This is a genomic window from Acinetobacter sp. YH12041, from assembly GCF_013419975.1.
In the GTDB taxonomy this organism is placed as follows: Bacteria; Pseudomonadota; Gammaproteobacteria; order Pseudomonadales; family Moraxellaceae; genus Acinetobacter.
In genome coordinates, this window is the sequence record NZ_VOZC01000014.1 from 1 (window position 1) to 57,671 (window position 57,671).

49 protein-coding genes and 1 pseudogene (1 of these 50 running past the window's edge) are annotated in these 57,671 nt (G+C 42.2%); 30 read left to right on the top strand and 20 right to left on the bottom strand.

The window, feature by feature from the left end; translation table 11 throughout:
• Window positions 1-157: 157 nt before the first annotated feature.
• The 3 genes from FTU00_RS11185 to FTU00_RS11195 all read right to left on the bottom strand — a co-directional run bounded on the left by FTU00_RS11185 (window position 158) and on the right by FTU00_RS11195 (window position 4,741).
• Complete coding sequence (locus FTU00_RS11185) at window positions 158-2,290, bottom strand: 3-hydroxyacyl-CoA dehydrogenase NAD-binding domain-containing protein (RefSeq protein WP_180179714.1); 2,133 nt, start codon at window positions 2,288-2,290, stop codon at window positions 158-160.
• Window positions 2,291-2,300: 10 nt separating this feature from the next.
• Complete coding sequence (locus FTU00_RS11190) at window positions 2,301-3,506, bottom strand: acetyl-CoA C-acetyltransferase (RefSeq protein ID WP_180179715.1); 1,206 nt, start codon at window positions 3,504-3,506, stop codon at window positions 2,301-2,303.
• A 224-nt stretch (window positions 3,507-3,730) separates the two neighbouring features.
• The gene (locus FTU00_RS11195) at window positions 3,731-4,741 is read right to left on the bottom strand and encodes an AraC family transcriptional regulator (protein ID WP_004785199.1); all 1,011 of its coding nucleotides are present in this window, start codon (window positions 4,739-4,741) and stop codon (window positions 3,731-3,733) included.
• 213 nt (window positions 4,742-4,954) lie between these two features.
• Here FTU00_RS11195 and FTU00_RS11200 point away from each other — a divergent pair, with 213 nt between their 5' ends.
• The 3 genes from FTU00_RS11200 (at window position 4,955) to FTU00_RS11210 (ending at window position 8,427) form a co-directional block, all read left to right on the top strand.
• Window positions 4,955-6,079 carry a CaiB/BaiF CoA-transferase family protein gene (locus FTU00_RS11200; protein WP_180179716.1) on the top strand — a complete coding sequence of 375 codons (1,125 nt, stop codon included), beginning with the start codon at window positions 4,955-4,957 and terminating at the stop codon, window positions 6,077-6,079.
• Between the two features lie 226 nt (window positions 6,080-6,305).
• Window positions 6,306-7,949, top strand: coding sequence for a nitrite/sulfite reductase (locus FTU00_RS11205; protein WP_180003868.1), 1,644 nt, complete (start codon window positions 6,306-6,308; stop codon window positions 7,947-7,949).
• Entirely contained in the window at window positions 7,942-8,427 is a 486-nt protein-coding gene (locus FTU00_RS11210) for a DUF934 domain-containing protein (RefSeq protein ID WP_180012179.1), read from the top strand. Before FTU00_RS11205 ends, FTU00_RS11210 begins: the two co-directional genes overlap by 8 nt.
• 52 nt (window positions 8,428-8,479) lie before the next feature.
• On the opposite strand, the gene FTU00_RS11215 is transcribed toward FTU00_RS11210, so the two are convergent.
• The 3 genes from FTU00_RS11215 to FTU00_RS11225 all read right to left on the bottom strand — a co-directional run bounded on the left by FTU00_RS11215 (window position 8,480) and on the right by FTU00_RS11225 (window position 10,930).
• Window positions 8,480-8,935, bottom strand: a complete 456-nt coding sequence (locus FTU00_RS11215) for a VOC family protein (protein ID WP_180179717.1) — start codon at window positions 8,933-8,935, stop codon at window positions 8,480-8,482.
• Between the two features lie 185 nt (window positions 8,936-9,120).
• A complete protein-coding gene (locus FTU00_RS11220) occupies window positions 9,121-10,296 on the bottom strand; it encodes an acetyl-CoA C-acyltransferase (RefSeq protein WP_180018447.1) in 1,176 nt (391 codons plus the stop codon).
• A gap of 112 nt (window positions 10,297-10,408) precedes the next feature.
• Window positions 10,409-10,930, bottom strand: coding sequence for a GspH/FimT family pseudopilin (locus FTU00_RS11225; RefSeq protein WP_180013538.1), 522 nt, complete (start codon window positions 10,928-10,930; stop codon window positions 10,409-10,411).
• A 375-nt stretch (window positions 10,931-11,305) separates the two neighbouring features.
• On the opposite strand from FTU00_RS11225, the gene omp38 reads away from it, so the two are divergent.
• Together omp38 and FTU00_RS11235 are read left to right on the top strand one after the other, a co-directional pair.
• Window positions 11,306-12,361: an outer membrane protein Omp38 gene (gene omp38, locus FTU00_RS11230; RefSeq protein ID WP_180105079.1), complete on the top strand. Its 1,056-nt coding sequence runs from the start codon at window positions 11,306-11,308 to the stop codon at window positions 12,359-12,361.
• Between the two features lie 103 nt (window positions 12,362-12,464).
• A complete protein-coding gene (locus FTU00_RS11235; RefSeq protein ID WP_180179718.1) occupies window positions 12,465-12,998 on the top strand; it encodes a peptidase C39 in 534 nt (177 codons plus the stop codon).
• A 55-nt stretch (window positions 12,999-13,053) separates the two neighbouring features.
• Here FTU00_RS11235 and FTU00_RS11240 read toward each other — a convergent pair whose 3' ends face one another.
• The 3 genes from FTU00_RS11240 to FTU00_RS11250 form a co-directional block, all read right to left on the bottom strand.
• Window positions 13,054-14,517: an amino acid permease gene (locus FTU00_RS11240; RefSeq protein ID WP_180179719.1), complete on the bottom strand. Its 1,464-nt coding sequence runs from the start codon at window positions 14,515-14,517 to the stop codon at window positions 13,054-13,056.
• Entirely contained in the window at window positions 14,517-15,551 is a 1,035-nt protein-coding gene (locus FTU00_RS11245) for a methyltransferase (RefSeq protein WP_166139128.1), read from the bottom strand. Before FTU00_RS11245 ends, FTU00_RS11240 begins: the two co-directional genes overlap by 1 nt.
• Before the next feature lie 66 nt (window positions 15,552-15,617).
• Window positions 15,618-16,988, bottom strand: a complete 1,371-nt coding sequence (locus tag FTU00_RS11250) for a uracil-xanthine permease family protein (RefSeq protein ID WP_166139125.1) — start codon at window positions 16,986-16,988, stop codon at window positions 15,618-15,620.
• Window positions 16,989-17,149: 161 nt separating this feature from the next.
• Here FTU00_RS11250 and typA point away from each other — a divergent pair, with 161 nt between their 5' ends.
• Together typA and mscL are read left to right on the top strand one after the other, a co-directional pair.
• Window positions 17,150-18,985 carry a translational GTPase TypA gene (gene typA, locus FTU00_RS11255; RefSeq protein WP_004785176.1) on the top strand — a complete coding sequence of 612 codons (1,836 nt, stop codon included), beginning with the start codon at window positions 17,150-17,152 and terminating at the stop codon, window positions 18,983-18,985.
• A gap of 152 nt (window positions 18,986-19,137) precedes the next feature.
• A complete protein-coding gene (gene mscL / locus FTU00_RS11260; RefSeq protein WP_159123684.1) occupies window positions 19,138-19,581 on the top strand; it encodes a large conductance mechanosensitive channel protein MscL in 444 nt (147 codons plus the stop codon).
• 99 nt (window positions 19,582-19,680) lie between these two features.
• Here the strand turns inward: mscL and FTU00_RS11265 are convergent, their stop codons facing one another.
• Window positions 19,681-19,965 (bottom strand): peptidylprolyl isomerase, encoded by a 285-nt coding sequence (locus FTU00_RS11265; protein WP_004785172.1) that lies wholly within the window; start codon window positions 19,963-19,965, stop codon window positions 19,681-19,683.
• Window positions 19,962-20,822, bottom strand: a complete 861-nt coding sequence (gene mutM / locus FTU00_RS11270) for a bifunctional DNA-formamidopyrimidine glycosylase/DNA-(apurinic or apyrimidinic site) lyase (RefSeq protein WP_180003847.1) — start codon at window positions 20,820-20,822, stop codon at window positions 19,962-19,964. Before mutM ends, FTU00_RS11265 begins: the two co-directional genes overlap by 4 nt.
• 383 nt (window positions 20,823-21,205) lie before the next feature.
• Between mutM and FTU00_RS11275 the strand changes: the two genes are divergently transcribed.
• The 3 genes from FTU00_RS11275 (at window position 21,206) to FTU00_RS11285 (ending at window position 24,667) form a co-directional block, all read left to right on the top strand.
• A complete protein-coding gene (locus tag FTU00_RS11275) occupies window positions 21,206-22,468 on the top strand; it encodes a carbohydrate porin (RefSeq protein WP_180013552.1) in 1,263 nt (420 codons plus the stop codon).
• 104 nt (window positions 22,469-22,572) lie between these two features.
• Complete coding sequence (locus FTU00_RS11280) at window positions 22,573-23,682, top strand: NADH:flavin oxidoreductase/NADH oxidase (protein WP_166139114.1); 1,110 nt, start codon at window positions 22,573-22,575, stop codon at window positions 23,680-23,682.
• A 58-nt stretch (window positions 23,683-23,740) separates the two neighbouring features.
• On the top strand, window positions 23,741-24,667 hold the full coding sequence (locus tag FTU00_RS11285; protein ID WP_180179720.1) for an AEC family transporter: 927 nt from the start codon (window positions 23,741-23,743) through the stop codon (window positions 24,665-24,667).
• 72 nt (window positions 24,668-24,739) lie between these two features.
• Here FTU00_RS11285 and FTU00_RS11290 read toward each other — a convergent pair whose 3' ends face one another.
• From FTU00_RS11290 to FTU00_RS11300, 3 genes are all read right to left on the bottom strand, one after another.
• Window positions 24,740-25,537: a tetratricopeptide repeat protein gene (locus FTU00_RS11290; RefSeq protein ID WP_180105087.1), complete on the bottom strand. Its 798-nt coding sequence runs from the start codon at window positions 25,535-25,537 to the stop codon at window positions 24,740-24,742.
• 273 nt (window positions 25,538-25,810) lie between these two features.
• Window positions 25,811-26,536 carry a folate-binding protein YgfZ gene (locus FTU00_RS11295; RefSeq protein ID WP_180105088.1) on the bottom strand — a complete coding sequence of 242 codons (726 nt, stop codon included), beginning with the start codon at window positions 26,534-26,536 and terminating at the stop codon, window positions 25,811-25,813.
• 115 nt (window positions 26,537-26,651) lie between these two features.
• Window positions 26,652-28,814, bottom strand: coding sequence for a multicopper oxidase family protein (locus FTU00_RS11300; protein ID WP_180179721.1), 2,163 nt, complete (start codon window positions 28,812-28,814; stop codon window positions 26,652-26,654).
• Between the two features lie 748 nt (window positions 28,815-29,562).
• On the opposite strand from FTU00_RS11300, the gene acnD reads away from it, so the two are divergent.
• The 16 genes and pseudogenes from acnD (at window position 29,563) to FTU00_RS11380 (ending at window position 42,767) form a co-directional block, all read left to right on the top strand.
• The gene (gene acnD, locus FTU00_RS11305; protein ID WP_180179722.1) at window positions 29,563-32,169 is read left to right on the top strand and encodes a Fe/S-dependent 2-methylisocitrate dehydratase AcnD; all 2,607 of its coding nucleotides are present in this window, start codon (window positions 29,563-29,565) and stop codon (window positions 32,167-32,169) included.
• Between the two features lie 142 nt (window positions 32,170-32,311).
• Window positions 32,312-33,214, top strand: a complete 903-nt coding sequence (locus FTU00_RS11310; RefSeq protein WP_180004510.1) for a hypothetical protein — start codon at window positions 32,312-32,314, stop codon at window positions 33,212-33,214.
• Window positions 33,215-33,321: 107 nt separating this feature from the next.
• Window positions 33,322-33,519 carry a zinc ribbon-containing protein gene (locus FTU00_RS11315; protein ID WP_257229525.1) on the top strand — a complete coding sequence of 66 codons (198 nt, stop codon included), beginning with the start codon at window positions 33,322-33,324 and terminating at the stop codon, window positions 33,517-33,519.
• 120 nt (window positions 33,520-33,639) lie between these two features.
• Window positions 33,640-34,218, top strand: a complete 579-nt coding sequence (locus FTU00_RS11320) for a DUF4126 domain-containing protein (protein ID WP_180179723.1) — start codon at window positions 33,640-33,642, stop codon at window positions 34,216-34,218.
• Between the two features lie 195 nt (window positions 34,219-34,413).
• On the top strand, window positions 34,414-34,620 hold the full coding sequence (locus tag FTU00_RS11325) for a hypothetical protein (RefSeq protein ID WP_034705268.1): 207 nt from the start codon (window positions 34,414-34,416) through the stop codon (window positions 34,618-34,620).
• A gap of 128 nt (window positions 34,621-34,748) precedes the next feature.
• Window positions 34,749-34,970: a hypothetical protein gene (locus FTU00_RS11330; protein ID WP_004785142.1), complete on the top strand. Its 222-nt coding sequence runs from the start codon at window positions 34,749-34,751 to the stop codon at window positions 34,968-34,970.
• A 149-nt stretch (window positions 34,971-35,119) separates the two neighbouring features.
• Entirely contained in the window at window positions 35,120-35,368 is a 249-nt protein-coding gene (locus FTU00_RS11335; RefSeq protein ID WP_180138863.1) for a DUF6868 family protein, read from the top strand.
• A 125-nt stretch (window positions 35,369-35,493) separates the two neighbouring features.
• Window positions 35,494-36,207 (top strand): SIMPL domain-containing protein, encoded by a 714-nt coding sequence (locus FTU00_RS11340; RefSeq protein WP_034705273.1) that lies wholly within the window; start codon window positions 35,494-35,496, stop codon window positions 36,205-36,207.
• A gap of 746 nt (window positions 36,208-36,953) precedes the next feature.
• Complete coding sequence (locus tag FTU00_RS11345) at window positions 36,954-37,409, top strand: hypothetical protein (protein WP_004785138.1); 456 nt, start codon at window positions 36,954-36,956, stop codon at window positions 37,407-37,409.
• A gap of 87 nt (window positions 37,410-37,496) precedes the next feature.
• Window positions 37,497-38,162 (top strand): pseudouridine synthase, encoded by a 666-nt coding sequence (locus FTU00_RS11350; RefSeq protein WP_180179724.1) that lies wholly within the window; start codon window positions 37,497-37,499, stop codon window positions 38,160-38,162.
• Window positions 38,163-38,730: 568 nt separating this feature from the next.
• Window positions 38,731-39,675: pseudogene (locus FTU00_RS11355) on the top strand (hypothetical protein).
• 235 nt (window positions 39,676-39,910) lie between these two features.
• Entirely contained in the window at window positions 39,911-40,306 is a 396-nt protein-coding gene (locus FTU00_RS11360) for a ribonuclease E inhibitor RraB (protein ID WP_004785133.1), read from the top strand.
• A gap of 240 nt (window positions 40,307-40,546) precedes the next feature.
• The gene (locus tag FTU00_RS11365; RefSeq protein WP_180179725.1) at window positions 40,547-40,993 is read left to right on the top strand and encodes an SRPBCC domain-containing protein; all 447 of its coding nucleotides are present in this window, start codon (window positions 40,547-40,549) and stop codon (window positions 40,991-40,993) included.
• A 123-nt stretch (window positions 40,994-41,116) separates the two neighbouring features.
• The gene (locus tag FTU00_RS11370; protein WP_034705280.1) at window positions 41,117-41,455 is read left to right on the top strand and encodes a zinc ribbon domain-containing protein YjdM; all 339 of its coding nucleotides are present in this window, start codon (window positions 41,117-41,119) and stop codon (window positions 41,453-41,455) included.
• Window positions 41,456-41,570: 115 nt separating this feature from the next.
• Window positions 41,571-41,933, top strand: coding sequence for a 5-carboxymethyl-2-hydroxymuconate Delta-isomerase (locus FTU00_RS11375; RefSeq protein WP_004785128.1), 363 nt, complete (start codon window positions 41,571-41,573; stop codon window positions 41,931-41,933).
• Window positions 41,934-42,323: 390 nt separating this feature from the next.
• The gene (locus tag FTU00_RS11380) at window positions 42,324-42,767 is read left to right on the top strand and encodes a nuclear transport factor 2 family protein (RefSeq protein ID WP_159123697.1); all 444 of its coding nucleotides are present in this window, start codon (window positions 42,324-42,326) and stop codon (window positions 42,765-42,767) included.
• 112 nt (window positions 42,768-42,879) lie between these two features.
• On the opposite strand, the gene FTU00_RS11385 is transcribed toward FTU00_RS11380, so the two are convergent.
• Complete coding sequence (locus tag FTU00_RS11385) at window positions 42,880-43,647, bottom strand: hydroxymethylpyrimidine/phosphomethylpyrimidine kinase (RefSeq protein WP_180012494.1); 768 nt, start codon at window positions 43,645-43,647, stop codon at window positions 42,880-42,882.
• Between the two features lie 258 nt (window positions 43,648-43,905).
• On the opposite strand from FTU00_RS11385, the gene FTU00_RS11390 reads away from it, so the two are divergent.
• Window positions 43,906-44,553, top strand: coding sequence for an HAD family hydrolase (locus tag FTU00_RS11390; RefSeq protein ID WP_180004020.1), 648 nt, complete (start codon window positions 43,906-43,908; stop codon window positions 44,551-44,553).
• Between the two features lie 463 nt (window positions 44,554-45,016).
• Complete coding sequence (locus tag FTU00_RS11395; RefSeq protein WP_180179726.1) at window positions 45,017-49,330, top strand: SwmB domain-containing protein; 4,314 nt, start codon at window positions 45,017-45,019, stop codon at window positions 49,328-49,330.
• A 102-nt stretch (window positions 49,331-49,432) separates the two neighbouring features.
• On the opposite strand, the gene FTU00_RS11400 is transcribed toward FTU00_RS11395, so the two are convergent.
• Both FTU00_RS11400 and FTU00_RS11405 read right to left on the bottom strand, forming a co-directional pair.
• Window positions 49,433-49,888 (bottom strand): hypothetical protein, encoded by a 456-nt coding sequence (locus FTU00_RS11400; RefSeq protein ID WP_034706330.1) that lies wholly within the window; start codon window positions 49,886-49,888, stop codon window positions 49,433-49,435.
• A gap of 82 nt (window positions 49,889-49,970) precedes the next feature.
• Complete coding sequence (locus FTU00_RS11405) at window positions 49,971-50,579, bottom strand: DUF805 domain-containing protein (protein ID WP_180179727.1); 609 nt, start codon at window positions 50,577-50,579, stop codon at window positions 49,971-49,973.
• Between the two features lie 525 nt (window positions 50,580-51,104).
• On the opposite strand from FTU00_RS11405, the gene FTU00_RS11410 reads away from it, so the two are divergent.
• Window positions 51,105-51,695, top strand: a complete 591-nt coding sequence (locus tag FTU00_RS11410) for a DUF4142 domain-containing protein (RefSeq protein WP_180179728.1) — start codon at window positions 51,105-51,107, stop codon at window positions 51,693-51,695.
• A gap of 81 nt (window positions 51,696-51,776) precedes the next feature.
• On the opposite strand, the gene FTU00_RS11415 is transcribed toward FTU00_RS11410, so the two are convergent.
• The 3 genes from FTU00_RS11415 to FTU00_RS11420 all read right to left on the bottom strand — a co-directional run bounded on the left by FTU00_RS11415 (window position 51,777) and on the right by FTU00_RS11420 (window position 56,701).
• On the bottom strand, window positions 51,777-53,060 hold the full coding sequence (locus tag FTU00_RS11415; RefSeq protein ID WP_004785102.1) for a ribonucleotide-diphosphate reductase subunit beta: 1,284 nt from the start codon (window positions 53,058-53,060) through the stop codon (window positions 51,777-51,779).
• A gap of 138 nt (window positions 53,061-53,198) precedes the next feature.
• Window positions 53,199-53,330 carry a hypothetical protein gene (locus tag FTU00_RS15615; RefSeq protein ID WP_005237071.1) on the bottom strand — a complete coding sequence of 44 codons (132 nt, stop codon included), beginning with the start codon at window positions 53,328-53,330 and terminating at the stop codon, window positions 53,199-53,201.
• 533 nt (window positions 53,331-53,863) lie between these two features.
• Window positions 53,864-56,701: a ribonucleoside-diphosphate reductase subunit alpha gene (locus FTU00_RS11420; protein ID WP_180179729.1), complete on the bottom strand. Its 2,838-nt coding sequence runs from the start codon at window positions 56,699-56,701 to the stop codon at window positions 53,864-53,866.
• A gap of 569 nt (window positions 56,702-57,270) precedes the next feature.
• On the opposite strand from FTU00_RS11420, the gene bfmR reads away from it, so the two are divergent.
• Window positions 57,271-57,671, top strand: the 5' portion of a protein-coding gene (bfmR, locus tag FTU00_RS11425; RefSeq protein WP_004785097.1) for a response regulator transcription factor BfmR. Its footprint extends 316 nt past the window's final position; the window shows 401 of its 717 coding nt (coding positions 1-401); the start codon lies at window positions 57,271-57,273; its stop codon lies off the right edge, out of view.

Genomic DNA, 57,671 nt, shown 5'->3' on the forward strand with positions numbered 1-57,671 from the left:
AATAATTCAAGTGAATTTGTTTGAAAGAAGAACTTTAAAAGCTTTATTTTCACCCGATAAAATACCCATAAAACAAGAGGAAGCTCATTTGAGCTTCCTCTTGTGAAAAATTGTGGGACAGCAATGGGAGCTAAGCTCCTCTTTCTAGACTCAGGTTTTAAAAACGCTGACCTTCAGCAACTTTCTGTTTGAGTAACTGTGGCGCTTTGAAACGTTCGCCATATTTACGTTCCAAGATTTCAGCACGATTCAAGGCTTTGGTTAAACCATACTGGTTCAAGAACTGCACAGCACCTCCCGTCCAGGCTGCAAAACCAATTCCAAAGATTGACCCGATATTCGCATCGACCACTGACTCCAGCACACCTTCTTCCAGACAGCGCACAGTATCGAGGGCTTGAACAAACAGGAAGCGGTCTATCATTTCCTGTTCAGAAATATCCACTTCTTTATACCAATGCTCCAAGCCAGACCATAGCTGCTTTTTGCCCCCTTCAGGATAGTCATAAAAACCTGCACCAGCAGCTTTGCCTTTACGGTTAAACTCATGAATCATGGTTTGAATCACGGCATCCGCATCGGTGCTTGGACGTTCTTTGCCTTGTGTAGCCAGAGCCTTACGGCTTTCTGCAGCTACATGCTCAGAAAGCGTCAGAGAGACTTCATCCTGAATAGCAAGTGGTCCGACTGGCATACCGGCTTTCAGCGCAGCCATTTCAATACGAGCTGGATGCACACCTTCGGCAAGCAAACGTAATCCTTCCTGTACAAAGGTGCCAAAGACACGGCTAGTAAAGAAGCCACGGCTGTCATTCACTACAATCGGTAGCTTGCCAATCTGCTGCACATAGTCAAATGCCTTGGCCAGTGTTTCTGCTGAAGTATTTTTCCCCTTAATGATCTCGACCAGTTGCATTTTGTCGACTGGGCTAAAGAAATGCAGACCGATAAAATTTGCCTGATTCTGAGAGGCTTGAGCTAGGTCACTGATGGGTAGAGTTGAGGTATTGGATGCCATTACACCGTTGGCTGATAAATATTGCTCTGCTTCCTGAGTAACTTTGGCTTTGAGTTCCTGATTTTCAAATACTGCTTCAATAATCAGGTCACAACCTGCTAAATCTGCCATGCTCGCAGTAGCATGGATCAGAGCTAAAATCTGGTCACGTTTTTCGGCTGTTAAGCGGCCTTGAGCCACTTTTTTATCCAGTAATTTCTGGCTATACGCTTTGCCTTTTTCTGCAGCTTCGACCGAAATATCCTTCAGCACCACCTGAATGCCTTTACTGGCAGTGACATAGGCAATACCTGCACCCATCATGCCTGCGCCCAAAATACCTACTTTAGTAGCTTTCCATGGCGCAAAGTCTTTAGGACGGCTGGCACCCGACTTGATGGCATTCATGCCATGCCAGAATGTACCGATCATGTTCTTGGAAATCTGGCCAGTGGCGAGATAGGTGAAATAACGCGACTCAATTCTCAATGCAGTATCAACATCAACCTGAGCGCCTTCAACCGCAGCGGATAAAATGGCTTCAGGAGCTGGATAGCAGCCCTTGGTTTTATCACGCAGCATCGCAGGAGCAATGGCCAGCATCTGTGCGACGGCAGGCGAAGAAGGAGAGCCTCCCGGAATTTTGTAACCTTTTACATCGAAAGGCTGTTGGGATTGCGGATGTTGTTTAATCCAGGCTATAGATTTATCTAGTAACTCATCCAGTGAGTCGGCTGTGTCATGTACCAGTCCCAAAGACTTGGCTTTTTCTACACCGGACTGTTTGCCTTCCATCAGCAAAGGTAAGGCATTTTGCAGGCCTAGCAGACGAACCATACGGACAATACCACCACCGCCTGGCAGCAAGCCTAAAGTGACTTCAGGTAAACCAAACTTGGTTTTGGCATCATTGAGGGCAATACGATGATGGGCGCATAAAGCAATTTCCCAACCACCACCGAGTGCGGTGCCATTTAAAGCTGCCACCACAGGAATGCCACGCGTTTCGATATAACGCAGTTTGGCTTTCATGTCTTCAACCATATTGAAGAATTCAGTAGCATGTTCAGGCGTCGCCTGAATTAACTCATCCAGATCACCGCCAGCAAAGAATGTCTTTTTAGCTGATCGGAAAATAATTCCGGCAATCTGTTCATCAGCCTGTAACTGAGCAACGACTTCATCCAGAGCCGTGCGAAAGTCGGCATTCATGGTATTGGCGGACTGGTTCGGAGAATCGAAGGTCAGAATGACAATATGATCTTCAGTTTTTTGATATTGAATTGCGCTCATGCTGATCTCCTTATACCAACTCAATAATAGTTGCGATGCCCATACCACCACCCACACACAGGGTGGCTAGTCCACGTTTCTTACCTTGACGTTCCAGTTCGTCCAATAAAGTGCCTAGAATCATGGCACCGGTCGCACCGAGTGGATGTCCCATGGCAATGGCACCCCCATTGACATTGACTTTGGCAGGATCAACTTTCATTTCATTGATAAAGCGCATCACCACAGCAGCGAAAGCTTCATTGACTTCAAACAGATCGATGTCATCAATGGTGAGTCCAGCTTTGGCTAAAGCCTTACGTGCAGCCGGGGCAGGGCCGGTCAGCATAATGGTTGGATCGGCACCAACCAGTGCCGTTGCCAATACCTTGGCGCGTGGCTTGAGATTTTGCTGTTGCACTGCCTGTTCGGAGGCAAGTAATACGACTGCTGCACCATCCACAATGCCTGAAGAATTACCCGCATGGTGTACATGGTTTACAAAGCCTACTTCCGGATATTTCTGTAGAGCGATAGCATCAAAGCCCATCTGGCCCATCGTTGCAAAACTTGGCTTTAATACACTTAAGCCTTCTGCAGTTGTTGTCGGTTTAATAAATTCATCTTTGTCTAGAATCACGACGCCAGCTTTATCTTTCACTGGAATAATAGATTTATTGAAATGACCATTCGCTTGGGCTGCTGCCGCTTTCTTTTGTGATTGCTCGGCGAATTGATCTACATCTGCACGACTATAACCATCAATGGTCGCGATCAGGTCAGCCCCGATGCCTTGTGGAATAAAATTGCAAGCCATATTGGTTTCAGGATCTAATGCCCACGGGCCGCCATCAGAACCCATCGGAACGCGAGACATGGATTCAACACCACCTGCAACGACCAGATCTTCCCAGCCTGAACGGACTTTTTGTGCTGCCAGATTTACAGCTTCCAGGCCTGAAGCACAGAAACGGTTGATCTGTACGCCAGCCACATCGTTGTCCCAGCCTGCGGCAATTGCAGCAGTTTTGGCAATGTCTGCACCCAGGTCCCCAATTGGTGTCACACAGCCCAGCACAATATCATCCACCTGAGATGTATCCAGGTTATGGCGTTCTTTTAGTTCATTTAAGAGCGTAGTCAGTAAACTAATTGGTTTAACTTCATGTAATGATCCGTCTTTTTTTCCCTTTCCGCGTGGCGTGCGAATGGCATCAATAATATAGGCCTCGCTCATACAATATCCTTTTCTTGCTTTACTGAAATTGTTCTAATGCTTCGAGTGTAATGATTAAATCTTGAAGTGCAATGACGAGAACGGACCAGATCATTTGAGCAATTTGGTCAGTCTTGATGGATTAAAAAGCGGGCATAAAAAAGCCCAAGTCTGGAGCTTGGGCTGGGGGCTTGTAGCGCTTAATAAACGATACTTTTCAAGTATACATTTTTAGAGCAAGGTTTTTAATGGTAACCGTGTAACTGACGGTATAGACCAGGTGTTACCCCTGTCCATTTTTTGAAAGCACGGTGGAAAGTACTAGTTTCACTAAATCCGACCTGTTGTGCCACGTCTTCCAGCGTTAAATCCGGATTAAGCAATAAGTGAATTGCGGCATCACGGCGCAGTGCATCTTTCACGCCCTGATAGCTCTTGCCTTCAGCAGCCAGACGGCGACGCAGGGTTTGCGGAGACAGGTAGAGCATCGATGCGACATCGTTCAAGGTCGGCATTTCTTCACCAATCTGGCTCTTTAATACATCACGGATCCGAGAAGTCAGCGAGTTGGTATTTTTAAATTTGACTAGAAGTTGAGCCGGAGCTGCTTTGAGGAATTCTTCCAGCGTTTCTTCATTCTGGCGAATTGGCAAATCCAGATAATCTGCTGCAAAGGTAATTTCAGTACGCGGCATATCGAACTGCATCACAGGTGCAAAGAACAGCGCATCGTATTCATCTGCATGCGCAGGGCGCGGGTAGCTGAAATGTACACGTTCCAGCGGCAGACGACGTTCAATTAACCACGATGCCAGACCATGCCAGATCATCAGCATACTTTCGGTAATAAAGTGCTCCGGATCCATCGAGTTTGGAATCAGGGGGACCAGACGCGCTTCATGCTTGTCACGTTCCAGGGTTACAGACCAGTCATCACCAAAGAGTTTGTAAAATTGTGAAGAAAGCTCGAGTGCATCGCCCAGCGTTTTGGCATGGATAATCAGCTGACACATAATCGCGAAAGTGCCCAGACGACGCGGCTGTTTGTCAAAACCGACATGTTCGTCCTGGGTCACCATCCAGAGCATCTTGATAAAACGGGTATATTGTTCAGGCGAAATACGGGCCTTCGGCTGATGCAGAAGCTCGGCTTCAATCCCAACGTGAGACAATAAAGTATCGACATCCATGCCCAGGCGCTTAACGCCGTATAAGGCTGCATTGACGAAATGGATACTGATCGTATCACGACTCATGTTTAATCCTTCAGTCTCTTTAATGTTCACTAATATTTGACCTAAATGACAAAAAATAAAAAATCAATGGCAATTTACAAGAATGCAATTACCATTTTCTTACATGTTAAATTGCCGAAACTATCAAGGTAAATGGCTGAACATGACATTGTTTTTAGGCATTTATGTTCCTATGATGAGGCAAAAAGCGATATAAATAGAGTAATAACTCCAATGTCATATGCATTAAAAGGTTTGAAAATATTAGATTTTTCTACATTATTACCCGGTCCATTTGCCACATTATATCTTGCAGACATGGGTGCAGAAGTTGTGCATATTGAATCACCCACACGTCCTGATCTGGTGCGTTTAATGCCACCTTTTGCACATGGGCAGGCCACAACGCATAATTATCTGAACCGAAACAAACATTCTGTCGCACTGGATTTAAAGAATCCTGAACATATTAAGCAGATCAAATCCCGAATTGCAGATTATGACATTGTCGTAGAACAATTTCGTCCAGGTGTGATGCAACGGCTTGGCCTGGATTATCCAACGCTCAGTGCGCTCAACCCACGCTTAATCTATTGCTCGATTACCGGTTATGGTCAGACTGGCCCTTATAAAGATCGGGCAGGGCATGACATTAACTATTTGGCTTTATCTGGGATTGCCGGACATAGTGGCCGGATCGAAAGCGGACCACCGGCAATGGGAATCCAGATTGCTGATGTCGCGGGCGGTTCTATGCATGCACTGGTTGCCATTTTGGCAGCGGTGATTGAGCGGCAGAGTAGTGGACAGGGACAATATATTGATATTTCCATGACCGATTGCGCGGCGACATTAAATAATATGGCAGCGTCTGCCAGTCTGGCGGGTAATCAGCATCAGCAGATAGAATCCGGTTACTTAAATGGCGGTACCTTTTATGACTATTATCAGACTCAGGATGATCGCTATTTATCAGTAGGCAGTCTGGAGCCTCAATTCATGCAAGGTCTGGCACAGTTGCTGGATTTGCCGATTATTCTGGAAAAAGGTGCTTCTTTTGTGCCTGGAGATCATGCTCTGGTGAAACAGGCGATTCGCGATAAAATCAGATCCCAACCTCTATCTCACTGGCAAGTCTTATTTTCTCAGGCGGATTTCTGTGTCGAACCTGTATTAAAGCTTAATGAAGCCTTGCATTCTGAGCTGGCGCAGCAACGCGAATGGGTGGTGCAGGTGCCAGTTAAAGCAGATCAGCAGAAGCAAACCGAAGCTCAACTGGCTTGCCCGATCAAGTTTTCAAGATCAACTATGCGATATCAATTTATTGGTCAGGCTTTAGGCGAAACCAAAGAGTGGTAATTGAACGACTTTCTCGTTTTGGTTTATGAAAAAAACTGCTAAAGATTTAAAAAATAAATCATTCACGTTAAAAATCAGAAGAAGCTGATCTAAAGCTTTATATCATTGAAAGTTTGCTAGGCTTATCAATAAAATCGCTATGAAATATGTATAAAAAGCATTTTATTGATAGATTCAATGTCGTTATCCTTGCCGACGATATAATAGAAACTACTAGCTGTACGCCATGTATTTATATACTGATTTCGATCAGCAACTGATTAATGAACGTGTTGCACAGTTCCGTGACCAGACGGAACGTTATTTAGCGGGCAAATTGACGGAAGATGAATACCGTCCGCTCCGCCTTCAAAATGGTCTTTATGTACAACGTTATGCGCCAATGTTGCGTATTGCGGTGCCTTATGGCCTGATGAATTCTAAACAACTTCGTAAAGTGGCTGATCTGGCGAAAGAGTATGATCGTGGCTATGCACACGTTTCAACTCGTCAGAATATCCAGTTTAACTGGCCTGCACTAGAAAACGTGCCTGATATGCTCGCTGAACTGGCAACTGTGCAAATGCATGCGATCCAGACTTCAGGGAACTGTATCCGTAATACTACCACTGACCAGTATGCAGGTGTGGTGGCAGGTGAAATTGCAGATCCACGTCCAACGTGTGAATTGATCCGTCAATGGTCAACTTTCCACCCGGAATTTGCTTTCTTACCACGTAAGTTCAAGATCGCGGTATCTGCGCTGGAAGAGATTGACCGTGCGGCAACTTCATTCCACGATATTGGTGTCTATATCGTGAAAAATGAAGCAGGCGAAATCGGCTATAAAATTAAAGTGGGCGGCGGCTTGGGCCGTACGCCAGTGATTGGTAGCTTTATTCGTGACTTCCTGCCACGTGAAGACCTGATTGCTTATCTTGAAGCAGTTTTACGTGTCTATAACCTGCACGGCCGTCGCGACAACAAATACAAAGCACGTATCAAGATTTTGGTGAAAGCATTAACACCTGAAGTCTTTGCTGAGAAAGTTGAAGCCGAATTTGCGCATACTGTTAAAACGTTAAAGATTGATGCTGAAACACTGGCGAAAATGGATGAAAACTTTACTCCATTTGATTACCAGGATTATGCAGATGAAGACTTCACTGAACTGTTTGCCCAGTATCCGAAGTTTAAGCAATGGTTCAACATCAATACCAATGCCCATAAAGTGAAAGGTTATCGTATTGTTACGATTTCACTGAAACGTGCGGGTATTGCACCAGGTGATATGACCACTGAAGAGATGAACCTGATTGCAGATCTTGCAGACAAGTACACCTTCGGTGAACTGCGTACGACTCACGAGCAAAATATTGCGCTGGTAGATGTACCACAAAAAGACCTGTTCGAATTGTGGCAGACGCTGGATCAGCATAACCTGGCTCGTGCGCATATCGGTTTCTTAACTGACATTATCTGCTGCCCAGGTGGTGACTTCTGCTCACTAGCGAATGCGAAATCCATTCCAATTTCTGAAGCGATTTCACGCCGTTTTGATGATCTGGATACCATTTACAACTTGGGTAAACTGGACCTGAACATTTCAGGTTGTATGAATGCCTGTGGTCATCACCATGTAGGTAACATCGGAATACTGGGTGTAGATAAAAAAGGCGCTGAATTCTATCAGATCACTTTAGGTGGTAATGCGGATCATGATGCCTCTATTGGTGACATTCTTGGGCCATCATTTGCTGCAGAAGTGGTGCCGGATATCGTAGAAGAAATTCTGAATACTTATCTTGACTTGCGTCAGGACGGTGAAGAGTTTATCGATACTTATCGTCGTGTCGGCATTCAACCATTCAAGGAGCGCGCATATGCTTAATACCGCACTACAAGTGCTCTCTAAAGATGGCACAATTGCAGATAACACTTACCAGTTAATTGATGAAGAGGGTGTATTGCCACAGGGTGATGTGGTTCTGACTGTAGAGCAGTTAGACCAGATTGCCAATATTTCTGGTAAAAAAGCATTGTACTTAACGGTTGATGCTTCACCTGAAACCAATGAATTCCCACTAGACCAACTTGATGCTATTTTTATTGAGTTTGCAGGTTTTAATGATGGCCGTGGTTATTCATTTGCTGCATTGCTTCGCCGTCAAGGTTTCCAAGGTGAGTTGCGTGCTACAGGTGATGTGTTTAAAGACGTGTTGAACTATATGAAGCGTTCTGGTTTCGATACCTTTGTCATTAAAGAAGGTAAAGATATTCAGGAAGCCGCTGCAGGTTTGGGTGATTTCACTAATCCGTACCAAGCTTCAACAGCAGTACCAACACCGAATTATCAAACTGGGGCTTAATTCGCCTTCAACTAAAAAAGCCTCCATCTGGAGGCTTTTTTGTATTTAAATCTTAGGGTGCACGTTCTTCAAGTAGGCAGTTAATCATCCATTGCACTTCGAATTGATCCGTAAAGGCACTATAAAGCGCACCCCAAAAGGTTTTTTCTAAAGGCATTTCGATTTGACCATTCACCGATAAAGCTTCATAGAGTCGTTTGGCTTCATCCTGTTCATTGGCACTTAAAATAATCGCAATATAGTGATTAGTACCCTTACTAAATGCTGGTGTATTTTCAGTACAGAGTTTGTCATTGATATCAGAGCCCATGAGCTCTGTGTATTCATTAATTGGAAGTGAGATATGCAAAATCAGATTTTTTTCTTCATCTGATAAATCAATTCCTTGCTGTCCAGGCGTATCTCCATAACGGGTTAGACTGGAAAATTCGCCACCAAATACCGAACGATAAAAGGTAAAGGCAGCTTCGGTTTCACCCTGAAAATTAAGATAGTGATTAAGTCGCATGCAGGCTTCCTTTTCTTGTTTTGAATCCCTTTAATTTACGCCTTGAATTGAATTTGATTGATAAAGAAGCTTTATGAAAATGTAAGTAAAAGAATTTACTTTATAGATGGATTATAAAAAATGAAATATTTATAAAATAAAAAGAGGGCTATAAAAGCCCTCTCTACGAATTGATTATAAAAGAATTAGATCAGTTCGATTGCGACCGCAGTTGCTTCACCACCGCCAATACATAGCGCAGCGATACCACGTTTACCGCCTGTACGTTTCAATGCATGAATCAAGGTCAGGATAATACGTGAACCTGTAGAACCAACCGGGTGACCGAGCGCACATGCACCACCATTGATGTTGACTTTTTCAGGATCAAGCTTGAACTCATCCATTGGGCACATGGTGACCATAGCAAACGCTTCATTGATTTCCCAAAGGTCAACTTCCTCAGCTTTCCAGCCAGTTTTATCCAGAACTTTCTGAATCGCACCCACTGGCGCAATCGTGAATTCAGATGGATGCTGGGAGTTTGAAGCATAAGCAATGATTTTAGCCAAAGGCGCTAAACCTTTAGCTGCTGCATTGTCGCTTGAAGTCAGAACAAGGGCAGAGGCACCATCTGAAATTGAGCTGGCATTTGCTGCCGTAATTGTCCCGTCTTTTGCAAAAGCAGGACGAAGAGTTGGAATCTTATCAATATTGGCATTGAAAGGTTGTTCGTCCTTATCAACTACGACATCACCTTTACGGGTGGAAACAGTGACTGGCACGATTTCATCAGCGAAGTAACCTTCATTGACTGCAGTTTGAGCACGTTTCAGTGAACGGATCGCAAACTCATCCATCTGTTCACGGGTATAGCCTTTTGTATTCGCCATATCTTGAGCAAATGAGCCCATCAGGCGACCAGTTTCGGCATCTTCCAGGCCATCCAGGAACATATGGTCCTTGATTTCACCATGACCCATACGGAAACCGCCACGCGCTTTTGGCAATACATATGGCGCATTGGTCATGGATTCCATCCCACCTGCAACCACATAAGTTGCAGAACCTGCCTTAATCATATCTGCCGCTTGCATAACTGCTTTCATGCCTGAACCACATAATTTGTTGATGGTGACGGCACCTGTAGAATCAGGCAGACCCGCTTTACGCATCGCTTGACGAGCAGGACCTTGTTTTAAACCTGCCGGGAGTACACAACCCATAATGACTTCTTCAATATCGGTTGGCTGCAAGCCTGAACGAGCAATCGCTTCTTTGATGGTGACAGCACCCAGTTCAGGTGCAGTAACGCTAGCCAAGCTGCCTTGAAAGCCGCCCATCGCTGTACGTGCGCCATTGACAATTACGATGTCAGTCATTGTTATATCTCCCTATAAGTTTTGATCATTTTTTCTCGAACCTAAGCAGTATATTGAAAAAAGTACAGGATTAAAGTCCTAATCTGGATAAATCATAGACTCTAGGGTTTTATTAACAGGATGCCAGATGTTCGATCCGGATATGTCCCATTTTATTCAAGACAATACGTTGCTGGGACGAAAGGTGAGTAGAACAATAATAAAAGCTGCCATTCGATCCAATTGGTAAAGCCGTCTGGGCTTGATAAGTTACGTTCGGCATACTTAAAGCACCTCGCCAACTCAAGTTACCGTATTTAAGATTAAGTTGTTCAATGTGTAAAATTTGTTCGTCATTGTCGACTTGACGATTACGGTTTTTATCAATAAATACCAGCAAATTTTTATTCCATTGGTTTGCTTGGCAGGTTAATGAATCTTGACTGGGACAAATCACAATATTCTGGTGAAACACAGCTGCCTGGCTGCGTGCATAACGATTGGTTGCTGTAAGTTTCATCGGAATATTTTTGGCTTCCTGCTTGGATAAATAATCATGAAAGTAAGGCAAGGCAATTGTGACCACAATTGCGATAAGGGCAATACAGATAATTAACTCAACAATAGTGAACGCTCTTGTTATCTTTTTATACATAGAGTTACCTGATTTATATATTATTTTTATTTGAAACATGCTATTAATTGTGCGTTTTTTATGCTTAATTGAGCGAGTAAGAAATGCCTTACTCAAAATTCAAAAAGGCGCTTAAAAATAAATTGGCAATGACAATAGGCGATTCACAACAAAAAATTGAGTAAAAAATTACTGAATTACAACGGAAATTGTAAGTAATTTTGTCAATAATTTACTTGATTAGATTAATCAAGCACTTGGAAAAATAATAAAGTGTTTGTATGATGCGCAGTGAATAGCTTAAAAATAACACTGGGGTAAAAAAAGCCTATCTCAGAATGGCCTATTAGAAGGCTTGAGCTTGAACAACAATTGTTATCTCTGGAGGATAAATCCATGAAAATGAGTCGTATTGCTTTAGCAATGCTTGTAGCTGCTCCTTTTGCTGCTGCAAACGCAGGCGTAACTGTTACTCCATTAATGTTAGGTTATACTTGGCAAGACACCCAACACAACAATGGCGGTAATGACGGTGAGTTATTAATTCCATCTCAAGGTGAAATGCAAGACGATTTATTCGTTGGTGCTGCGATTGGTGTTGAATTAACTCCATGGTTAGGTTTCGAAGCTGAATATAGCCAGGTTAAAGGTGATGTTGATTGGGCAGAGCCAGGTGCAGAATACAAAGGTCAGAACATTGCAGGTAACTTCTATGCAACTTCTGATGTGTTCACTGGCAACTATGACAGCAAAATCAAGCCATATGCATTGTTAGGTGCTGGTCACTACAAATATGAATTTGATGGTGTAGATCGCGGTACTCGTGGTGATGAAGAAGAAGGTACACTAGGTAATGCTGGTATCGGTGCATTCTGGCACATCAACGATGCTTTAGCTCTACGTACTGAAGCTCGTGGTACTTACCACTTTGACGAAAAATTCTGGAACTATACAGCACTTGCTGGTCTTAACGTAGTTCTAGGTGGCCGTTTGAAACCAGCTGCTGACGTTGTAGAAGTTGCTCCAGTTGAGCCAGTAGCTCCAGTAGCTCCAGCTCCACAAGAGTTGACTGAAGACCTGAACATGGAACTTCGCGTGTTCTTTGATACGAATAAATCAAACATCAAAGACCAATACAAACCAGAAATCGCGAAAGTTGCTGAGAAGCTAGTTGAATATCCAAACGCAACTGCTCGTATCGAAGGTCACACAGACAGCACTGGTCCACGTGCATTGAACGAACGTTTATCTCTAGCTCGTGCTAACTCTGTTAAATCTGCACTTGTTAACGAATACAACGTAGATGCATCTCGTTTGTCTACTCAAGGTTTCGCTTGGGATCAACCGATTGCTGACAACAACACTAAAGAAGGTCGTGCTATGAACCGTCGTGTATTCGCGACAATCACTGGTAGCCGTACTGTTCTAGCTGAACAACCAGCTGCTCAATAATTCGTTATTGAACAGTGATTAAAAAAAGCGACTCTTTGAGTCGCTTTTTTTATGGCTGTTTTTTGCATACACTTGCTGCTCGAAACTGATTTTGAGTTAAAGCATGAGCATAGAACTTCCTCAAGACTTACAAAGTCTGGAAGCTAATAGTGGTATTTATGCGATCTGGATGGTTTTTCATCATTATGGAATAGATCTGCATATTCCTGATTTAGTACAATTGACACAGCATAATGATGAGATGGGAGCTTCAAGTATTGCGCTCGCTGTTGCACTTAAAACACTAGGGCTTGATGTTGAATTTTTTACAGAAACTGATCCCGATAAACAGCCGCTTGAAATCCAGTTTTATCAAAAAGCACAAGAACTCAAAGTGTCTGTTCATGAATATCCACTTTCTTATACAGATATTCAAAAATCAGTAGATAAAGGCCGTTTTGTAATCGTGTTCTACGATACGCTGGAAGGGGTAGGGAACCATTCATTAATTTATGAAATCAATGAAAAAGAAATCAGTTTCTTTGATAGTTTTAATGCTATGTCTAAAGAAGTTTTCGAACAGCAGCGTCGAGTAAAAGGTATTTGTCAGCAAGTCATCGTGATTGATGACCGTAATTTTGTCATGCGTCATAGCTGATTTCAGAATATAAAAAAGCAGCTACTTGAGCTGCTTTTTTAATAAAGGTGAGAACTTAGTCTTTTTCAATATTCATCGGTCGAACATCCATCTCCTGATAGGAAACCAGTTTGGTTTTATATTTCCACTTATAACCTAGCCAGATCACCAGGAATAATAAAATACCGATATAAGTAGAAAGGACAGCCAACCACTCACCATCTAGGACAGCTTGATAATTTTGACCTAGAACAACAATTGAACAAAGGACGAAAGCAAACCAAGGCGCGAACGGGAAGAATTTAGCTCTATAGGCTAGACCTTCAAGTTGATAGCCTTGAGCCAGATAACCTTTACGGAAGCGGTAATGTGAGATCGCAATTCCGAGCCAGACAATGAAGCCACACATACCTGACATATTCAGCAACCAGTTAAAGACTTCCTGCTCGCCAAAGAATGTGGTCAAGAAGCATAGTGCCGCAATCGCCGTGGTCGCATACAGGGCATTCATCGGTACACCGCGTGAATCCAGATGGGCAAACAGCTTAGGCGCACTGCCTTTACGTGCCATATCGAACAGCATACGGGTCGAAGAATACATGCCTGAGTTACCTGCAGACAGAATCGCAGTCAGAATTACCGCATTCATCATACTGGCTGCAAAAGCAAAACCTGCTTTCTCATACAATAAAGTGAATGGAGAAAGGGCAATATCTTCAGTTGCAGCTGCCTGTAAGAGACGCGGATCATTATAAGCAACCAATGTACCGATAATGAAAATACATACGATATAGAACAGCAGGATTCGCCAGAAGATCTGCTTGATTGCGACAGGAATGGTTTTCTGCGGATCTTTAGATTCACCAGCCGCTACACCAACCATCTCGGTACCCTGGAACGAGAATCCGGCAATCATGGCAACACCAATCAAGGCCTGGAAACCGCCTACAAAAGGCGCTTCACCTACGCTCCAGTTTGCAAATGCCGAAACACCCGGTGTGAGCATGATCTTGGCAATCATCCAGATCCCGATGATGATAAAGGCAATAATCGCCAGTACTTTCACCAATGAGAAGAAGAATTCTGACTCACCAAAACCTTTTACTGTGAGAGCATTAATTCCAAAGATCACAGCGAGGAAGATCGCACTCCAGTAAAAGCCGGGAATATCAGGGAACCAGAATTTCATAATGAACTGTACGGCAACCAGTTCAAAGGCAACGGTAATCGCCCAGTTGTACCAGTAGTTCCAGCCTAAAGCGAAACCAAAACCACCTTCGACATATTTGGTGCCGTAGGTAAAGAATGCGCCCGAGGTCGGATTATGAGTCGCAAGTTCTCCAAGGCTGGTCATCAAGAAATAAATCATTACGCCAATCAGGGCATAGGCGAGAAGTGCGCCACCCGGGCCTGCGCTGGCAATAGTCGCACCTGAGGCCAGGAATAAACCTGTACCGATAGACCCGCCAATCGCGATCATATTGAGATGACGAGCACCAAGCTTACGCTGCAGCTGCACGCTGTTCTGAGTTTCGCTCATCATGATTCCTTAGCATTTTTTTGAGTGCTGGCGAAGAGCACTTTAAAACCTTGTTGATCAGTTTTGACTGTACATTGACCAAAACTTTGTTCAATTAAAATTGGATAATTTAAGAAACGGTTTGCCACAATCCATAATTCACCGCCAGACTTGAGATGACGACGCGAAGTCTTGCATAAAGTTTCGCTGGCCGCATAATTGGTCTGGATTCCCTGATGGAAAGGAGGATTGCTGACAATGGCATGTAAAAAGAGCGGTGCATCTTCAATACCTGACACAGCTTTAATTTCCAGCTGCTGAGGACTGAGCTGATTTTTCTCAAATGTCATTTGAGTAGAAGCCAAGGCAAAGGCATCCACGTCCAGAGCAAAAATACGGTTCTCAGGATTCAGTTTGGCTAAATAAGCACTGATCACGCCTGCACCACAGCCAAAGTCGGCAATCTTGCCTGAGGTCACCTGAGATAAATAGGGTAAGAACACCGCTGTTCCTACATCCAGATGATCCTGACTGAATACACCTGGAAGTGCACAAATCTGCAAATCACCTTTTGGTGTGGCCACTGTATAGGTCTGTGCCCAATCTGCCAACGCTTTTGCTTCGACCGTGCAGTCTAGAGTCAATTGCCACAATTGGCAATGTCGTGCGCTGTCGAGCTTGATGAGTTTACCATAAGCCTGTAGCTGCTTTGCCGCACGCTCTACGCCACCTTTCTTTTCACCGACCAGAAAGACACTGCTGCCTTGTTTTAATCGGGCTGCAATATTGTGAATCAGATAATTCAATAATTCTTTTGATTTAGGTACGAAAATAACTGCCTGATCAAATTCCTGATCAGGAAATTCTGCGCCGAAATGAACCTGAGCCTGCTGTGACTGGAAATATTGAAAATCATTATAATTCCATGTCCAAACAAAGGGCTGGATAGATTCACCACATTCAGCAAGAAGCTCATCGGTCGGGGCATTTACCAGCAATACGCGACCAGACAAATAATCATATTGTCTTAATAAAACTTCGCTTTTAGGATCCATAGATCTTTCTCCAATAGAAAAAACACTGTCCGAGTCCAACCCAGACAGTGTTCTTTGGACATGAAATTACTTCTTTACTTCAGGAAGTACAATATTCAATATGAGGGCTGCAATACCGCCTGTCGCAACACCGGAACTAAAGATGTTACGGAATAATTCAGGAAGATGTTCCAGAATCTGAGGTACCTGTGCAACGCCTAAGCCAAGTGCAAGCGAGATTGCAATGATCAGCAGGGCACGACGGTCTAAGTGAATACCAGACAGGATATTAATCCCAGATGCAGCGACTGCACCAAACATCACCATCACTGCGCCACCAAGCACAGCTTGAGGAACGGCTTGGATCACACCTGCAACAGCAGGCAGTAGGCCTAGAATCACAAGGAGTGCTGCGATCCATATCCCAACATAACGGCTAGCTACACCAGTCAATTGAATCACACCATTATTTTGTGCGAAAACTGAACTTGGGAAGGTATTAAATAAGCCTGCAAGCAGAGAGTTAGCACCATTCACTAACACACCACCTTTAATGCGATTCATCCAGGTTTGACCATCCACTGGCTGATTCGATAATTTTGATGTTGCGGTAATATCACCAATGGCTTCTAGTGAAGTCACCAGGTAAATGAATGCCATTGGAATGAATAAGCTCCATGAGAAGCTTAAACCAAAATGCATTGGGGTAGGAATCTGAACCAGAGGTGCATCTTTTAAACCATCAAAGTTGAGATGACCCATAAAGCCGGCAAGGATATAACCCACAACCAGTGCAATCAGAATTGCTGAGCTTTTTACCCAGGTAATACGCACACGGTTCAGTAAAATAATTAATGCCAGAACGGTACATGACATGATCAGGTTATCTGCATTGGCGAAAGTTTTGTCACCCATGGCTTGATAACCACCACCCATGCTGATCAGACCTTCTTTAATCAAGGTTAAACCAATCAATAGAACTACAATACCCGTTACTAGTGGAGTAATGAGTTTCTTCACCCATGGCAAAATGCGTGACACGCCCATTTCAATAAATGAACCTGCAATCACTACACCAAAGATCGAAGCCATCACCGCTTCTACCGGTGTGCCTGCAGCGACCATCGCTGAACCGATCCCGATGATTGGGCCAATAAAGTTAAAACTTGTACCCTGAACAATCAGCAAGCCTGCGCCAAAGGGACCCACTTTCTTGGATTGTAAGAAAGTTGCGATACCAGAGATCACCAAAGACATGGACAAGATCATGTTGGTGTCTTCTTTAGACACACCCAATGCCAGACAGATCAGTAAACCTGGCGTTACAATTGGGACAATAATGGCCAATAAATGCTGGAATGCGGCTAAAAATGCGATAAACGGTTTAGGACGATCTTCAAGGCCGTAGACAAGGTCAAGTTGATCTTTAGAAAGAGGGGATTGATTAAAATCAGACATGTGTCAATGCAAATTAAGGCTGGGTGGCGCTATTCTAATCGAGTTACACGTCATTACAAAAGTAATTGGAAAAAAATTGACGCTCTCTACAAACAGTCACTGTCAAAAGTTTGTATTTTTCTGTATAATTTGCCCTCAAATTTAAAACGTATCGAATTTACATGTCAGATATTAAAACTCTCCGTAACATTGCCATTATCGCGCACGTCGACCATGGTAAAACCACTCTTGTAGACAAACTTTTGCAACAATCAGGTGCTCTCGGTGATCGCGCGGGTGAGATCGAGCGTGTCATGGATTCGAACGCGTTAGAATCTGAACGTGGTATTACCATTCTTGCAAAAAACACTGCAATCAAGTGGTTAGATAAACGTACAGATACAGAATACCGTATTAACATCGTGGACACCCCGGGACACGCCGACTTTGGTGGTGAAGTTGAACGTGTAATGTCGATGGTTGACTGCGTACTGCTTCTTGTAGATTCACAAGAAGGTCCTATGCCACAAACCCGTTTCGTAACGCAAAAAGCGTTCGCGCGTGGTTTGAAACCAATCGTAATTATCAATAAAGTTGATAAACCAAGTGCGCGTCCAGACTGGGTAATCGACCAAGTATTCGACCTGTTCGACAACCTTGGCGGTACTGACGAACAGTTAGACTTCCCAGTAGTTTATGCTTCTGGTCTTCGTGGTGTTGCTGGTCCTTCTCCAGAAGAACTTGCTGACGACATGACTCCATTGTTCCAAACAATCGTAGACATCGTTGAGCCACCAGCAGTTGACGTTGACGGTCCATTCCAGATGCAAATTTCATCTTTGGACTATAACAGCTTCGTAGGTGTAATCGGTGTTGGTCGTATCCAGCGCGGTTCTGTAAAACTGAACACTCCTGTGACTGTCATCGACAAAGAAGGCAAAACTCGTAACGGCCGTATCTTGAAAATCATGGGTTACCATGGTCTAGAACGTGTTGATATTGAAGAAGCTTCTGCAGGTGATATCGTTTGTGTAACTGGTATCGATGCACTGAACATTTCAGATACAATCTGTGATCCTAAAAATGTTGAAGCGCTTCCCGCACTTTCTGTAGATGAACCGACTGTGTCTATGACTTTCCAGGTGAACAACTCTCCGTTCGCTGGTAAAGAAGGTAAATTCGTAACTTCACGTAATATCCGTGAGCGTCTTGACCGCGAATTGATCCACAACGTAGCACTTCGTGTTGAAGATACTGACAGTCCTGACCGTTTCAAAGTATCTGGTCGTGGTGAGCTTCACCTTTCTGTACTGATCGAAAACATGCGTCGTGAAGGCTTCGAACTTGGTGTATCACGTCCGCAAGTGATCATGAAAGAAATCGACGGTCAAATGCAAGAACCGTACGAAAACGTAACGTTTGACGTTGAAGAACAGCACCAAGGTTCTGTAATGGAACAAATGGGTCACCGTAAAGGCGAAATGACCAATATGGAAGTTGACGGTAAAGGCCGTATCCGTATTGAAGCAACTGTTCCTTCACGTGGCTTGATCGGTTTCCGTTCTGAATTCATGACCATGACTTCTGGTACTGGTATCATGACTTCAAGCTTCTCGCACTACGGTCCTGCTAAACAAGGTACTGTTGCGAAACGTCAAAACGGTGTACTGATTTCTATGGTTCAAGGTACTTGCCTGGGCTATGCACTGTTCACACTTCAAGACCGTGGTCGTCTGTTTGCTAAACCACAGTTAGAAGTTTATGAAGGTATGATCGTAGGTATCAACTCACGTTCTGACGACATGGTGGTTAACCCAACTAAAGCGAAACAGTTAACTAACGTACGTGCGTCTGGTACTGATGAAGCATTGACTCTTGTTCCAAACCTTGAATACACGCTAGAACAAGCGCTTGAATTCATTGAAGATGACGAGCTAGTTGAAGTAACACCTAAGTCAATCCGTATCCGTAAACGTTACCTGACTGAAAACGAACGTAAACGTAACCGTTCTAAATAAGACCGGTCACTGATACGAAAAAAGCCGCTGAATCAGTTCAGCGGCTTTTTTATTGGGTAGAAATTACATACACTTAATAAATTAGTTTTAAATAGAAATCCCTAACTAATGTATAATCCATCACAAAATTGTATAAAAATACTGGTGACTTTATGAGCATTATTCAAGAATTTAAAGAATTTGCGGTAAAAGGCAATGTCATGGATCTCGCAGTGGGTGTGATCATTGGCGGTGCTTTTGGTAAAATTATCGATTCTATGGTGAAAGATATCATCATGCCTGTCGTGAGCTGGATCTTGGGTGGTGATGTTGATTACTCTAACTGGTTTGTCGTGTTAGGCGATAATCCAAATAATGTGACCAATCTGGCTGAAGCACAGGCAGCCGGTCTGAATGTCTTTGCTTATGGTAATTTCTTGACCATTCTCATTAACTTCCTGTTATTGGCATGGGTTGTATTCTGGTTGGTGAAACTGATGAACAAACTGCGCCGTGATAAAGCAGAAGAAGCAGCGCCTGAACCTGAAGCGACTCCGGAAGATATTGCATTGTTACGTGAAATTCGTGATGAGCTAAAAAAACGTCCGGAAGCTTAAGCTTTTGGAGTAAATAAAAAAACGGCGTATAAGCGCCGTTTTTTTATTTTCTGACCTCTCCCTAACCCTCTCCTGAGAGGAGAGGGAACCCTAAAGGAATTAAAAATCCATCCGAAACTTAATTTCGACCAAATGAAAACCGAACTGACTTTTGATTGGGCCATGTAGAACATGTTCTGCAGCAGTAAAGACCAGTTTATCAATCACTGGAACAAGTTGGCCTTTTTTCACTTCACCGAGTTCACCACCACGTTTGGCAGAGTTACAGGTCGAATATTGTTTGGCAATCTTAGAAAAATCTGCACCTGCCAGAATCTTCTTCTTAAGCTGTTCCGCAGTATCTTTATCCTTCACCAGAATATGACGGACAATCGCAGTCTTCATGATTTCTTACCTCGTACAGCAGCCACACGCTTAGGTGAAAGCTTTACCTTTTTTAGCGGCTGGCATTCAGGACAATAGACGGATGCGCGCTGGCCGAGCTTGATATTTTCCAGTGTCGTTTCGCAGTTCACGCACATTTCTCCTGCACGGCCATAAGCCAACAGCGTCTGCTGGAAATAACCATTTTCTCCCATAGCATTGGTGTAGTCGCGTAAGGTAGAACCACCTAAGTCAATCGCCTGTTTTAAAATACGCTTGATCTCAACCACCAGTTTTTCAATCTGTTCGAAACTCAAACTTGAGGCTGGCTGGGCTGGATGAATACCCATATTGAACAGGCTTTCAGTTGCATAGATATTGCCTACGCCGACCACGACATGGTTATCCATAATTGCAACTTTGGTGCCAACGTTTTTATTTTTTAGTTTTTCAAATAGATATTCGGCATTAAAAGCATCGCTTAATGGCTCCGGCCCAAGCGTATCAATCAGTTTGCTTTGTGATTGAGCGTCTAACCAGAGAATACAGCCGAAACGGCGCGGATCATGGTAACGCAGCTGGATCTCTTCAAACTGGATAATCAGATGATCATGCTTGCGCAATTCTTCACTGGCTTCACACAAGCGAAAGCTGCCTGACATACCCAGATGCCAGAGCATCGTATCCTGTTCAAATTGCGCCAGAATATATTTAGAACGACGCGTAAGCTGTAGCAGGCGCTGTCCTTGCAGACGGGCGAGATCATCAGGAATCGGCCAACGTAAACTAGGCTGACGCACTTCAACTTTTAACACTTGCTGATTAAGAAGGGGAAGGAGGCTGGTTTTGGTGGTTTCAACTTCAGGTAATTCAGGCATAACACTTGGTAGCTATTATCATGTGGCTAATATTGGGTGTTTTAAGTCTGAATGCAAGTCCTGTTTGAATAGAAATTATGGGCAGGATATTCAAAAACATTTGAACAATTGGTTAAAAAATAAACTTTAATATTGAGCAGGTTTTAGATTTAAATAATAAAAATAGGAAATATATGGGTTGATTTTTAGTATTTAACATACTGAAAAATATAAATTATATAGAATTTATTGTTATATAAAATATATTTTCTTATAACTTAAAGTTTTACCAATAATAAAAAAATTGCTGCGTTTTTAAGTGAAAAGTTATGTAACGTTCTGTATCAAGTCATACAGGGCATGCATCAGGCTGCCTTTACTCTCTCCATATGTTTAGGTTTTATATGAAAAAGTTAAGTCTAGCTTTATTGCCATTGATGGCAGCCATGACCTCTGCTCAGGCTGAATCTGCATTTGATCCTCAAGGACAGTACCTGTTAGGTGACTGGAATGGAAAACGTACTGAACTTGCTCAACAAGGTGTCAAGTTTGAAGCAAACTTACTGACAGATACAGCGTATCTGGCTGATGGCGGACGTAATGAAGGGGCTGATCCTCTAACTTCTGCACAGTTATGGTTGGGTACACAGTTAGACATGGAAAAACTGGCTGGCTGGGATGGCGTAACTGTTCGTGCAGTGGCGACTGCGCGTCAGGGTCAAAGTACATCGGTACGTGATTTACAAGGTGATGCAGCTCAATGGGCCAATGTTCAAGGGACATTTGGCCGTGGTAACCAGGACAGCCGTTTAACCGAACTTTCAATTGAAAAGAACTATAAGGATCAAGGACTGAGCATTAAAGCTGGTCGTCTGGGTCTCGGTATGGACTTTAATGTGATGGCCTGTGATTTTGCCAGTACAGCATTTTGTGCTGCGCAGATGGGTAAATGGCAGGGCAATATCTGGATGAATACCCCAGTCGCACAATGGGGTGCACGTGTAAAACAGCAGTTAAATCCTGAAGTTGCTGTACAAGTCGGTGTTTATGAATTTAATCCAGATAATGGTAATGCCAAAGCCGAAGGTCAGGGCTGGAGTCTGGATACCGACAATGCTGATGGTGTGACCATTCCTGCAGAAGTAATCTGGACACCAAAATCATTGGTAAATGGTTTGCCTGGCAGCTATCGTGTAGGCGGTATGTATAACACTGCTGATGATGTTGCCAACCAGAAAGATGTTGCGACAGGTGAAGGAAAAAACCGCACCTTTGCGGGCTGGTTAGCTGTAGAGCAGCAATTGACTTCAACGGGTAATGACCGTCAGGGTTTACACTCATTCGCTAACTTTACCTGGCATGATCGTGATACCAATAAAGTAGATAATTCACAACAGTTGGGTCTGAAATATATTGGTCTGGTGGATAGCCAGCCGAATGATATATTGGGTTTAGCGGTTAACCGTGTACATGTAAATGACCGCTTTGCAGATTCACGTCCAATTTATGATGCGAGTGCCGAATACAATATCGAACTCAACTACAGCTATAACGCAACAAAATGGCTGATGCTACGTCCAAACCTGCAATACGTTATAAATCCGGGGTCTAGCAATCAAGTGGATAATGCATTGGTGTTAGGTTTGACTACACGAGTGATCTTCTAAAAAGAATTTAATCACGTTATAAATAAACAGGCTCATCAGAGCCTGTTTTTTATTTTTTGGTAAAAAGTTCTGAAAAGCCACTTCACAAAAAGAGGGAATACCGCGTGTCACTACTATTTCAGCCGGTTCAGTTTGGATCATTGCAACTTAAAAATAAAATTGTGATTGCCCCGATGTGTCAGTACTCTGCAACCGAGCAAGGTGAAATCACTTACTGGCATGAACAACAATGGGCCAATTATGCCTTATCCAGTGCAGGTCTTTGCATTGTGGAAGCCACCGCTGTACAACCTGAAGGTCGCATCAGTTATGCCGATTTAGGGCTTTGGAATGACCAGCAGGCCAGCCAGATCAAAACCTTATTGCAAAAGGTCAAGTCAATTTCTCCTATGCCTTTTGCAATACAGCTTGCACATGCAGGCCGTAAAGCCTCTACAGATAAACCTTGGGGTGGCAAAGGGCAGTTCGCCCCAGATCATTCACTCGGCTGGCAAACTGTCTCTGCCAGTGATATTCCTTTCCAGGCTCATGAACATCCACCCAAGTCTTTAAGTGTTGATGAAATCCAGCAAGTGATTCAGGATTTTGCAGCCAGTGCCAAGCGAGCGGTTGAAGCAGGCTTTGAATTGATTGAACTACATGCAGCACATGGTTATCTATTGCATCAGTTCATGTCACCGTTATCGAATCATCGTCAGGATCAATATGGCGGTTCATTTGAAAACCGTATTCGTCTGACGCTTGAAGTATTTGAAGCAATAAAAGCCGCCGTACCAGAAGGTTTTCCAATTGGTGTTCGTATCTCAGCAACGGACTGGATGGATAGTGTAGAAAGTTGGGATGTAGAATCTTCAGTCGAACTATCCAAAGCACTAGAGAAGCTAGGTGCAGTCTATATTCATGTTTCGAGTGCAGGTTTACATGTAGATCAGAAAATTGATGTACATCCGAATTATCAGGTCCCTTTTGCTGAAGCGATTAAAAAGGACGTGAATATTCCAGTCATTGCTGTGGGTTTGATTACCGATGCACAGCAGGCAGAAGGCATACTGGAGTATAAACAGGCTGATGCGATCGCGATTGCACGTGCCTTGCTTTATGATCCACGCTGGCCTTGGCATGCCGCAGTAACGCTGGATGAGAAAATAGCCATTTCTCCACAATATTTACGTTCTGCACCGCATGGCTTAAATCAGTTGTTTGAATCGTTTTAAGGCCATTTTTTCTTAGAAAGGCTTATAATAACGCATCTCAAACAACAGGACATTTCATATGATTATTGCGGTAATTGTGCCCATATTTTTATTATTGGCACTAGGTTACCTGAGTGTGAAATGTCAAATTCTAAAAAAAGAACAGGTCGAAATGGTAGGGGTCTTTGTCATCAAAGTGGCCTTGCCGTTACTGTTCTTCCAGTTTTTAGCCTCTAAAGATCTGCATGAAATCTGGTATTTTGAATACTTTGCGGTCTATACCTCTGTCACTTTATTACTTTATGGTTTCAGCTTCTGGCTGATGCACCGTCAGTTCCGGAATACCTCCTCGCATAGTGCTGTTCTGTCCTTGGGGGCAGCAATGTCCAATACCGGATTGATTGGTACAGCAGTACTCACTTTATTGGTGGGACAGCATGCAATGACCTATACCTCATTGGTGGTCATCATTGAAAGCATGATCCTGATTCCGATGGTGTTGATCCTGGCTGCACTCGGTACACAATATCAAGCCAATCTGGGCAGTCTTGTGAAAAGTACCATTCTAATGCTGTTTAAGAACCCTTTATTTATGGGGGTGATGCTGGGTATGGCCTGTGCGATTTTTGAAATTCGCCTGCCAATTTATCTGGACCAGGTCTTTGCCATGATTGGACAGACTGCCTCACCTTTGGCGCTGTTTGCGATTGGTGGCGGAATCGTGGGCATGAGCCTGAAATATGTGAATCTGCAAAGTTTCTATTTGGTATTTTCCAGCAATATCCTGATGCCGATCCTGATGTATCTAGGTCTTAGTCGACTGACTCACCTGAGTCAGGAAATGATCTATGCTGGGACTTTGATTGCAGCACTTCCTATGCCAACGATTTTCGGTATGTTAGGACAAGCATACGGCCTCAATGAGCGAACCTTAACCCCTTTATTGATGAGTACTATCGCAGGTTTTGTGGTTGCCAGTGGACTTATTACTTTGTGGTGGAGTTAAACAAGCTGACTTACAAATCTATATCCCATAAAAAAGCTCCAATAGGAGCTTTTTTATTTTGATTAAGTCTGATCAACTTTTTTTGGCAGGTGCTTTTTTCTGTTCAGCAATCATTTTATCCACTGCTGCTAGAGATTCTCTGGCCTTAGGAATATTTTCCTGTGCCAGGGCCGCAAAGATCTTTTTCGCTTCAGGCAGGTTTTGCGGAACAATACTACCGTTGGCAAACATATTGCCAATCGCCATCAGGGCAGGGATATAGCCTTTTTTCGCCAGATCCTGAATACTGCTCAAGCCTTGCTGGATCGGCTTTTCATTCTTGGTTTTAAAGCCGTTGCTGATGTCATATAAGGCTTTGGCATGAATGGCCGGCATATTACCCTTGCTAATCAGAGGCTGTAATTTTTTCAAAGCCTGCTGGTCAGAAGCTGTTGTACCTTCAGCAAATAAAAGTATAGCCAGATCTACGGTTGCTTCATCGAAATTGGCTGCCGATGCGCGTTCAAGGTATTGCTTGGCTTTGCCCAAATCCTGCTTAAGGCCTAAAGTACCACCGGTATAATTCTTGCCCAGTACATAGTTGGCCACTGGATAACCTTTGCTGGCGGCCTGTTCATATAGCTGAATAGCCTTTTTTTCGTCCTTGGCAGTGCCTTGGCCAGTTTGCGTTAAATAGCCTAAGTTATAGATAGCCTGTGCATTTCCCTGGCTGGCCAGTTTGCTTAAAGCATCGTAGGCACCCTTGAAATTCTTGGCATTCACCATCTCTTCAATTTTGGCAAATTGAGGGTCAACTGGGGCATTTGAAGTGTTTGCTAGGGCAAATTGGCTGGACACTGCAAGAATTGCAGCAAGTACTAATTTTTTCATTGTTCCGATAACCTTAATTTTTCTAACACCTAATTCCATGGTGCGATTTTTGTCGTTTTCATTTACATCATAAGACGATTTCAGGCTTTGTAAATACTGAATATGTGACTAATTACAAATTATTTGAGAATCATAGAGGAGGTGAATCAATAAAAGCGTGCTCGGTTTAAGGTGTGTTTTATTCAGTCAATCTTTGTCTATTTAATTGTTTAGCCTAATAAAAATAAAAAAGCCAGAATTGAATTCTGGCTTTTGCATCAAGATAACAGGTTATTATTGTGGACGTGCCACATCACCACTTAAAGCTTCAGGCAATTCCAGAACTTGTACATCCAGCTCAGCCAATGCTTCAGGTTTGGCAACTACCAAAGCCTGATAACCCTCATCTGTACCAATGCTATTGACCACTTCGACGTCATTGTGCAGCTTGGTCGCAACAGCAGGTGCTTCACCTGTACCTTGAATCAAATGCAACCAGTGTTTTGGCTTGGCTTTGAACCATAAGCGAGCAATCACTTCCTGACCCAGATAACAGCCTTTGTCATAGTGAATGCCTTCACGTTGATGAAGACGCAATTCCTGTGGCTGGAACAGGGTCGCAGTAGTTGCTTGAATCCAAGCCTGACCTGAAGCAATAGCTTGCTGTTGCCAAAGGGTAATATCCGTTTCAGTTTCAACAAAATCAGTCTGGATATCATTAATAACTGGATAAACCGGGCCAACCTGTTCCAGTTTCATTTTTGAAAATGCACCAAACTTTTTAATGTGGCTGGCCAGTTCTGCTGCCTGATTTTCAGGGCTGACAATTTCAAAGCTTTCCGGATTAATTTTTTTCAGCCAGATGCCGAACTGGATACGTCCTTTCAAGCTACAGATCGCTGTATAGCGAGTCAGGTTTTCAGCCAGAGTTTCGACATTTAAAGTAACTTGACCCTGAAGGAATTTTTGCGCATCTACTCCATTCAGCGTAAATAAGGTAAAAGCAGGAGATGTTGCCATGATCAGCCTCAGTTTGAATACTAAAAATCAATCAACCTATTGTGCAGCAAGCATTTAATAGAGGCAAACAAAAAAGCCAACAATCGGGATCATTGGCCTTTTCAGGAGTGTCTAATTAGTGATGATGCGACGAGGTTGGCAGAGGTGAATCACAAGGGAATTTGCCCCCACAGACCCTTACTGTTTCCATCATGCCCTGATCTTCATGATCGAGGATATGACAGTGCTGTACAAAATCACCTTCAAATTTCTTGTAATGACTTCGAAGAATAAATTTATAGTTCGCCTTGATAAACAGGGTATCCTTGAATTGTCCTTTCATACCACGATATTGCACATCATCTGTATCATTATCATCAGGCGCTAATTCACTCACATCAACTTCTTTAGATTCGCCATTAGGACCAGTGACAGTTTTTAAGATTTTAACAATCTGGAATGGATTAACATGAATATGGAAAGGGTGGCCACCAAAAGCTTCGGTTGTCAGTTCCCATTCATCCGTTTGTCCAATTTGTAACTGACGTACATATTCACGATCCGGATCTTTGGCATGTGTCCGACCGACTGATCCTTCGCCATCAAATGCATCTCCAAAACTGAGTAAGTCACCATTTTCTTTATGGCGGAAGCCAAATTTAAGACCATTTGCGAAAGCCAGTTCAAATTTACTGTACTGTTTTGGTCTGGAAGCGACCAGCTTGTCAATTGCAGGAGTCATTAGGGATGGATGATCGGTAAAGGCAGTAAGATCAAGTTTGGATAACTGAGTCTGAATCTCTTTGCTTAAACCAATTTTTTTCGCGCGCTCTTGCAGGAACTGGGCAGGAGTCTGCGCTTTTGTTTTGCTTGCCTGTACATTGACCCATCCCAGTAGTTGGGCATTGAAAGGGTGGTTTGGAGCTAGTTGAGGAGTAATTTGACCCGTTGGGATCGGTGCATTCACTTCATCCTCAATATTTAATTTGGAGTCATAAATACAGTATTTATTGGTGGTTGGGAAGGTAACCATTGCATCATGACGATAACCAGGCTGGAACACAGACAGTGTTCTGCGCTGTACCTGAGTCATGGTCAAACCATCTTGAGCAATCGTATAAACAGGTAAGCTTTTTAAACTCTCATTAAACTCTTTTGGATCTGCTTCCTGATATGCCAGACAGGCTTTAAGGGTGTCTGCGGCGCTAAATTTACTGGAGTTTGGCAGTTCTTTAATAATCAAACCAATGGTGTCGCGTACACCACCATGAATCATGCGCCAGCGATTAAAAGTATTCTGTTTAACTTTGATCTCCCCTAAAACTTTACCATTGATAGACGTATAAAAGTTCTGGCCGGCCCAAGAGCCAGGATTAGCGATATCTGTATAATCTTCAAGTAATCCTAAGCCTTTACCTTCGCAATTGTTGGGAATATCGAATTTTACATCCGGGTCAGGGTTAGAGCATCGATATTGAATTTGCTGGAATAGCAGGATGTTTTCATTTGGATAGCTATTTTTTTCTTTCCATAAAATGTCCATATCGCCTGTTTCAGTAACTTTGCCATTTTTGAATTTTGGTGTTCTTGAGCCTTCTACAATTAATGGGCCTGCCATACCGCTCGATACCTGAATAGCCGTTGAGCCATGCAGATGAGCGTGATACCAGTAGGTTCCTGCCGGATGATTCGGCTCCATTTTGTACTGATAGTCAAATTTTTCCTGAGGTTTAAATTTCAGGAAAACATTATCACTATTGCCTTGAGGGCTTACCCAGAAACCATGGGTATGCAGGTTAGTAGTATTGAAACAATGTGGATCGTTCACATTATCCACTTTGTCTGGACAGGTGGCTTTCTGTTCAGGTGGAAGCTGGTTATTTAGGTTCATTTTCAGGGTTTCACCTTGTTTCACTCGAATCTGCGGACCGACTAAAAGATCTTCAACAGACTCTCCAGCTTTTTTCTTGTTAAACAAGCTGGCATTAGTGAGATAACCTCTGACGAACAGTTGATCCCAGGTACTATTTCTCGGATTGTAAATCTTGCCGGTTTTATAAGCGACGATCAGTTCATGGGTGCCTTTGGAATTTTTTTGCAATAGTGGCGGATTGCTAATCAATGTATCGGGTGTTGTTGGAGTAGGTTGTGGATTATTGGGATTATTGGGAGTGGTTGGTGGGTTAGGATTGTTGGGAGTTGGCGGTTTAGGATTGGAAGGATTTTTACCTCCATTCCAGCTTGCTGCCAGTACAGCGATCACTGCAGCAACGATACCAATAATGGCGAGTTGTATCATTGTAATCACCCTTATGTGCTTTTGTGATGAGTGTTGTTGTTGTGAAGCAATTCGAGGGTAGATTTACAAAGTTGAGATACAGACTGTTATCACCAAATTAGGGGGAGGGCGACAGACGGTAAGCTAAAATGACGTGTGTAAAGTATTTTAGAAAGGAATGTATTTCATAAGCCCATGTTTATGCATCAATGCCTTATAAATATTTAACATATTTCTAAAATTGTAAGAAAGTCTTAAAAAATATATGGAATTGAGAATGAAACTTATTTCAGGGTATGTCTGAACCTGAAAATGATTTTTTTCGCCTAAACTCATCGAGCAATATCTGCAATGAAATTTACCATTTCCGGTTAAAAATTATCTTTAATACTGAAATAAAAAACATAGATTCAGTTTTTTATTAAATGAGCTATTTCTAAAATTAAAAAATTCTAAGCTTTGATTTGATATGAAATTTATCCTTAAACTGATTCGAATAAATCGATTATTTTTTATGCGGTTATTAATATCTCATACTAAAGGATGAGAAAGATTTAGGTCGATTTTTCAGAAAAAATGCAATTTAGAGTCAAAATTCTAAAGTATGGGTCATAAATTTCGGTAAAAATACTATTTTTAGTATTTAAGCTTTTGAAAATTATAAAATTTGGGAAATGGACTTTCGGCAGCGTACAATGCCTTTATTAAAAAACAAGTCATCAAGATATTTTGATGAATAAAAAGAGTAATGAAAGAGGGCAGGCAAGCTATGAACAATAACTACCGGAAACCGCTGCAAGGTACCCAGCTGGAATATTATGACGTGCGTCAAGCCGTAGAAGATATTCAGCCAGGCGCATATGCCAAACTTCCTTATACATCTAAAGTGCTGGCCGAGCAGCTGGTACGCCGTTGCGACCCTGCGATTTTAGAACAGTCTTTACGCCAGTTGATTGAGCGTAAACAGGAACATGATTTTCCTTGGTATCCGGCGCGCGTGGTATGCCATGACATCTTGGGGCAAACGGCACTGGTCGATCTTGCCGGTCTGCGTGATGCAATTGCCGATCAAGGCGGTGATCCATCTAAAGTCAATCCAGTGGTGCCGACCCAGCTGATTGTCGATCACTCGCTGGCAGTAGAATACGGCGGCTTTGACCCAGATGCATTCGAAAAAAACCGTGCGGTAGAAGACCGCCGTAATGAAGACCGGTTCCATTTTATTGAATGGACTAAAACAGCATTTGAAAATGTCGATGTGATTCCTGCCGGTAATGGCATCATGCACCAGATCAATCTGGAAAAAATGTCACCGGTGATTCAGAACCGTAATGGCGTGGCATTCCCGGATACCTGTGTGGGAACTGACTCTCATACCCCTCATACCGATGCGTTGGGCGTGATCTCAGTGGGTGTTGGTGGTCTGGAAGCTGAGAACGTGATGCTGGGCCGTGCATCTTGGATGCGCTTACCAGACATTATCGGTGTGGAACTAGTTGGACAGCGTCAGCCGGGCATTACAGCAACTGATATAGTACTGGCTTTAACTGAATTTCTGCGTAAAGAGCGTGTGGTTGGTGCATACCTCGAATTCTTCGGTGAAGGCGCAGACAGCATGTCAGTCGGTGATCGTGCCACGATTTCTAATATGACCCCGGAATATGGTGCAACTGCAGCCATGTTCTATATTGATCAGAACACCATTGATTATCTGACGCTGACTGGTCGTGAATCTGAACAGGTCAAACTGGTTGAAACCTATGCGAAAGAGATTGGCCTGTGGTCATCAGAAATGACTCAGGCAGAATATCCACGTGTATTGCGTTTTGACCTATCGACTGTCACCCGTAACATCGCTGGTCCATCCAATCCACATGCGCGTGTATCAACATCTGACCTGAAAGAAAAAGGCATTGCGGGTGTGGTAGAAAACCGTACGGATGGCTTAATGCCAGATGGTGCAATCATCATCGCGGCAATTACTTCGTGTACCAATACTTCAAACCCACGTAATACCGTGGCAGCAGGCTTGTTGGCACGTAAGGCTAATGAACTTGGTTTAGTGCGTAAACCGTGGGTGAAATCATCTTTTGCTCCGGGTTCTAAAGCAGCGGCGTTGTATTTGGAAGAAGCAGGCGTACTAAAAGATCTGGAGAAACTGGGCTTTGGTATCGTGGCCTATGCATGTACCACCTGTAACGGCATGTCTGGTGCGCTTGATCCGAAGATTCAGCAGGAAATTATCGACCGTGATCTGTATGCGACAGCAGTCTTGTCGGGTAACCGTAACTTTGATGGCCGTATCCATCCTTATGCAAAACAGGCTTTCCTGGCATCTCCACCGCTTGTCGTGGCTTATGCGATTGCCGGTACCATTCGTTTTGACATTGAGAAAGATGAACTAGGCACAGACAAAGATGGCAATCCGATTTACCTGAAAGACATCTGGCCATCGGATGAAGAAATTGATGCTTTGGTGAAAGAGTCCGTGAAGCCAGAGCAATTCAAGAAAGTGTATATTCCAATGTTCGATCTGGGTGAGCGTGAACAGGCAGCAAGTCCACTGTATGACTGGCGTCCGCAAAGTACCTATATCCGCCGTCCGCCATATTGGGAAGGAGCTTTGGCTGCACCACGTACTCTGGCAAATATGCGTCCGTTAGCAATCCTTGGCGATAACATCACTACCGATCATTTATCTCCATCAAACGCGATTGTGTTGGATTCAGCAGCGGGTCAATATCTGGCGAAAATGGGCTTACCTGAAGAAGATTTCAACTCTTATGCCACGCACCGTGGCGATCACCTGACTGCACAGCGTGCAACCTTGGCGAATCCGAAGCTGTATAACGAAATGGTGGTACGTTCTGACGGCACCATCAAACAAGGTTCTAAAGCGCGTGTAGAGCCGGAAGGTGAAGTGATGCGTATGTGGGAAGCGATTGAAACCTACATGAACCGTAAGCAACCGCTCATCATTGTTGCAGGTAAAGATTATGGTCAGGGTTCAAGCCGTGATTGGGCAGCAAAAGGTGTGCGTCTGGCAGGTGTAGAAGCGATTGTGGCTGAAGGCTTTGAACGTATTCACCGTACGAATCTGGTCGGTATGGGTGTACTTCCACTTGAGTTTAAGCCGGGTACAGATCGTAAAACTTTGAAGCTGGATGGTACTGAGCTATATAGCGTAATGGGTAATATTGCGCCACGTTCGACTTTGACTCTGGTGATTGAGCGTGCGACTGAAGATGGCAAAAAACAGACCATTGAAGTGCCGGTGACTTGCCGTCTGGATACTGAAGAAGAGGTTTCTGTGTATGAAGCGGGTGGGGTATTACAGCGCTTTGCGCAGGATTTCTTGGAAGGGAATGTGGCTTAATTTTTATTAAATCTTCCCCCAACCCTCCTTTGAAAAAGGAGGAAGTTCCCCTCTTTTTAAAGAGGGGTTGGGGTGGATTAAAGTTATTGAAATTAATTAGAAAAAAACCTACTGTTGAGTGGGTTTTTTTATAGAGAAAATAATGTCACTTTTAAGAGAAATTCAAAATGACGCTGTTAATTCTAATGTGAAAATTTCAGACTTATTGAGAAAATGCAAAATTTTAGCAGTGAGACTAGGAAGTACAGAATTTCAAAGTTGGATAAATAAGGAGTTGAATGGTTATTCTTCAGAAGATGAACTACCTGAATATAGAATTATTGAAGTCAATTCTAAAGGAAATTTTGCTGGAGCATTTGGAGCGAGTTTAACTAATATAGATATACCTTCAATTTGTTTTGATCAAGAGCATCATGAAGATATCCATCAATCATCTTTAGTAGGATCAATTTCTGAATTGGAAACTTTAGTAGAAAATAGTGTGAGGCAATCAATCAACTTAAGACAGCCTTGGAATCCGAATTTTGTTGCTCTATTCGGTAAAAATATTTACCGAGGATATACATGTATTCAAGCTTGGAGAGAGATTTCACCAGCTCAAGTACAGGGAATTATTGATTTAATTAAAACGAAAATTTTAGATTTTGTTTTAGATATTGAAATGATCAATCCAGAAGCTGGTGAAGCTTTATTAAATTCTTGCCCAATCCCACAAGAACAAGTTAGTCAAATTTTTAATATTAATATTTCTGGCAATGTTCAAAACTTAGCTTCAGGAAATCATCACAGCACTATCCATCAAGAAATTAATAACTCTCAAATTCCTCAAGAGTTTCTAGATTTATTAAGTACTTTGAGAAAATCTGAAATCGAGGAAGAGTTAGTTAGCGATCTAGAACTAAGAATTGAAAAATTAGGAACCTCAATTGGAACACCAGAATATACTTCCCAATATGGTGAGCTAATGAGTTTTCTCTCTAATCATGTGACTATATATACTTTCTTAGCTCCATTTATTCCAATGCTATCAAGCTATTTATCATAGAAAGTGAAAGTGACTAGGCACAGCGACGAAATATCATTAGATCACAAATAAAAATAACACTTAGCTTTAACGACACTATCATTTACAAAAATGGACAATAGACATTCATCACAACAGAGTTATACTGCTTAGACCATTTTCTAAAACAACGGAGAACAAAGATGGTTACAGCTGGCTCAAAACCGGGAACAGGTTTCTATTTTTGTGTTCAATGCGGACATCGCGTCTTCTTAGAAATTGGTACAGACCGACTACCACCGTGTACCAAATGCCTCGGCACCCAATATAACGATAAGGTTGCCTAAGCACACGATATTCAAAACAGAAGATCCTGTTTTAAATAAAAGCCCTATCACCCCATAGGGCTTTTTTGTTAGCGTATAATTTACATTATAAAAATGGCTTAAATCTCAAGGGCAAGCAGCATGGAAACAATCCTCGGTTTATGTATCGGTATCGGCTTGAGTGCAGCCTCTGGTTTCCGTGTTTTTGTGCCTTTGCTGATAATGAGTATTGCCGCATTGATGGGCTGGTTTGAACCGATGACCGGTTTTGAATGGCTGGCCATGCCGGCAGTCTGTCTGGCTTTAGCCATCGCGACTATCTGTGAAATTGCTGCGTATTATATTCCCTGGGTGGACAATGCCATCGATATGATTGCAACGCCTGCAGCCATGCTCGCCGGAACTCTGACCACGATGGCTGTGAGCAGTGGAGAAATGTCCCAGTTTGCAGCTTGGGCCGCAGCGATTATTGTCGGTGGCGGAACAGCAGGGGCCGTGCAACTGAGCAGTGTTGCAGCACGTGGACTATCAACTGCCACTACAGGCGGTGTTGCGAATCCCGTACTCTCAACCGGAGAGTGGATCGGGGCTATTCTGTTATCCATTCTGTCATTGCTTTTGCCAGTGTTAGCTGCCTTGCTGGTCGTAATACTAGCCATCATGGCGATTCGCTGGATACGTCAAAAAAAGAAAATCAAGCTAGAAAATTCCGCCTTATAAGAGTCAGATAAATAAATATTTATCACTAATTTTTAATGAAATATTTGCTTAAAGAAAGGTTCTCATCTTGTTCATTAAATTGCTTGATTTTTATTCAATAAAGACATAATTTTATTATGGGATTGCAAAAGACATAATTTTTGTATGGTTTTTTGGTGGTTGAACTTTATAAAAATAATATTAGGGGAACTGTGAATGATTAAATTTATTGTAGATGAACAAGAGTCTGCCCAAGGCGTGCACTATATTCATAACGCAACTGAAGGCTGTGAAGACCTGCCAGAATTTGATAACCAGATTCTGATTGGATATTTTGCCAATTATGATTTGGCTTATAAACGGGCAAGAATGAACTGGCCGAGGGAGAAAGTAGAGGGCTGTCATAAGTGCTGTACAGAATGAGATTTATAGACATATTGGACATCATTTAAAACCCGCTATACAGTGGGTTTTATCATTTATCCTGTTTGAAAAATGATCAATTTGACCCCATATAAAACTATAGATTTATCATGTTTAGGGCTGCTCAATTGCAACATTATCTTGATCTCAATCATGACTCGGGTGTGGCCAATTATGAGATTGGCAATGAGTTTATTCGGGTTCAATTCAAGAAAACTTCGAAAGTGTATACCTATAGCTATAGCAGTGCGGGCTATCAGCATGTGGAAAATATGAAACAGCTGGCCCAGTATGGTGATGGCTTAAATGCCTATATCAATCATCATACCCGTCATCTGTTTGTACGCTAAAAAGTGATCGCTGGAAGTGAGAACTGAAACTTTTAGCTCAAAATATTTAAACCATTTCCCTTTAGATCACAGATACAAATCAGCAGTTCCTGAGGATTTGATTGATCTGTTAACTTAAGGATAGATGGCTCTACAGGCAGGGAATCACTATGGATCTCGATTTCTGGTGTCGGTTTTTACTTTATACATTGGCTTTGAATTACAGCATTTTAATGCTCTGGTTTTTGCTGATTGTCTTTGCACGAGACTGGGTGAAACGATTGCATGGTCAATGGTTTCAGCTCTCAGATCCAACTTTTGATGCCATTCACTATAGCGGCATGGCCATCTATAAAATCGGGATATTTCTGTTCAATCTGGTTCCGCTAATTGCCCTATATTTGATGGGGAAAAGTTAGGAGATAAAACTTTCCAAAGTTCCAGGAATAAATAAAACTGATAGTCGCATCAGCATTACACAGAGCAGTTTAAACGCTTAAAATGCTCGAAACAAAATAACAATATGGAAAAGGAGTTCGGCTCAATGAATCAGTTTAAATCCGCCTTGATTTTAGGGGCTTTGATCGGCTTGGGAATGATTATTGCCGGATTCATTCTGGGTAATAGTGCGGTCAAGATTAAACAGTATGAGCGGATTGTTTCCGTAAAAGGTTTATCGGAACGTGAGGTTAAAGCCGATGTTGCAGTCTGGCCCATCCGTTTTAGTGGCGGTAGTCAGGATCTGACAGAACTGTATGACACTATGGAGCTGCAAACCCAGCAAATTCAGGCTTTCTTAAAAGGTGAAGGTTTTAAGGCAGAAGAAATTACCACCGGTTCTCCAGTCACTACAGATAAATATGCCCAGCAATACGGCGGTGATGCCAATGTTGCCTTACGTTATACCGCGCATCAGACCATTACGGTTTATACCCACAATATTGATGCAGTCCGTGCAGCGCAAACCCGTCTGGTCGCTCTGGGTAAAAAGGGCATTGCTTTTGGTGGTGATGATTCTGGGCAAAGAACGGAATATATCTTTACCAAATTGAATGACATCAAACCAGCCATGATTGAAGAAGCCACGCAAAATGCCCGCAGTGTGGCAGAAAAGTTTGCCGCGGATTCTCAAAGCCGTCTCGGGAAAATCAAGACTGCCAATCAAGGTTTGTTTAGCATTGAGGACCGTGACAGCAATACGCCTTATCTAAAGAAAGTTCGTGTGGTTTCTACAGTGGATTATTATCTGGCTGATTAAATGGCTGGAAAGCTGAATAGAGGGGTCTAAAAAATTTAGAGCAGAATGAGGTTTTACATGAAGATAAATTCCAGTAATTCTGCTCTTTCTGCAATAAAAGATCTTTATTTTGAGGTGAAAGGTAAAAAATTCTTCTTCAAATATATTTAAAGAAAAATATTTTCAAAAATCGGGAAAATTAAAAAATCTTAGGAAATTAATTTTGCCGCAGCTTGGCTACTATATATCTCAAGGGTGTGATGGGATCGAAAAGAGTAGCATGCTGTGAGTGGCGCAAAACGCGAGTGCAGTACGAACCCAAAAGGTCTCGATTCGGCTTAGGACGCTATAGACCAAAAGTTTATAGGCTATAAGATCATTTCTTACAAAGAGTGATAGTTGAAGTAAACCATCAAGATGTTTTCCCAACACCCTCAAAATTTTCTCCTCTCATAAAAACAATCTTCTCCTCCAAACTGTTGAACACCTTCCCTACCCAGTCACTTATATTCTTCCTAAATAGCTGTAAATTCATTTGAGATTCAAATAAATACTATTTTAATCACATATCTAATCTATTTTATTTACAGCCTATAGCTTTCGATTATCTTATGTTTAAATATTACTCTAATGTCGCTGGTTGTTTATAAGTATTTGATATAAATAATTTAAAGTATAATATGTTTAATATTTACTCACAAATTATATCCTTGAAAAATAAAACAGAATGCTATGATAATTTTGCATATAAGAAAGGGGCACGTCCCATGAAAAAATATGAATTAGAAATCAGTTATCCGCATCAAGAAGAAGACGAAGCAGAACAGCTAGGCAGCTTATCGGCAGAAGAAATTCTCTCTACTTTCAAGTCCATTAACTGGCAACAGTTACGGGTTTTACAATTACAGATGCAAGCCGCCATTACCACTTTTACCGTAACAGACTCCGATGCTGAACAGTCGATTCAGATCACACTGAATGAACTGGCGCCGTCAGGTCAGCTTGAGTTCAGGCTGGAAAGTGATATTGAAGTCGAAGCTCAACATAAAATTCTGGGATTGTTTAGCCTGAAAAACAAAGACTATGTGTCATTTCGCAATCTGACTATGTCACAGGTTCAGCAATATCTTATGGCATTTTTAAATGAAGATCTCGACAGACTGAAAACCCAGTATCAGTCGGGTCATTCAGTATCTCCCATCAGTGCAGCGTCCAAAGCTTAGTCAGGCACTGATTCTGTAACAGGGCTGGATTGACAGTATTCCCTGACATTGTTATTTTGCGCGTTTTCTCCTGAATGCTTACAGCACATGCCTATTAACGACAACTTCGTCTACGCACCGCCTCAAGATCCATTGCATATCCTGTATGAAGATGATGATCTGTTCGTCATTGAGAAGCCGGCCGGTTTGTTGTCTGTTCCGGGACGTTTGCCTGAGCATCATGACAGTGCTTATTTACGGGTACTAGAGCGTTATCCGAATGCCAAAATTACCCATCGTCTGGATATGGCGACGTCTGGCATCCTGATGTTTGCCAAACATCGCGATGCTGAAGTGGCAGTCAGTAAAATGTTCCAGGCACGTACAGTCAGCAAGCACTATATTGCGCTGGTACAGGGAGAAATTCAGACCGAGGGCAGTGTCGATGTACCTTTGATTACTGACTGGGAAAATCGCCCACGGCAAATGGTGCATTTTGAACTGGGTAAAGCTGCCAAAACACTCTATCAACGGCTGGGATATCTGCCTGAGCAAGACATCAGCCGGGTATTGCTAACGCCAATTACCGGACGTTCACATCAGCTCAGAGTCCACATGCTGCATATTGGTCATCCGATTATGGGCGATAAAATCTATCATCCGGAACCAACGCGTAGTCCTCTTAATCGCATGGCCTTGCATGCCAGTGAACTGACTTTTACTCAACCCTTGAGTGGTCATAAAGTTGAAATTCTTGCACCTGCACCATTTTAGTAAAATTTAAGCATTCAAAAAATGAATATGGATTCTGATAAATATTTAAATTTTAGTAAGCTGCAACAGAAATGTCAGAATTTATTTCAGTCATCGGAAAATTATGGAGTTGAATTTAAGCAGTTTTCTAGAAAAATTATGTTCTGAATCATGTCTTATCAAGTAATGATTTTTTGAAATTAAAAAAGTGTACCCGGAAAAATTTCAGGAATCATTTAAGGGACTTTATCACTTTATCTTTAGTTTAACTGTTTGATCTATCTATTTTTATTCAGTTTTTATCAAGATTTGCAGTCTCTCAGGGGTTTGTTCTTATAACATTCGATATAAAAATAAAAACCCCTTTAATTGATTATCACCAACAGATTCATTTTAAGTAAATTGATAGGCATAAAAATATTAAGGTTTTATAGGTGAAAAATCATTTAAAAGATCAATTATATTAAATGTTTATGGTCATTTTTTATCTTTGATTCTCATCATTAAATTATGCAGAATAACTTTAAAACATCATAAATTTTTAATTTTTTAGTGCCTATATATGGTGCAAGGGGTAAGGGACAGGATGATGCTAAGTGGCGCGCTCTTTGTTCTCGCAAGTGTTTTAATCATTGTATTACTATGGGTATTCAATAGCCTGAAATTATCAAGAAACAATATTCAGTCCTTACAGGAAAATCTGGATCATTCACGCAGTAAATTGGCTGATTATGAAACACAAGTTAATGAATTAAATTATGAAATGACCCAGCTACGGATGCAACTGGGAAGTGCCAGAACTGAACTGAATAAATATAAACAATATCAGGATATCTGTGACATCGAACAATACATTATTAACCGCAGCTTGCAGGCCGAAAATTTCGTAGAAGTAACCAAGCTTGATGCTTCCATCATGCTGGATGATCTCAAAGCCTATATCGCTCAGGTCAAAGCGTATTTACAGAATTTACAGACTCAGGCCGAAGCTGATATTGAGCGACAGGCCCGAAAAGCTTTACAGGCTTATTATCAACAGGCCAAAGAACAGCAGCGACTGCAAGAAGTAGTTGAAGCTCTCGAGCATAAGATCAAGGGCTATCAACATGGTTTTGATCTGCCGGTCACGCAGCTTCTGGATCAGCTCATTAGTGGCTAAAACGATACTGATGCAGCCCGGCATTTACTGACTATCAGAACACAGATTGAGCAGGCCAAAGAACAGCAGCAGGTGGCTAGCTGTAACTATGTTGATGAAGACCGTCGCAAGAGCACCATTGCGATTTTGAGTCTGGCATTTAATAGCAGGGCAGAATTCTATTTGTCCCAGTTAAAGACTCATAATCTGGGTGAAATGCTGCAAGCCCTAAAAGATGATTATCGCCTGATGAACTATAAAGGGCAAAGCTTGAGCCAGGCCATGATTCAGGAGTCTTATCTGAACTTACGTCTGGAAGAGCTTAAATTCGCCGCCGTTTTACTACAATTACGACAGAATCAAGAGTCTGAGCCATCTGCAGTGATCGCTTCCTAACTACAATTAAAAAATCCAGATCAACCGATGAAATTTTTTAATCTGCAGATTGATATGCAGGTATTTTTAATTAGATGAAAATGCAGCTTTTTTTTCAAATTCTTAAATTTATATTGATAAAATTCAGTTGGTTATTTAGAGAAATTCAATTTTTTTTCATATTCTGTACTCGATAATTCAAATAAAATAAGTTAAGCTGAATCGAATAATAAAACATCATAATAAGGATATCTCTATGGCACGCGATTATGACAAATTCCCTGACGATGAAAATGGTCATGTACTGTGGCAAATGTATCAGGATGGTGATGATCTGCAGGACGACCATGAAATTGAATTCTCGATAGCCTTTAATAGTGAAGAACAGGCTGACCGCTGTGCATTGCATTTACTCAAAGAAGAACAAAAGATAAGCCTATATCAGGATGAGGAGAGCGATACGCTGGAATGGACAATTACCATTCATGTCTATATGCAACCTACCTATGAAAATATTGTCGATCTGGAACAATGGTTTACCAGAATTGCTGCTGAATTTCAGGGTGAATATGATGGCTGGGGCTGTATGGCCTATGTTTACGATGATGAAGATGACCCGGAAGAAGGTGAAAGCAAACTGCGTAGCAGCTAATCAAAATTTCCTTATTCAAGCCCGGTTAAGCCGGGTTTTTTTATGGCCTGCGGTATCGGTCGGGTCAACTGTAGTTTTTTGTTATACATCCTATAAAATGGATAGATAACAATTATATTTAGGCCGTACAGTATGTTGGGCAGTTATTTAAATACTGAGGCCGACGAGATCGGGATGATCCGTCCGAATAATAAATAAAAATAATCTTTCAGTAAGAACAAGAAAAAAAGGTAGGCTGAAATGAGTTATACCCTAAAAATGCATCGCGTATTCAGTGCGCCACCGGAACGGGTGTACCGGGCCTTTATTCATCCAGATGCTATTGCAAAATGGCTGGCACCGCATGGCTTTACTGCCAGAGTTGAGCATGCCGAAGTCAAACCGGGAGGCAGCTATAAAATCACCTTGACCAATTTTGCCACTGGTACCCAGCATCATTTACATGGCACCTATCATGAAGTTATTCCTAACCAGTTACTGCGCTATACCGATTGCTTTTCTACACCTGAGGTCAAAGGTGAAATTGAAGCCACGCTCATCTTTGAAAAAGTGTCTGTAGGCACCAGCCTGCATATTATTCAGGTGGGTTATCCGGATCTGGTACCGCCATCTGCATGCCACTTAAGCTGGCAGGAGTCATTGCAACTTTTGTCTTGGTTGGTCAATCCACATATTTTGGATGGTTAGGTTCAGTTAATTAAGTTGAGCGGGAGATCCTTTTAAAGCTTGAGCATGAGCCCACCCAAAGATGCTATAATTCAGCTTTAATTTTTTGTTTTTTCTTTTATTTTTTATTTTGTTGAGGTTGCTATGGCTCTACCACAATGCCCAAAATGCCAGTCTGAATATACTTATGAAGATGGTGACTTGTTAATCTGCCCAGAATGTGGATATGAGTGGAAAGAAGGGGAAGCAACTGAGGAAACCGTGGTCATCAAGGATGCGCATGGCAATCTGCTGGCTGATGGCGACACAGTTACGGTGATTAAGGATCTTAAAATTAAAGGATCTTCTTCAGTGGTTAAAGTCGGGACTAAAGTCAAAAATATTCGTCTATTGCCCGATGCAACTGATGGACATGATATTGACTGTAAAATTGATGGCATTGGCGCCATGAAGCTCAAATCTGAATATGTGAAAAAAGCCTGATACGTTCTTATACGAATGAGTGCTTTCGGTCTTCGGGTTTGAAGGTTTATGCTTCTTCCTCAAACTCGAAGATCAATCTCTTCTGATCGCTATATCATGCCTGGATCTTTGCTTTATGCCTCATCTTCATCTTGAATATTCAGATAATATTCAGCAGCTTGAAACCCGACCTTTAATGTTGGCAATTCACCAGGCCTTATTTAACGCCGGTTATATTAATGACCCGAATGATTTAAAAAGTAGGGCGATTGTACAGCAGGATTTTGTGATTGGACTAGAGCAGGAGACAGATCAGGCTTATGTGCATGCTAAAGTTTCTCTCCTGACTGGTCGTAGTCTGGACATCCGCCAGGCAATTTCCAAGCTGGTACTTCAGGTCATGCAGCAGCACATTGTCTCGCAGCCGGGGTTAAAGATTCAGCTCTGTGTTGAAATTCTGGAAATGGACAAAGAGACTTATACTAAAGCTATTATTTGATTTTTTTTAGATTGAAGTGAGGACTAGGAAATGAAGTTTTCTTAGTTTCTCTCTTTATCTTGAATACATCAGAACTAAATAAAAAATTGAGAAGTATCAAAGCGATTTTGAAATATAAAGAACGATAAATAAAACTAGAGCATGAAAATTTAAATAATCAGTCAAAATTCACCTGATTATTGCAGTTGATCAGAAAATTTTGCCTATAATTAAAAAAATAGTGTAATTTTAGGTATTAGGTCACACTTTTGACCTGATATATGGGGGATGGGTAAAACCAGGACCCATTCACATAATTAAAAATAATGAAAAACAAGAAAGACTGAAAGTAATGAGATGCTTGAAATCTCGTTTTTCAAGTCTGAATAAAACCTTATAGAGAGGTATTCAATGAAAATAATAGGGGAAGAATGTCTGGCTCAGGAAGTCAGGACATTTTTACAAAAATGGGATCAAGCTATTTGTTCACTTGAATTCAGCGAAATTCGTCAACTTTGCCGACCAGATGTCTGTCTGATTGATATTAGCTCCGAACTGAAAGGGATCGAGGCTTATCAGGCTGCATGGCAACAGTACCGCCCATATATGCGCAACAATGGTATGCGCGTTGAACGGAAGGAGGTCACCATTCAGGTCAATAATGACATGGCTTTCGTATATGGTTATGTCCGGATTGCCTATGCGGCGATGGAACGATATTTCCCTTTGCAATGGTGCCGCTTCAGCATGGTCTTGAGCAAGCAGCAAGATCAGTGGCAATTGCATTATCAACATATTTCTGTCCCTGTTCAGGAGAAGACTGAAAAACTGCGCCCTGTGAAACTGGCAGGTTAAGGCAAAAGTTTTAAATTTCATTGAAACAAGATCATCACATCTATTTGTCCATTCTTGAAAAAAATCGCCATAAAAAAGCCTGAATCGTTCAGGCTTTTTTATTTAGGGAAGATTAAAAGCGTTTTGGAATGCGCTGACCATTCGGTACCGGAATTTCCGCATTTTTTAATACACCAAATAACCAGGTTTCTGCATGTTGTACGGCTGTTTTCAACTGTTCACCCAAGGCTAGACGTCCGGCAATGAAACTCGCCAGTGAACAGCCTGAGCCATGATATTCACCTTCCAGGCGCGGACAACGGGTTTCGTTGATCAATTCACCCTGAATATATAGACGGTTCTGGATATAGTCGGGAGTATCTTCGTGGCCACCTTTAACAAGAATCGCGTGGGCACCCATTTCGAACAGTTTCTGCGTGGCTTGATCTAAATCCTGCTCACCTGTCAGAGCGCGCAACTCGACTGTATTTGGAGTTAAAATCGTGGCTAGCGGAATCAGTTGTTTAAACGCTTTGACCAGTGTGGCTTGATTGCCGAGTGAGCCACCACTATTGGCTACCAGCACTGGATCCAGTACATACTGATAGTCCGGATGCGCAGTTAGAAATTCTGCCAGTGCTTCAATATTTTCAGTCGTTCCCAGCATGCCTGATTTAACACAACGAATCGGCAGATCCTTTACCACAGCATTGGCCTGAGCCAGCAGTAATTCCTTTGAAGTTGCTTCAAAACCAAAGACCTGTTGTGAGTTCTGGATAGTCAGGGCTGTACAGGCTATTGCAGCATGAGCACCACTTTGACCGATGGCTTCAATATCTGCTTGAAGGCCTGCTCCACCTGAAGGATCTAAACCTGAAAAGCAAAGTACGGTAGGTCGCAAAATGATGTCCTTCATTCACTAAAATTGCCTTAGTATAGGCAAATTTATTCAAACTCTCGATATTAATTTCTATCACTTGCAAGAACGGTCTGTCAGGCAAAATTTCGTATGTTTTATCTGATCAAAATATAGAGTTGATTACCCTGAAAATGGGCATTCTTGGCTTGTTTTTATGGCCTAATAATTGCTTTAGGGTAGACAAATCTGGCTATACTCACGATATGAATTGATGTCGGCTGCAAACATAGGGGACAAGGTGTGATTCAGAATATTTTAATTGACTTGGATGGTACATTAACTGATCCAAAAGTGGGGATTACGACTTCTGCCCGCTATGGTCTGGAAAAGGTGGGTCATCCGATCAGTGAAGACACGAATATTGACTGGATTATCGGGCCTCCTCTAAAAGCTTCGCTAGCCAAAATTCTGAATGTAGATGCGGATGATACCCTGGCTGAACAGGCACTAATGGCATATCGTGAGCGTTTTGCAGTGACTGGCTTATATGAAAATCACGTCTTTGAAGGTGTAGCTGAAACTCTGGCGGAACTTAAACGCCGTGGTTATCGCCTGTTTCTCGCAACAGCAAAACCAACCGTTTATGCCAAACAGATTCTGGAACATTTTAATCTGGCCCAGTATTTTACTGAGATTTATGGCAGTGAGCTGAATGGTGATCGGACCAATAAAGGGGAACTGATTCAGTATATCCTGGAACAACAAGGCATACAGGCTGATCAATGCATTATGGTGGGGGACCGTGAGCATGATATTTTTGGTGCCCGCCATAATGGGATTGAGTCGATTGCAGTCAAATACGGCTATGGTTCAGAAATTGAATTACAGCAGGCACAGCCTAAATATACGATTGAGAACTTTAGTCATTTATTAGACTATTTAAAATAATTTTTTATTTTCATTAAAAATAAAATGCTTCTATGTTTAGGAGCATTTTTTATATTCATTATTAACAATAATTTTTAACTTCACCTTTTGAATAGAAATCTGTTTTATTGCGTTAACTTGATTAATTGTTTGTATACTTTTGTTCTAATATTTTTCATGCTTACATAAATATAATAATGCATTTTATGTGATCAATGTCATATTTTAATGAACCTATTTGATTATAATTCACAAAAACATATTTTCCTATTTTAATATCTATTTATTTAAATCTAGCTAAAAATATTAAAATTCAACAGCTTAATTTTATAATAAGTTTTTAATTTATTCATTTCACTATGTTTACAATATTTGGTAACAAGTTAAAGATAACATTTTTCAGATTCTCATTCCTTGATTTTGATGCTATGTATTTCACGTTTAATTAAGCAATAAATAAATTATAAAAAAGGATGGGAATAATATGGCGAATATACAGATATTATCGGCAGAGAATGGAGAATTAATTCAGGATATTAATACTAATATTGTGAATTTGACCGAAAAATCAGTGATCAAGGTAAATGCCACGATTGATGAAGTGGCAAAAATTACACGTCAAGGTAATTCGGCTGTTATCTATTTTAAAAATGGTGAAACCATTACGATCGAAAATTATTTTGATTATGCAGTCAATGATAATCGAATCGTTTTTGAACATGAAGGTCAATTGTACTGGGCGGAATTTACTGATGAAAATGGGGTAATGCTCGATACGATTCGATATCACCCGCTTACAGGAGATCTGGCTGAGAGTGAAACCGTAGCTGCGGGTATTTTACCTTGGTTGGGTGGGGCACTGGCTCTAGGAGCTATTGCGGCAGCGGCAGGTGGAGGCTCATCCTCAGGAAGTAGTTCGGATAATCGGGATACGAGTCCGCCGAAGTTAACCGGCGTCATTGTGAATGAAGAAGGCCAGCTTGAACTGAGTTTTGATGAAAATATAAATGGTTCAAATCCACGCGCTGAAGATTTCACAGTGGTTGTGGATGGAGAAGAAATTCCTGTCACCGATATTATTGTACAAGATGACAAGATTATCCTAATTACAGAGCCAGAGATCCGGGACGGACAAGAAGTTACAGTGGAATATCAGGATAGTACACCTGATGATAATCAGGGAATTAAGGATTCAGAAGGGAATGTATTAGAAGATCTGGATTCAGATGATGTGGGTGGAGTGCAGAATCCGGATATTAGTGGCCCCATACTTTTAGCTGCGGAAGTTAATGCCAATGGCAATATCGAGCTTAGTTTTAATGAAGCACTGGATGCAGATAATTTACCTCCTTTAGATAGTCTGGTCGTTACAGTGGGTACCGCACCAGATCAAACTACAGTCGATGTAATTAATATTGTTGCCGATGGAAATACCTTAACGCTGATTACCAGTCCGGTGATTGCAGCAGGTCAGACTGTCAGTGTGGAATATATCGATCCAACTGCTCGGAAGGATGAGAATGCCATTCAGGACTTGGCAGGGAACGATGCGGCAAGCTTTAGCACAGTGGATCTACCCAATGGGGTGATCAATGATTCAGAACAACCCGTTGTAGATACAGCAAGTCCAGTTCTTATTGATGCCGAAGTCAATGCTGACGGTAATATCGAACTCAGCTTTAATGAAGATGTTTCGACTTCGAATCCTTTGCCTGCTGATTTCACAGTAGTGGTCGATGGAGCAGAAATTCCGGTAACTGACATTGTCTATGACGGCAATAAAATCATTCTGGTAACCGATCCTGTTATTACTGAAGGTCAGGAAGTAGAAGTCACTTATGCCGACAGTACACCGGGAGACGGACAGGGAATCCGTGATGGCAGTGGTAATGTACTAGATGGTTTTGATGCGGTAGGAGTTGGGGGAGTTGAAAATAACTCGGAACAACCAGTAGAAGATACGGAAAGTCCAGTTCTTATTGATGCTGAAGTCAATGCAGACGGTAATATTGAACTTAGCTTCAATGAAGATGTATCAACCTCGAATCCGTTGCCTGCTGATTTCGCGGTAGTAGTTGATGGAGAAGAAATCCCGGTAACTGACATTATCTATGACGGCAATGAAATCATTCTGGTAACTGATCTAGTCATTACCGAAGGTCAGGAAGTAGAAGTCACTTATGCTGACAGCACCCCGGGAAATGGTCAGGGAATCCGTGATGGCAGTGGTAATGTGCTGGATGGATTTGATGCGGTAGAAGTTGGGGGAGTTGAAAATAACTCAGAACAGCCAGCAGAAGATACGGAAAGTCCAGTTCTTATTGATGCTGAAGTCAATGCAGACGGTAATATTGAACTTAGCTTCAATGAAGATGTTTCGACCTCGAATCCTTTACCTGCTGATTTCACAGTAGTCGTAGATGGAACAGAAATTCCGGTGACCGATATTGTTTATAACGGCAATGAAATTATCTTGGTAACCAATCCTGTTATTACTGAAGGTCAGGAAGTTGCAGTCACTTATGCTGACAGTACTCCGGGAGAGGGTCAGGGAATCCGTGATGTCAGTGGCAATGTACTGGATAGCTTCGATGCGGTAGAAGTAGGTGGCGTTGACAATAACTCAGAGCAACCAGTAGAAGATACTGTAGCCCCTGTATTAATTGATGCTGAAGTCAATGCTGACGGTAACATCGAACTCAGTTTTAATGAAACTCTAGATGCAGACAATTTACCACCTTTAGATAGTCTAGTCGTTACAATCGGTACAGCTCCAGATCAGACTACAGTCGATGTGATCAATATTGCTGCCGATGGAAATATCCTCACGATGATTACCAATCCAGTGATTACAGCTGGGCAGACCGTTAGTGTCGAATATACTGATCCAACTACTGGAAATGATGACAATGCAATTCAGGACTTGGCAGGGAATGATGCCGCAAGCTTTACTACAGCGGATCTACCAAATGGAGTTGTAAATAATTCAGAACGTTTACTGAATCTTGCCGATGATAATGTGTCCGCAATTTTGGAAGGATCACGAGATGCAACTGTATTGGAAACATATAGTGATAGTAGTGGTATCGACGTGCTCAATGGCACTTCGGAAGTTGCCGTGGTCGATTTTACGATTGAGGAAAATATTTCTAGCGTGGTGATTGCAGTACAGCAAGAAAATCTGGTTAGCTTGGCGAATGCCTTTACTTTCGTGGTACGTAATACAACCACTGGCGAAGAATTTGAGGTCGCTTCAGCAAATACCAGTCAAGGCGGCTTAGTTGCTGGTGCATTGGGACTGGAGCTGCTGGGTGGAGTAGCAGATGCTCAAGGATTGAGACTGGATATTAATGACTTGCCTGCTGGAACCTATGAAGTCTCGGTATATGGTGATTCTTCACAATTAGCAGATATCCTGACCACTATAGATTTAGCGAATTTAGGCGATAACACGGTTAACAATCTGGTGTCAGATACTGTATTAGGTTTACTCGAAGCTACCTTGACTGGCCAAAACGCTGATCCTCGTGGAATTCTGGAGCAATTGACACTTCGTGAGTTATTGGATTTAACTACAGGTTCTTCTGTACCAATTATAAATACTTTAACCACAGCAGTTGATTCAGTCTTGTCATTGGCTCTGGATAACATACTAGTTCGCCCAATATTAGGTGATGTATACAATACCTCCGTAGGGAGTTTACTTGCAGGAAATGGAGGCGGGGCATTAGGATTCCTATTAACTACTTTAGGATTGGGTACAGCATTAGATGCGCTTCTAAATGGAATTTTAGAAGGGGTAGATGGTGCAGGCCAAGCATTATTCGATAACCTGGTTGAACCACTAGTTAGCGATATTTTGCTAGATACCGTGCTTGAAGAAACTGGCCTAACGACTGGTTTAAATACCTTGCTCGGATCATTAAATACATTGCTAAGTACTTTAGGGCTGGATGATGTTTTACCAGCTGTTGATGGCTTAATAGACCTGATCGCTCAAGAAGCCTTAAGTAATCCATTAACGCTATTTGGTGGAACCACTGCTGAAGTCTACGAAGTCAATGGAGAAATCTACCGTGCAACAGGCAATATTCAGGAAACTTCAGCCGACGGCACACAAGCGGATAATTGGGCGGGTGGCGTATTAACTGAGATTAATGGGCAGCCAGTAACTTTCGATTTAAGTGATGAGGGAGGTAACTTTACCATTATCGAAGGGACGTATGGTGAGCTCAAACTCTATGAAAATGGTAATTTCAGTTATGAATACAATAGTGCAGTAGGACAGGGCCCATTACTGAGTGAAGTATTTGAATATACGGTAACGCGTAATGCGGGACAGGCCGAGCAGGAAAGTGCTTCAGCAAATCTGGTGATCAATATTGATCGCGTAAACCAGATTATTAACTATGCCGACGATCCAGCAGATAACCTGTTACAGGGTGGCGCAGGTGATGACATCCTGACGGGTGGTGCAGGAGCAGACACAGCGATCTATTATTTACTGAATAATGCTGATGCAACAGGCGGTAATGGTACAGATACCTGGACTGACTTCAATGCAGTTGAAGGTGATACCATCGATGTCTCTGCATTATTAAGTGATCAGGCAGTAGATGCATCAAATCTGGGGAACTATATCACGCTCGAACAACGTGGAGATGATACAGTCGTGACGATCGATCGTGATGGTTCCGATACCGATACCACCTTTGCGCGCGCTGATTTGCTGATATTGCAGAATGTAGACAGTGCAACTTTACAGCTGGATGACATCATTAAATATAATCCAATCTGATCAGCAGGTTCAGAATGGATGATTTATAAAATTTTATGATGTCATTGAACTTCAATTAAAAAATCCCGCTTAATGCGGGATTTTTTAATTTTACATGGGCATTTAAAGTGTTAAAAACCAGATAGAAGCAGCAATGACGACAATTAAGATAACCAGAAAGATTTTTAGATTGGTTTTAGGATAAGTGGTGCTTAAGCTCGCTTTCGTAATTTCCTGACCTGCGGGATCATACAGAATCACCTTTTGTGCACTATTTTCATAACCTAATTCTAGCAGGGCACGCTGTTCAAGAGCTGTCAGACCCTCTTCAGGCATATCCATAACTTGCAGCAGCGTTGTAGAGCCCCAAAGTTTTTGAACAATTGAAGTAGATACCAGCTGTTTTAGGGTGTCTGAGGCAGCATTAAAGTCGGCAATGATGCTGCGTTCATGCGCATAGGGAACGGGAGGGACCATTGTTTGCACAATCGTGCCCTCATTGTCCATCAGTTGCATTTTATCTTTATAAATTTGCACCCATATTGCATTGGGAAGTTTGGATAACTGATCTTGCAGCATGAATTGCCTACGTATTGCTTTGATATTAAATTAAATAATCTATAAACATATCCCGTATCAAGACGGGATATGTAATGTTCCATTACTTGGCAGGAGCACCATATTCATTATTTTCTTTTTTGGTATCACTTGCCCACCAGATAATGAGTAAAATGGCTCCTATCCCTGTCAGTACAAGCAATTGCCACCATCCAGAGCGTCCAATGTCATGCAAGCGACGTGCCCCTACAGCCAGACTTGGGAGCAGAAGCGCTAAATTTAGCAGGCCATTCACCAAAGGTTTGGTGCCTAAAACTGCATCAATGACTTCACTAATAATGCTTAAAATTACGCAAAACAGCATAAAGAACCAAAATTCTTTACGGCGTGCACGACCTGAAAAGTTTGCATAATTGGTTAGACATTTTACGAACCAATCGATACTGCTGTAATTCTCTTCAGCCTGATCCAGATTGGAATATTTATTAATCTGATTGCTAATGCTTTCTCCCAGATGAATCGAGTTTCCCAAAGCCAGATAAATATCTGCTGCCTGACCGGTTGAGTTAACAATAAAATCAACCCGGTCACCGCGTGAAGGAGGGCGTTGTCCACGCCAGTCTGCACCGCTAAAACTGTAGCGGTTGTTATCATCCCCTGTGATAAAACCCGTATTATCTTGAATAGAAAAATCCAGGATGGAACCTTTCATAAGCCCTCTCTATTTATCTTCTGGCTATTATGGATTTGTATAAATATTATTCATATATGGCCGATAGTAGCATAGGAAATTTATTTTGAGATCAAGCTTTTATAAAAATATTTAGGTAATAAATTTTCACTATCTAAAGCTAGAAGTTCTGATTAATAAGAAGTTGATTTAGCCGATAACGAATAATTTAGTTAAATTTAGATTTTCTTAATTTGTTGAATAATAAGGAATGATTTAATGGAGCAAAACTAAGATAAGTTTAATAAGGTTAAAAATATACTGAAATTTATAAAATATAATTTAAATCAATAACTTAATTAATTTTAGTATTTTATTCAATATAAATATATTGCGAATTTTTACGTAGAGTTTGAATAAGAAACTAATCCCCAACAGACTTTGCTTAAGTTAATAAATGCTTATATATTGATCTCATAAAACAACTTAAACATTACACTGTTTTTAAGTGAATTCACCTATTTTATAAAGGCAATTTTAATTAATAAAACATTAAAGGGTGTCATGATGAAAGCTATTCCAATGAAGAAGATGATTAACTGCGTTGCGATGAGTGGTGTATTGCTATTCACTGCTGGTCAAACGATGGCAATGAATCAGCAATCTTCAACTGCTGCTCAAGCAAATTCTAAAGCATCAAATGACAGCCGAATGAATTTAACTGAGAGCCAAGTGATTAAGGTTGTAAGTACGGTCAATAACGGTGAAATCAAACAGGCAAAAACAGCCTTGCCTAAGCTTAAAACAGATGACGCACGTAAGTATGCGCAAATGATGATTAGCGAACATACAGCGAACGAGAAAAAAGGCCAGGCTCTGGCAGACCGTTTAAAATTAACTCCACAAGCAAGCAGCCTCAGTACTGCATTGCAAAGTGATAGTGACAAGATTGTCACTGACCTGAGCAAGCCATCTGCAGCTGATAAAGACTATATGATGAGCCAGGTTGAAGTACATCGTAAAGCCCTGAACACTTTGGACACGCAATTGATTCCAAATGCGAAGAATGCGGAATTAAAAAGCATGTTGACGCAAACCCGTACTGCGGTAGCGACACATCTGAAAAAAGCTGAACAAATCGTTGAAAAGATGAAATAAGTTAAGCATTCATCCAATAAAAAAACCGCCATTTTGGCGGTTTTTTTTGATCATAATACTTTATATATTATGTGATATTTCTTACCAGCTTAACGCACCACCAGTTTGGTAGTCTGTTACGCGAGTTTCGAAGAAGTTCTTCTCTTTACGTAGATCCATCATTTCTGACATCCACTGGAATGGGTTGTTCACACCAGTAAACTGTTCAGGCAAGCCTAACTGGCTCAAGCGACGGTTACAGATAAATTTCAGGTATTCTTCCATCATGCCGGCATTCATGCCCAATACACCGCGTGGCATCGTGTCACGAGCATATTCGATTTCAAGCATGGTACCTTCAAGAATCATCTGAATCACTTCTTGCTGGAATTCAGCAGTCCACAGATGCGGGTTCTCGATCTTGATCTGGTTGATCATGTCGATACCGAAGTTCAGGTGCATAGACTCATCACGCAGGATGTACTGGAATTGCTCAGCAACACCATTCATCTTGTTACGACGGCCCATAGACAGAATTTGGGTGAAACCGCAGTAGAAGAAGATACCTTCAAGGACACAGTAGAATGCGATCAGGTTGCGAAGCAGGATCTGGTCGTTTTCTGGTGTACCGGTTTTGAAAGTAGGATCACTTAAAGATTGAGTATATTTCAGGCCCCAAGCCGCTTTACGCGCAACTGATGGAACTTCGCGGTACATATTGAAGACTTCGCCTTCATCCATACCTAAAGATTCAATACAGTACTGGTAAGCATGCGTATGAATCGCTTCTTCAAATGACTGACGCAGGATGTACTGACGGCATTCAGGGTTGGTGATGTGACGGTAGATCGCCAATACCAGGTTGTTTGCAACCAGTGAATCTGCTGTAGAGAAGAAGCCCAGTGAACGCATCACGATGGTACGTTCATCTTCGGTCAAGCCATTTTCAGACTTCCACAACGCGATGTCGTGGTTCATGTTGATTTCTTGAGGCATCCAGTGGTTCGCACAACCATCCAGATATTTCTGCCAAGCCCATTCGTATTTGAATGGCACTAACTGGTTCAAGTCAGCACGGCAGTTGATCATACGTTTATCATCAACCTGTACACGCTGTGCGCCCATCTCAAGTTCTTCAAGACCAGGCGCAACGTCCAGTTGGTCTAGGGAAGCAGATGCTCTTGCCAGTGAATCGGTTGAATTTGATCCTGCGCTTCGAGGGGCTGCAGCGGGTTGTGCAGCTGCCACATTCGACGATGTGTTGCTTGCATCAGATACCATCTGCGGATTAGCCGTTTTTTTCGGCTCGACGGGCGTAGGCTGCTGTTCAGGTGCAGCCGGTTTTTGCGAATCATCTTCGAAATCGTCCCAACTTAGGATAGACATATCAATTCTCTCTAGTTGCTTTATATCTTTTATTAGACATCCAGCAGTGCTGAGATGTCTTACTATACGCTCAATTTGTGTAAACAAAATTAAGTTTTGTCGATGAATGCTCTGAATTTGTTCAGAGATAAATCCCCACTACTTATTTTGTTTACGCTGTTGCTGGCGAACTTTAAACCAGAAATAAGCAATCGGTGCGTAAAAGGTAACGGCAAAGGAAAGGATCAATGCCACAAGTCCTAACATGTAGTTGTGAGTCATATGGGGCATAGGTTTTCCTTTAATTTAAGTCGAGAGGCTTTTCAGCCTCCCATCTTTTTACCACAAGCTTAGTTGAGCTTGATTCGGATAACTCCGACAATGTGAGCGAACATACTCTAACCGATTAAATCGGATGCGAGTGTAGTTGCACACACTGACAGGCTTATCCAACGAGCACATAACTCTCATCAGCATCTCCTTTTTGTAAAAGACGCTTTCAGAGGATGACTCTTTACCTAAACTTTGCTAAAGTATTCTGCGTTAAGTCGTCGAAAATTTAACATCTAGAATACTCTAGCGATTCAGGGAAGTATTTCCTCTGAAAGCTTGGGTTTTCAAACCAATGGTCTGTCAGTTTTGGCAGGCCATTTTTATTGCCTAAAATTTTTCTTTATATCCGCACCTCCTTTGATTTTTCTCAGTTAGTTTGGAATCCCCCTAAATCCCCCTTTTGCAAAGGGGGACTTGCATCCCACCATTTGCTTCGAGAAATCTCCCTCCTTTGAAAAAGGAGGGTCGGGGTGGATTAGAAACCCGTCAGATTACTGACAAGCCTCACAATCAGGATTATCAATTGAACATGCTTGTGGCACTGGCGCTGCTTGCGCAAAACCTTCTTCCTCTGCAGGAGCTTCAGGTTTTTGCGCTTCAACCACCGGAGCTGCTGCTACAGCAGGAGCCGCAACAGTTGCAGGTTTAACTGCATTCAATGCGCCAGTGTTAATGGTTGATTTCTCAGCAGAAGTCGCACCCAATGCACGAAGGTAATAAGTCGTTTTAAGGCCACGTAACCAGGCCATCTTGTAAGTGATGTCCAGTTTTTTACCGTTTGCACCCGCGATGTACAGGTTTAGAGATTGTGCTTGGTCAATCCATTTTTGACGACGAGAAGCCGCATCTACAATCCAGCGTGGCTCAACTTCAAACGCAGTCGCAAAGATCGCTTTTAATTCTTCAGGAATACGAGAAATCTTCTGAACAGAACCTTCGAAATGTTTCAGGTCATTGACCATCACTGCATCCCAAAGACCACGTTCTTTCAACGCACGTACCAGGTACGGGTTGATCACTGTGAATTCACCAGACAGGTTAGATTTCACATACAGGTTCTGGAATGTAGGCTCGATTGACTGAGACACGCCACAAATGTTCGAAATAGTTGCAGTCGGAGCAATCGCCATCACATTCGAATTACGCATACCGTCTTTTTGAACTTTGGCACGTAAAGTGTCCCAGTCCAGACGTTGTGTGCGGTCTACTTCAAACATGCGTTCTGGACGAGTTTTCGCAACCAGGTCAAGTGAGTCGATTGGCAGAATACCTTGATCCCACAATGAGCCTTTGAATGTTTCATACGTACCGCGTTCAACAGCAAGGTCACTTGAAGTTGAAATTGCGTAGTAAGAAATCACTTCCATTGATTCATCAGCAAACTCAACCGCAGCGTCAGAACCGTAAGCCATACCCATTTCGTAAAGCGCATCCTGGAAGCCCATGATACCCATACCGACTGGACGGTGTTTCAGGTTCGAGTTACGTGCTTGTGGAACTGCGTAGTAGTTGATGTCGATCACGTTATCGAGCATACGAACCGCAGTTTTTACTGTACGAGCCAGTTTTTCACGATCCAGCTTGCCGCCTTGAACGTGTTGTACCAGGTTGATCGAACCTAAGTTACATACTGCGATTTCTTCTTTGCTGGTGTTCAGGGTGATTTCTGTACACAGGTTAGAAGAGTGAACCACGCCTACGTGCTGTTGTGGTGAACGCAGGTTACATACGTCTTTGAACGTGATCCATGGGTGACCTGTTTCGAACAGCATAGACAGCATTTTGCGCCACAAATCTTTTGCACGGATTTTCTTGTGCAACATATTTGTTTCTTTGGCAATGCTTTCGTAGTAAGCATAACGCTCAGCGAATTCTGCACCAGTCAGATCATGAAGATCAGGCGTTTCAGAAGGTGTGAACAGTGTCCATTCAGCATCTTCGAATACACGTTGCATGAACAGGTCAGGAACCCAGTTCGCAGTGTTCATGTCGTGAGTACGACGACGGTCATCACCCGTATTCTTACGCAGCTCAAGGAATTCTTCGATATCCAGATGCCAGGTTTCCAGGTATGCACATACCGCACCTTTACGTTTACCACCCTGATTTACTGCAACAGCAGTATCGTTGGCAACTTTAAGGAATGGCACCACACCTTGAGACTTACCGTTTGTACCTTTAATGTAAGAGTTCAGGGCACGAACTGGAGTCCAGTCATTACCTAAACCGCCTGCCCATTTAGACAGCATTGCGTTATCACGCATCGCGCCATAGATGTCAAACAGATCATCATCAATTGTAGTTAAGTAGCAGCTAGATAACTGTGGACGTAGCGTACCTGAGTTGAACAGGGTAGGCGTAGACGCCATGTAGTCGAAGCTAGACAATAAGTTATAGAACTCGATTGCACGGTCTTCACGGTTATCTTCGTTCAGGGCAAGACCCATAGACACACGCATGAAGAACAATTGCGGCAATTCGAAACGCACGCCATCTGAGTGGATAAAGTAACGGTCAAATAGGGTTTGCAGACCTAGGTAAGTGAACTGGTTTGAACGTTCTGGTTGAATCGCTGCAGCCAGCTTAGCCAGGTCAAAGTTTAACAATTCAGGTGAAAGAAGCTCTAACTCAATCCCTTTTTTCAGGAAAGTTTCAAGTGCATCACCTTCATTAGTATCAGTGGATAGACCCAAGAACTCTAAACCGGTAGCCACCAGGTCATCACGCAACAGACGTGCAGTCACATAAGTATAGTTAGGTTCTTGCTCAATACGGGTACGAGTTGCCATCATCATGGTTGTAGAGATATCAGACTCTTTTACACCGTTATAAAGGTTTTTTACGGTCTCATCGACAATCGCCTGTACGTCGATCCCTTCAAGGCCTTCAGCAGCACGAGTCACAGTCGCAGTCAATTCGCTTAAGTCAAGCGGCTTTAACTTACCTTCTGCATCAGTGACTTGCAGTGTGGGGTGATGGTTGGCACCTAACTGTTTGCGCGCTTCAGAACGTTGTTCACGGTAGATGACATAGGCACGTGCAACTTTCTGTTCGCCAGTACGCATCAGCGCAAGTTCAACCTGATCCTGAATTTCTTCGATATGGATCGTGCCACCCGATGGTAAACGGCGTTTGAATGTATTCAGAACCATTTCCGTTAATTGTTCGATACGGTCGTGTATACGGCTCGAATCTGCACTTTGCTGGCCTTCTACTGCCAAAAATGCTTTTCCAATTGCAACAGAAATTTTTTCTGCATCAAAAGCGGCAACATCACCGGTGCGTTTAATCACCTGAAGTTGACCCGGAGTGGACGTGATTACGCTCATGTTAACATAGCTCCATTGTCATCTATTTTTATGTTTATGGACCGTTTGAACTGGGCAAAAATCGTGCCACAGTGTTCGAGGAATAAACACAAGACCTAGTGGTTATAAAATTAATTGAACACAAGATACGGGAAAATTTAGGGTAGATCAATATTGACATTTTGCTAAATATTTTTCTGAAGTTTTATCTTAATCTTTTGCAAAAAGATCCCAATTTTTATTGATTCTTGCATAAGCCTTATCCGGCAAGGCATAGCATATCAAAGCTGGCAAAAAGTGCTTATAGATAACATTGTGGATAACTAAAAAGGCCTGAATCAACTAGTCACATTTTGTCCAGATTCAGCTTTGATCAATGCAAATAAGCCGACAAACGGTAGTTAAATGCACATTCGAGTGAAATGTGCACGATAAAATATTACAAAATGCTACTTTGATGTATTGGTTTGGTGAACGCTATCTTGTTTACAATGTAAACGTGTGTATATTGCAAGCATATTAAAAACGTATCTATTGGATTTCAAAAGGATACGTCCGTAGCATACGTCCATCAAATAAAGGGGCAACACATGAGCCAAGAAGAAAAGTTACCTAAAATTCTAATTGTTGAAGATGATGAGCGTCTTGCTCGTTTAACACAAGAATACCTCATCCGTAATGGTCTTGAGGTTGGGGTAGAGCCGGATGGCAACCGTGCTATTCGTCGTATTATTGCCGAGCAACCAGACATGGTAGTTCTAGATGTCATGTTGCCAGGTGCTGATGGTTTGACCATCTGTCGTGAAGTTCGTCCACATTATCATCAACCGATTTTAATGCTGACTGCGCGTACTGAAGATATGGATCAGGTGCTAGGTCTGGAAATGGGTGCAGACGACTATGTCGCTAAACCGGTTCAGCCACGTGTCCTGCTGGCTCGTATTCGTGCTTTATTACGCCGTACTGACAAAGTGCCTGAGGATGAAGTGGC

Excerpts from the sequence above, each read along its gene's own strand:
- FTU00_RS11185 (WP_180179714.1), bottom strand. The coding sequence starts at position 2,290 with ATGAGCGCAATTCAATATCAAAAAACTGAAGATCATATTGTCATTCTG.
- FTU00_RS11190 (WP_180179715.1), bottom strand. The coding sequence starts at position 3,506 with ATGAGCGAGGCCTATATTATTGATGCCATTCGCACGCCACGCGGAAAG.
- FTU00_RS11195 (WP_004785199.1), bottom strand. The coding sequence starts at position 4,741 with ATGAGTCGTGATACGATCAGTATCCATTTCGTCAATGCAGCCTTATAC.
- FTU00_RS11200 (WP_180179716.1), top strand. The coding sequence starts at position 4,955 with ATGTCATATGCATTAAAAGGTTTGAAAATATTAGATTTTTCTACATTA.
- FTU00_RS11205 (WP_180003868.1), top strand. The coding sequence starts at position 6,306 with ATGTATTTATATACTGATTTCGATCAGCAACTGATTAATGAACGTGTT.
- FTU00_RS11210 (WP_180012179.1), top strand. The coding sequence starts at position 7,942 with ATGCTTAATACCGCACTACAAGTGCTCTCTAAAGATGGCACAATTGCA.
- FTU00_RS11215 (WP_180179717.1), bottom strand. The coding sequence starts at position 8,935 with ATGCGACTTAATCACTATCTTAATTTTCAGGGTGAAACCGAAGCTGCC.
- FTU00_RS11220 (WP_180018447.1), bottom strand. The coding sequence starts at position 10,296 with ATGACTGACATCGTAATTGTCAATGGCGCACGTACAGCGATGGGCGGC.
- FTU00_RS11225 (WP_180013538.1), bottom strand. The coding sequence starts at position 10,930 with ATGTATAAAAAGATAACAAGAGCGTTCACTATTGTTGAGTTAATTATC.
- omp38 (WP_180105079.1), top strand. The coding sequence starts at position 11,306 with ATGAAAATGAGTCGTATTGCTTTAGCAATGCTTGTAGCTGCTCCTTTT.
- FTU00_RS11235 (WP_180179718.1), top strand. The coding sequence starts at position 12,465 with ATGAGCATAGAACTTCCTCAAGACTTACAAAGTCTGGAAGCTAATAGT.
- FTU00_RS11240 (WP_180179719.1), bottom strand. The coding sequence starts at position 14,517 with ATGAGCGAAACTCAGAACAGCGTGCAGCTGCAGCGTAAGCTTGGTGCT.
- FTU00_RS11245 (WP_166139128.1), bottom strand. The coding sequence starts at position 15,551 with ATGGATCCTAAAAGCGAAGTTTTATTAAGACAATATGATTATTTGTCT.
- FTU00_RS11250 (WP_166139125.1), bottom strand. The coding sequence starts at position 16,988 with ATGTCTGATTTTAATCAATCCCCTCTTTCTAAAGATCAACTTGACCTT.
- typA (WP_004785176.1), top strand. The coding sequence starts at position 17,150 with ATGTCAGATATTAAAACTCTCCGTAACATTGCCATTATCGCGCACGTC.
- mscL (WP_159123684.1), top strand. The coding sequence starts at position 19,138 with ATGAGCATTATTCAAGAATTTAAAGAATTTGCGGTAAAAGGCAATGTC.
- FTU00_RS11265 (WP_004785172.1), bottom strand. The coding sequence starts at position 19,965 with ATGAAGACTGCGATTGTCCGTCATATTCTGGTGAAGGATAAAGATACT.
- mutM (WP_180003847.1), bottom strand. The coding sequence starts at position 20,822 with ATGCCTGAATTACCTGAAGTTGAAACCACCAAAACCAGCCTCCTTCCC.
- FTU00_RS11275 (WP_180013552.1), top strand. The coding sequence starts at position 21,206 with ATGAAAAAGTTAAGTCTAGCTTTATTGCCATTGATGGCAGCCATGACC.
- FTU00_RS11285 (WP_180179720.1), top strand. The coding sequence starts at position 23,741 with ATGATTATTGCGGTAATTGTGCCCATATTTTTATTATTGGCACTAGGT.
- FTU00_RS11290 (WP_180105087.1), bottom strand. The coding sequence starts at position 25,537 with ATGAAAAAATTAGTACTTGCTGCAATTCTTGCAGTGTCCAGCCAATTT.
- FTU00_RS11295 (WP_180105088.1), bottom strand. The coding sequence starts at position 26,536 with ATGGCAACATCTCCTGCTTTTACCTTATTTACGCTGAATGGAGTAGAT.
- FTU00_RS11300 (WP_180179721.1), bottom strand. The coding sequence starts at position 28,814 with ATGATACAACTCGCCATTATTGGTATCGTTGCTGCAGTGATCGCTGTA.
- acnD (WP_180179722.1), top strand. The coding sequence starts at position 29,563 with ATGAACAATAACTACCGGAAACCGCTGCAAGGTACCCAGCTGGAATAT.
- FTU00_RS11310 (WP_180004510.1), top strand. The coding sequence starts at position 32,312 with ATGTCACTTTTAAGAGAAATTCAAAATGACGCTGTTAATTCTAATGTG.
- FTU00_RS11320 (WP_180179723.1), top strand. The coding sequence starts at position 33,640 with ATGGAAACAATCCTCGGTTTATGTATCGGTATCGGCTTGAGTGCAGCC.
- FTU00_RS11325 (WP_034705268.1), top strand. The coding sequence starts at position 34,414 with ATGATTAAATTTATTGTAGATGAACAAGAGTCTGCCCAAGGCGTGCAC.
- FTU00_RS11335 (WP_180138863.1), top strand. The coding sequence starts at position 35,120 with ATGGATCTCGATTTCTGGTGTCGGTTTTTACTTTATACATTGGCTTTG.
- FTU00_RS11340 (WP_034705273.1), top strand. The coding sequence starts at position 35,494 with ATGAATCAGTTTAAATCCGCCTTGATTTTAGGGGCTTTGATCGGCTTG.
- FTU00_RS11345 (WP_004785138.1), top strand. The coding sequence starts at position 36,954 with ATGAAAAAATATGAATTAGAAATCAGTTATCCGCATCAAGAAGAAGAC.
- FTU00_RS11350 (WP_180179724.1), top strand. The coding sequence starts at position 37,497 with ATGCCTATTAACGACAACTTCGTCTACGCACCGCCTCAAGATCCATTG.
- FTU00_RS11360 (WP_004785133.1), top strand. The coding sequence starts at position 39,911 with ATGGCACGCGATTATGACAAATTCCCTGACGATGAAAATGGTCATGTA.
- FTU00_RS11365 (WP_180179725.1), top strand. The coding sequence starts at position 40,547 with ATGAGTTATACCCTAAAAATGCATCGCGTATTCAGTGCGCCACCGGAA.
- FTU00_RS11370 (WP_034705280.1), top strand. The coding sequence starts at position 41,117 with ATGGCTCTACCACAATGCCCAAAATGCCAGTCTGAATATACTTATGAA.
- FTU00_RS11375 (WP_004785128.1), top strand. The coding sequence starts at position 41,571 with ATGCCTCATCTTCATCTTGAATATTCAGATAATATTCAGCAGCTTGAA.
- FTU00_RS11380 (WP_159123697.1), top strand. The coding sequence starts at position 42,324 with ATGAAAATAATAGGGGAAGAATGTCTGGCTCAGGAAGTCAGGACATTT.
- FTU00_RS11395 (WP_180179726.1), top strand. The coding sequence starts at position 45,017 with ATGGCGAATATACAGATATTATCGGCAGAGAATGGAGAATTAATTCAG.
- FTU00_RS11400 (WP_034706330.1), bottom strand. The coding sequence starts at position 49,888 with ATGCTGCAAGATCAGTTATCCAAACTTCCCAATGCAATATGGGTGCAA.
- FTU00_RS11405 (WP_180179727.1), bottom strand. The coding sequence starts at position 50,579 with ATGAAAGGTTCCATCCTGGATTTTTCTATTCAAGATAATACGGGTTTT.
- FTU00_RS11410 (WP_180179728.1), top strand. The coding sequence starts at position 51,105 with ATGAAAGCTATTCCAATGAAGAAGATGATTAACTGCGTTGCGATGAGT.
- FTU00_RS11415 (WP_004785102.1), bottom strand. The coding sequence starts at position 53,060 with ATGTCTATCCTAAGTTGGGACGATTTCGAAGATGATTCGCAAAAACCG.
- FTU00_RS15615 (WP_005237071.1), bottom strand. The coding sequence starts at position 53,330 with ATGCCCCATATGACTCACAACTACATGTTAGGACTTGTGGCATTGATC.
- FTU00_RS11420 (WP_180179729.1), bottom strand. The coding sequence starts at position 56,701 with ATGAGCGTAATCACGTCCACTCCGGGTCAACTTCAGGTGATTAAACGC.